This window comes from Streptomyces sp. NPDC051738 (assembly GCF_044453205.1).
Lineage (GTDB): Bacteria > Actinomycetota > Actinomycetes > Streptomycetales > Streptomycetaceae > Streptomyces.
In genome coordinates, this window is the sequence record NZ_JBITCM010000012.1 from 1 (window position 1) to 55,858 (window position 55,858).

A 55,858-nucleotide genomic window follows, 5' to 3' on the forward strand; every position below is an offset into this window, starting at 1 on the left:
GCCCGCAGTGGCCGGCGTCAACACGCAGCACCCTCTTGGCCTAAGTCCAGCCGCCGGTCCGAGGACGGACACCCCCCGACGCGGCCCCGACCCACCCACCGAACCCGCAGGCGCTACGCGAACCCCCACCCACCCCGCACAGGCCGCCGCAGGCATCAACGCGCACCCCCGCGGAGCGACTACCGCCCCAGCCCCGCCAGCTCCTTGGCCGCCTCCGTCAGATCCTTCGCCGTGTCGATGGCGCGCCAGTACGCCCCCTGGGGAATCGGGAACCCGGCCAGCCGCCGCTCTCGGGCGAGGTGCGGAAACGTCGTACGTTCGTGGTCGCCGCGTTCGGGGAGGAGACCGGCGAAGACGGGCGAGAAGACGTAGACGCCCGCGTTGATCTCGAAGGTCGACGGCGGCGACTCGATGAAGTCGGTGATGTGCCCGAAGCCGTCCGTCTGCACCGCGCCCCAGGGGATCCGCGGACGCGCCAGCGCCAGCGTCGCGACGGCATCGCGCTCCGTGTGGAAGTCCGCCATGTCCCGCAGCGAGAAACGCGTCCAGATGTCACCGTTGGTGGCGTACCAGGGCCGATCGGGATGCGGGAGATGCCCGGCCGCGTACTTCAGACCACCGCCCCTGCCGAGCGGCTCCGTCTCGACGACAGTCGTCACCCGCACCGGAAGCTCGGCCGACTTCAGCCAGTCCTGCAGCACCTCGGCGAGGTGGCCACAACTGACCACCACATCCGTCACGCCCTCCTCGGCCAGCCACGCAAGCTGATGGCCGATGATCGGCGTCCCCGTACCGGGGATCTCGACCATCGGCTTGGGCCGGTCGTCGGTGTACGGACGCAGCCGGGACCCCTGGCCACCGGCCAGGATGACGGCTTGGACGGGGCGGGACGCGGCATTCGGATCAGTCATGACCGAACTGTACGCGGCGTCCCGCTCGCGGCATTCTCCGGCAACCGTTCCTTAATCAGCCGTTACCGTCCGCAATAGGAGTGTTCAGCTACGCGAGGTCATCTGCGCCGGCCCAGCTGCGTGCGATCAGCTGTGCGCAGCCGCGACCCCCGAGGCGAAGGCGGTGTCGCAGACGGGCCGGGCGAACGACTGCGCCCGCGTCGGACCGTACATCCGCACCGCCGCCCGCCCGAGCGCACGGGCGATCGAGCCGCAGTGCCGAGCCAGCGACGGGCGCTCATGGACGGCCTGCTGGAGATGGGTCAGGGCGACGCCCGGGTCCTTCTCCTGCAGTTCGGTCAGGAGCTGATCGCGCAGCACCTCCTGCGGGGCGCGCGGGGCGGTGTTCTTCGCGTTACCCGCGCTCGAGACGTCGGTCGCGGTGAGCACCGAGTCCGAGGGGTTCCCCGACCAGTTGACCCGGGTGACCGCGAGGGTCCCGGAGAGCACCAGGACGACGGGCAGGACGAGGGCGAGAGTGCGGCCGAGCTGGCGGGCGGGGCCCCGGTGGCCGCGTCGTGTCTGTTGTTTGGTGGAGTGCTTCACGCGAGTGAGGGTAGCGTTCAGTACTGATATGGCGACATTTGGTCACCGGTTCGGGGGACGAAGTGGTGCCCCTCCCCGAGTGCGGTGTTGACGCACAGCGCTCGAAATGAACCGATCTGCCGGGGTATTTGTCGACAACAAAAGGGGCCCCGCAGGCATCTGCGGGGCCCTCTTCGTCAACCTGGGTGAATTACCCGGGTTGTGCTGCCACTACTCACCCTCGGGTCAGCCTCGGGCGACGAGATCGCTCGCTCAGTCGGAGAGCCGCTCGCCCGTGGACGTCGAGAACACGTGGGTCTCGCCGGAGCGCGGGACGATGTGCAGCGTGCTGCCCTTCTCCGGGACGTCACGGCCGCTGACGCGGACGACGAGGTCCTTGGAGTCGTCGCCGCCGACCTTGGCGGTGCCGTAGACGTACGCGTCGGCGCCGAGCTCCTCGACGACGTTCACGGTGACCGCGAGGCCCTGCTCCGACTCGGAGCCGGCCACGTCGAAGTGCTCGGGGCGGACACCGACGGTGACGGTCTTGTCGGTGGCGGCGGCGAGCGCGTCACGGTCCACCGGCACGACCGAGTTGCCGAACTTCACGCCGCCGTCGGTGATCGGGACCTCGACCAGGTTCATGGCGGGGGAGCCGATGAAGCCGGCGACGAAGAGGTTGGCCGGGCGGTCGTACATGTTGCGCGGGGTGTCGACCTGCTGGAGCAGACCGTCCTTGAGGACGGCCACGCGGTCGCCCATCGTCATGGCCTCGACCTGGTCGTGGGTGACGTAGACGGTGGTGATGCCGAGACGGCGCTGCAGCGACGCGATCTGCGTACGGGTCGACACACGGAGCTTGGCGTCCAGGTTGGACAGCGGCTCGTCCATGAGGAAGACCTGCGGCTCACGCACGATGGCGCGACCCATGGCGACACGCTGGCGCTGACCACCGGAGAGGGCCTTCGGCTTGCGGTCGAGGTACTCGCTGAGGTCGAGGATCTTCGCGGCCTCTTCGACCTTCTTGCGGATCTCCGCCTTGTTGACGCCGGCGATCTTGAGCGCGAAGCCCATGTTGTCGGCGACGGACATGTGCGGGTAGAGCGCGTAGTTCTGGAACACCATGGCGATGTCCCGGTCCTTCGGCGGCAGGTGCGTGACGTCGCGGTCACCGATGCGGATGGCTCCGCCGTTGACGTCCTCGAGCCCCGCGAGCATGCGGAGCGAGGTGGACTTGCCGCAGCCGGACGGGCCGACCAGAACGAGGAACTCTCCGTCCTCGATGTGGATGTCGAGCGCGTCTACGGCGGGCTTCTCGGTGCCCGGGTAGATCCGGGTCGCCTTGTCGAACGAGACAGTGGCCATGGTGAATGGGCCCCCTTCTACCGGCAGGAACGTGCCGGACGATCCGTTGTAGGAAGGTGGTTGGTTTAGTCCACATGTGCGGACTGGCTTCGGACGGTACCTGGCGTTCGCCTGATCTGTCAGTACCTGGAGGCATGTGAACTTCGCGGAAATTTTCGACAGGGCCCGCTCGGACCTTGGGTACACTGCACGGGCGCGAGCCTCATAAGCGCGCGCACGCCTCCTTAGCTCAGTTGGTCCAGAGCGGCTGTCTTGTAAACAGCAGGTCGTCGGTTCGAATCCGACAGGGGGCTCCGACTGTATGAACAATCCGTCGCAGGGCTCAGGCGTCAATCCGAATACGCCTGAGCCGCCCTGCGTTGAGGCGCATTCGCCACTCTCGGTAATTCCGCGCACACCCATCTCCCCCCTCGGACACGGGATATGCACCGGCATGGAAGCTGTTGACTACTGCTAGTGTTCGTGCAGTCACAGTAGGCAACCAGCCTCAATGCATAGGTAATGAAAACCGAGGGTCCCATGCGCAAGCTTCACCAGGTCATGATCGTCGCGGCGGCGGCCGGCACCCTGTCCGGCATCGGTGCCGGTACCGGTGTCGCCTACGAGGTCAAGCCGGCCTCGACCGACCTCTACCGCCCCTACCAGGAGTGCAGCCCGCAGACGGTGGCCAGCGGCGACCTTCCGATCGCCGTTCTCGGTCTCTCCGAGACCTTCGACACCACCTGCGGTCAGTTCAACAACGCTTTCACTGGCTGAGGTCGGCGGCACGGTCGTGCGCGACGCCTTCCGCGGGCCCCTTCGGGGTCAGTCCCCGAAGGGGCCCGTCCGCGTCCGCGATCGCTGAACTCCCGTGCGTCGGTGAGTCGTTGCGGCGGCCGCTCCCCCCAGCGGCATCGCGTGCGACGTGGGCAAGGCGCGCGCCCCGAACCTCGAAGACCAGGTCAGTCCTTCCCTTCGTAAGCGAAACGGCCCCGAGCATCCCGGACATGGGTGGCACGCCGGGGCCCGTATCTCCGACATCCCGGGGCCCGGCGCGGCGGTTCGCGGCGCATGGCGCCCGGGCACCCCTCACAAAGGAGACGCAACACATGTTCAACGGAAAGAAGATCGCGGCCGTCTCGGGGCTTCTCGGCGGCCTCGCCATGACCTGGATCGGCGTCGCCCCGGCGCACGCCGCGGCTGATCCGGGTGCCTGTGCGCCGGACAGCCAGGGCAACATCGTCTGTACCCAGCGGATCGTGGGCCAGTTGCCCGAAAGCGGCGACTTCACCGTCCGCCGGTCGGTGACCTGCCAGCCGACGGAGCCTGTGACCCTGCCCGCCGCGGGCCTGCTGAACAGCGGGACTACGCGGATCGGTCCCCACATCACTTGCAAGGACATGACGCGGCCTACGATGCCGATGCAGGCACCCGCCGCCAACGACAACAGCGACAGTGGCCACCTCGGCGCGCTGGGACGCATTCTGGGCGGCCCGGGGGCGTAACCGCCGACGCCTGCCCCATCTCTCAAACAGCGGAAGGCCGGACCGGGTTGACCTGGTTCGGCCTTCCGCTGTTTCGCGTTTTCGCGGGTCGGCAAACGGGTGACCGCCGCTCTCCGCCCGTGACTCGCCCTCGGGGAAACGTCGTTGCTCTCAAGGAGGAACAAGGGAGAACGATGTGCGCGCCGCGACCGCATCGTCTCCTTGGCGTGGGCCGACACGACACGAGAAGGGTCAAAGATCCCAAATTGCTACGGATTACGTGTATATGCTCACACTAAGTAGTCAACCAGGGCATCGTGCCCGGGAAGAAAGGGTCAAACTATGCGCAGGTTTCAGCGCGTTGCGGTCGTAGCTGCAGCGGTTGCAGGGCTGTCCGCCTTCGGTGCTGCGGGTTCCGCGTTCGCTCACGAGGAAGGTTGGGACGCCCAGAACGTGACCGCGGTGGCCACTTCGACGGCCAACGCCGTGGGCACGTGGGGCGTTCCGTCCGACAAGGCGCACGCTGCCCCGCAGGCTGCGCCCGCCGCCGCTCCGGCTGCCGCGCCCGCCGCTGCGCCGGCCGCCGCTCCGGAGGCCGCTCCCAAGACCGTGGCGCCGGAGTACGGCTACGGCGAGTACACCGCTCCTTACGCCGCTCAGTAACGACGTACCGAGGAAATCGATGCGCGAGTTTCAGGGCACAGCGAACGTCGTCGTGACGGCCGCGGAACGGACGGCTCCGTACTCCGCGCCACGGTCGGCCCCCTAGGGCGAATCTCACGGCAGGTGCATCGATATCCCTCGAACCCTTAGCAAATTGCAGCCCGGACGCGTGGCAGACCCCTCAGGGTGCGCGTCCGGGCTGCAGCAATGTCTCGACTGCAGAGGAACGAACTACATGAACGGTCGACAGAAGTTCGCCACCGTCACGGGGCTCCTCGGGGCGCTCGCCGTGATCTACGGCGGTGCCGCGCCCGCGTACGCCGATGATGATCCCAAGGGTGAGTGCACGATCACCGCTCAGGGCGACATCGTCTGCATCAAGAAGAGCGAGTCGATCCGCAAGGACAAGCGCGGGTACGTCGTCAAGCAGGCGCAGGACTGCCAGGTCGTCGAGCACCCTCGCTTCACGTTTCCCGAGGGGGCCATGCTGAACGACGGGTCCCTGCAGTCCGGTCCGGTTGTCGAGTGCTCGAACAGGGCCAAGCTGCCCAAGGGTTACAAGGCGCCCACGTTCAAGTTCAAGTTCTGAGGGTGAGCGGAGAAAGCGCGGAATGCCGGACCGGGAGTGAAAACCGGTCCGGCATTTCTGATTTCCGGGGTGGAGGCCGTCCGGCAGAAGCCAGGCGCCCCCGAGAAAAGCCCGGTGCCCCGGCCTGAGGCCGGGGCACCGGGTAAGGGTGCGGCTCTGGCTTACTTGCCGCCGACGGCGTTGTTGCAGCCCATGGACGAGCCCAGGCCGGTCTCCTGCGCGCCCGGGTTGCCCTCGCCGTTCAGCAGGTTGCCGCCCAGGCCGTTGGCGATGCCGACCTGGCCGAGGACGTCGACGTTGGCGTCGTGCGACTTGCAGGAGGTGCTCTGCAGGACGCTGAAGCTGCCGCCGCCGTGGCTCCGGCTGTTCTTGCCCCATCCGCCCTGGTCGGCGTGGGCAGCGCCGGTGGCCAGGATTCCGATGCTCCCGAGGGCGGCGACCAGGACGGCAGCCTTGTGGAGCTTGTGCATGTTCTTCTCCGGTGGAGTGAAGAGGGTGCGATCCATGACAGATCGACTTCGAACAATTACGGAGGCTAATAGGAAATATTTGGGATTTATAAGCGGCACGCCGAATTCGGAGAAGTCTCACCACCTTGGCGGATATCCGGGAAATGTCTCGTGTCGCGCTTGAATCACGACACAAAAAGGTCCCGGTACCGGGCTCGAAGCCTGGTACCGGGACCTTTTCCTGTGGTCGGCCGGCTAAGCGGCCGTCATGCGCTTAGAAGGCGCTGTTGTTGCAGCCCATGGACGAGCCGAGGTGGGTGTCCTGCCCACCGGCGTTGCCCTCGCCGTTCAGCGCGTTGCCCAGCAGGCCGTTGAGGATGCCGACCTGGCCCAGGACGTCGAGGTTCAGGTCGTGCGACTTGCAGTTGGAGCTCTGCAGGACGCTGAACTTGCCCCCGTCCTTGCCGCCGTGACCGCCCTGGTCGGCGGTGGCGGTGCCGGCGCCCAGAAGGCTGACACTGCCGATGGCGACGACCAGAACGGCAGCCTTGCGAAGCTTGTGCATGTCATCTCCGGTGGAGTGAGGTGGGTGCGATCTGTAGGAGATCGACTTCGTACAGTTACCGTAGATTAATAAGAACTATTCGATATGTCCGAAAGGCGCGCCGGGATTCGTGATCTCGTATCAAGAACACCCGGAAGCCGGATCGCCCCAAGAGAAAGTGCTGGTCACGGCCGCTCGATGAGGGCTGTGACCAGCACGGTTCGCTGCACGGGAGACGGCGGGCCAGGCGCCTAGCTGGTGGCGCGGGCGGAGGCGGCGGCGTTCGCCTGGCTGTTGGCCTGGTCGCAGTCGACGCCTGTGGCCTCGGCGGCGGCGAGGGCCGCGACCGGCACGTTCGCGTTGAGCAGGGACTGCGGGCTGCACTCCTGGGACGGGCGGAAGAGGTTGGTCTGGCCGAGCGGGTCGGAGGCGGGGGCCTGAGCGGGGGAGAGCTGCGGGTTGATCTGCGGGCTCAGCTGAGGGCTGACCTGCGGGCTGACCTCGGCACCGCGCTGGGGCGGCGCCGCCGCCGGCCGCTGCGCATAGGACGGATTGCCGGAGGACTGGACGCTGGCCTGCGAGCGGGTCCAGGTGTGGGCCTGGGCATCCCGCTGTCCGACGGGGGGCGGGGTGGTGCCCCGGTAGGCAACGGGAGCGTCGGCGACGCTGGGGCCGGCGCCGATGGCTGACAGACCACTGGCTGCTGCGACGACGAGCGCGACCTGATGAAGCTTGCGCATGGAACCTCGGCCCTTCATTGACCTGTGCATGGAACGTACGGAAATGCTGTGAGCCATTGCTCTGACCTTGTGGGGAACGAGGCGAGCGCATAGCTGGTCACGTGTATCGGGGCGCGGTCACCCATTTGCCAGAGGTATTAATCAATGACAAATCCTCAGAACCGTTTATCAGATCGATGGCAATTGAGTGACGGGCTTTCCGATCCCGTGACCTGGCCAGGAAATTGTCGTTGCCAGCGGAGAGAGGGCAGCGATCAGGAGTCAGAGAGAGGGCAACGGGATCCGCTGCTGGCTCCACTGAATACACGGATTCCCTGCACAGGTAATGAAGGGCCGAGGGTTCCATGCGCAAGCTTCACAAGGCCGCGCTCGTCGTAGCGGCGGCCGGCGGATTGTCCGCCATCGGCGCCGGCGTCAGCGAGGCGGCCGAATATCCCTACGGGTACGGTGCTCCGGCGCCCGCTCCCGAATACCCGGCTCAGTACGCCCCGGCGCCAGTTCCCCAGTACGCGCCGCCTCAGTACGCTGCTCCGGCACCTGTTCCGCAGTATGCGCCGCCGCCCCAGTACGCCCCGGCGCCCGCTCCCCAGTACCCGCCGCCGCAGTACGCCGTGGCGGAGGCCCGTTCGACGGGTGTCGCGCAGGCCTCCACCCCGCAGCCCCACCCCCAGTACGCGGCCCCTGCCCCGGCCCCTCAGTACGCGCCCCCGGCGCCGCCTCCCGCTCCGGCCCCGGCTCCTGCTCCGGCGCCCGCTCCCGCCCCCCGGCCGCAGGGCGGTCACGCCTCCGCCTCGGCGCAGTCGAACGGTGCCGCGCAGGCCTCGACCCCGTCGCACTCCGCGCCGCAGGCCGCCCCCCAGTCGCCGGTGTCCCAGGTCGTGCCGCAGGTCACCCCGCAGACCGCGCCGCAGGTCATGCCGCAGGTCGCCCCGCAGGTCAACGCGCCCCAGGTGTTCAACCCGGAGCCCCCGCCGCGGGTTGCCCCGCAGGTGAACCCGCAGGTGAACCCCCAGGTGAACCCGCTCATCAACCCGCTGGTCCCGACGGCCGGCGCGCCGCAGGTGCCCGGGCTCGGCCTCGGACAGGTCCAGGCGCCCCCGGTGGGCCAGTTGGGTCTGCCGCGGCTCGGCTGAGCCGCCTTCCGTAGTTGTCCACCGTTCCAACTCGATCTGCTGCACAGCACATCCGCTCGACCAACGGAGAAGAAATGCGCAAGCTTCAGAAGGTCGCCCTCGTGGGCGCCGTCCTCGGCACCGTCGGCTCCTTCGGTGTCGGCACCGCCGTCGCCCACGGCGAGGGGGGAGCTCACGACCTGGACATCACGCAGGGCATCGAGTGCCGCTCGCACGACATGAACATCGACGTTCTCGGCAGCGTCGGCGCCCTCAACGCCCTGCTCGGGGGCGCGCTCAACGGCGAGGGCAACCCGGGCGCGCAGTCCACCCACCTCGGCTCGGACATGGGCTGCAACAGCGCGGCGCTCAAGTAGAGCGTGTGAAGCGTTCGGTCCGACGCCCGCTCCAGCACGGGGCGGGCGTTGGACTGTTGGGCGTGTCCGAATACGTTGAGTGAAGGCTCGTCACCCTGCGTGTAGGGTGATCTCGTTTACCAGGAAGGGTGGGCGACCTGTCGCATGAGACTGTCCTGTGCCGACGAGATGCTGTTGCTCAACGGGTGTCCGGGAGTCATCGGCCTGGCGGCGGTCTTCTCCGGTGAACAACCGGATGTGGATCAGGTGCGGGCGCGCGTCGCCGAGCGGTGGACCGGCCTGGAGCGGATGAACTGTGTGCTCGACCGTCCCTCGGGCGGTGGCACGGCGGCGCGGCGGGGACCGTTCCGGCGGCGTCGTGTGCGGTGGGTCGTACCGGGGCCGTTCGATCCCGTCACGCATGTCACCGTGGCCCGGGGCAAGTTGGACGATCTGTGGGCGGAGAGCGTGGACCGACCGCTCACCGGCGCGGTCCCGCCCTGGCGGCTCTTCGTGGTCCCGGGCGCGGCGTACGGCGGCGGGTTCGCCCTGGCCCTCGTGGCCCAGCACGTGCTGCTGGACGGACGTTCCCTGGCGACGCTGATGCGTTCGCTGACGGACAGCCCCGTGACGGCGCGGGAGTCGGCGCGGTCGGCGCCGCTCACGCGCGCGGGGCTGCGGGCCGCGGGCCGGGAGCTCAGGGCGATGGCGGCCGTGGGGCAGGCCCTTCCGATGCGGTCGCCGCAGGAGACGTATCCCTCGGTCGCGGTCAGTGAACTGCCCGCGCACCTGGTCCGGTCCGCGCGCCGGCAGCCCGCCGACGGCCGGGGCGCGACGCTGAACGAGCTGCTGGTCGGGGCGGTCGCCGGGGCGCTGCGGGCCCGGTACGGTCCGGTGCGCGGGTGGCGGCAGCGGGACGAACCCGCGTACACGGCCGTACCGTGCGATCTGCGCACCCGGGCGAATCCGCGGGAACTCGGCAACACGCTCACGGTGGTTCGGGTTCCGTTGCCCGTCGACGTGGACGGGCCCGTGGCGCGGCTGCGGGCGTGTCAGGCCGCGTTGGCCTCGGTCCCCGAGCGGGCCGCCGTCCACGCCGGCATGTTGTTTCCCGCCACCGAAGCGGTACGGCGGACCGGCCCGTGGGTGACCAGGCTGCTGACCAACCGCGGCCGTCGCTCCTGTTTCGCGGCGACCGCGACCACAGCGATGAAGTGGCCCGGCGGGCCGAGCACCTTCGAGGGGCGCCGGCTCGTGCGCACCGTCGGGCTGCCGCCCTTGCAGCATCCGGGCACCGTCAGCTTCGCCCTGGCCCAGGCGGGGGACGCGTTCACCCTCACCGTGGTGTGCAACCTGCGCCCGGACGAGGCGAGAGGGCTCGGCGACGCGGTCGTCACGGAGTTCGAGACATGGGCTCGGACGGCGACGCCGTCGGTGTGAGTCAGCCCTGACGGCACCAGGAGATGGAGGCAGTTGCATGGATGTGGAACACGGCGACGTATGGGAAGCGCTGCGCCCGCTGTGCGCGCGGGTGATGTCGGTGCCGCCGGAGGCGGTCGTGCCGCAGGCCCGGCTGGTCGCCGACCTGGGAGCCGACAGCCTGGACATCACCGAACTGGAGGCGGCGTCCGAAGAGTTGTTCGGGGTGTCCTTGCGAGGGACCGACAAGACCGGCGTGTCCACCGTGGGTGATGTCGCCGACCTCATCGTGAGCCTGCGCGCCCGGCCCGCCCACACCCCCGTCGCCCGGTGAACCGCCGACCCGCTGTCGCCGTCACGGGCCTGGGCGTCCGCTGCGCCGCCGGAGCGACTCCGGCGGCGCTGTGGGAGAGCCTCGTACAGGGCCGTTCGGCGACCGTGCTGCACACGTTCGACGACGAGGGCACCGTCGTATACCCCGCGTGTCCGATGACCGACTTCGACCCGGCCGGCTGCCTGACGCCCAAGGAGGTGCGACGGGCCGACCGGTCGGTGCAGTTGGCGGTGTGCGCGGCCGTGGACGCCGTCGAGGACGCCGGAGGGCTGTCGGTCGAGGCCGGTCGGCGGGCGGTGGTCACCGGGACCGGGTACGGCGGGGTGATCAGCCAGGAGAACGGCATCGGGCATCCCGATGTGCTGTACGCGCCCCGGCTGATGCACAACGCGGGCGCGTACTGGATCAGTGCCCGGCTCGGCATCACCGGCCCCAGTCTGACGGTCTCCACCGCGTGCGCCTCCGGGACGCATGCGGTGGGTGAGGCGATGCAGATGATCCGGGCCGGGTGCGCGGATGTCGTGGTGGCGGGCGGCCATGACAGCCCGCTGACCCCGACGACCGCGCTGGCCTTCGGGCGGGCCGGTGCGATGGTCACCGAGTGCGCGGACCCCGCCACCGCGTCACGGCCGTTCGACGCCGCGCGGCAGGGGTTCGTCCTCGCCGAAGGGGCGGCCTTCCTGGTGCTGGAGCGGCTGGACCTCGCGCAGGCGCGCGGCGCCCGGATCTACGCCACGCTGACCGGGTACGGCCGCACGTCCGACGCCCATCACCTCACGGCGCCGCATCCCGACGGGGCCGGGGCGCGGGCGTGCATGGAGCAGGCGCTCGCGGACGCCGGTACGACCGCGGAGGCCGTCACCCATGTCAACGCGCACGGCACCGGCACCGAGCTGAACGACATCGCGGAGGCGCAGGCCATCGCGGCGCTGTTCGGACCCGGCCGGGTGCCGGTCACCGCGCCCAAGTCGGTGACCGGGCACGGTCTGGGGCTGGCGGGGGCGCTGGAAGCCGTGATCACGGCCTGGTCGGTGCGGGAAGGGTTCGCGCCGCCGACCGCGTCTCTCACGCGGCTGGACCCCCGGTGCGAGCTGGACGTCGTCACCGGCGAACCGCGCAAGATCCCGAACGGCCCGGTGATCAGCAACAGTTTCGCCTTCGGGGGCCACAACGCCTGCGTCGTCCTCGATTCGCCGCACGGCTGATCAGCGGAGGGTTCGTCCCATGAGGTTGACCGCCATCGAAGAAGGGCACCTCCGCAACGGGCTCCCGGGGACGATCGGCATCGCCGCGGTGTTTCCGGGAACGCCGTTCGAGCCGGCAGAGATCCAGTCCCGGGTCCGCGAACGATGGGGCGGGCTGGAGCGGATGAGCCGGGTTCTCCAGCGTCCCGCCGGGCCGCCGGCGCTGGCGGGGCACCGGTGGGCGGCCGCCCGGTCGTTCGATCCCGGCGCGCATGTCACCGCCACGGACCAGGATCTCGAATCGCTGCTGGCCGAAGGGGTGAGCCGCCCGCTGTCGGCCGAACGGCCCCTGTGGCGGCTGATGGTGACGCGAGCCGCCACCCCGGCGGGCGAGCACGCCGTCGTGCTGTTCGCCGATCACGCGCTGCTGGACGGCAGATCCCTGGAGACCCTGTTCCGGCTGCTGATGGACGACGCCGAACCGCCGTCGCCGCACCAGCTCGCGGTGGCGCAACCGCGCGCGCCCTTCCGTCCCGCCACCCTGGGCAGGGAGTTGCGCCGTATCGGGGCCGTCGGCCGGCCCCTTCCTACGGCTTCCCCCGGTCCACCGCGGCCGTCCGTGGCCGTGGTCGGGCTCGACCCGCAGGTGATGCGTGCGGCGCGCCGTCGGCCGGCCGGTGGGCGGGGAGCGACGCTCAACGAGCTGCTGCTGAGCACGTATGCCGGCGCCCTGAGTGCCTGTTACGGCCCCCTGCGCTCCTGGCCCGGCGGATCAGCCTCCTTCTACGCCACCGTCCCGGTCGACCTGCGGACCCGGCACGACGCTCAGCGGCTCGGCAACGGCGTCACGGCGCTGCGTATCCCGCTGCCCGTCGACGTCGAGTCCCCGGAGGCCCGCCTCCAGACGTGCCAGGACCTGGTCGCGGCCTTTCCGCGTCGCCTCGACGCCCACCGCGCGATCCTTCCCACGCTGCAGGCGGCGGCGCGTGCCGTGCCCTTGCTGGCCGGGGTGATGGCCAGGAGCCTGGCGCGCCCCGAGGCCACCACGAGCCTGTGCACCGCCTTCAAGTGGCGGGACAACCCGAGCCGCCTGCTCGGCCGCCCGCTGTCGCGCGTCGTCCCCTTGCCACAGCTCTCCCCTCCCGGCACGGCGAACCTCTGCCTCGTCCACACCGCCGACGCCTACACGCTCACCGTCGTCAGCCACGCGCGTGCGGGTGCCGCGAGGATGATCGGTGATGCCGTGGCGCGGGAACTGAAGGAAGTGGCGGCGTACGACGCTCCTGCCGCGTCTGCTGGACCGTCGTGGTGAAAGCCCTGGTCAGGGCAGGGCGCGTCAGGACGTCCGTGCTGTCGGCGAACTGGTCCACCGCCCCGACGGGCGGCAGGTCCTTGAGGGCCGGGTCGGTGATGCGGGCGGTCAGGGCCGCGGTGAAGCGGTCGGCGCGCAGGACCTGGAAGGGACGGGAGTGGTACGCGCGCGTGGCCGGGTCGACGCGGTCGGTCAGGTGGAGCTGGTTGTGCTGGTGCGCGACGATCTCGTAGGCGTGGACGAGGTGCTCCTCGCGCGCGTGCCAGTCCGTGGCGGCGAGGGCCGCCGTCAGGACGGGGGACAGCCGGGGGCCGGCGGCGGTGCGGGCGAAGGCGCTGCCCAGCCATTTGCCGTACGGCGGGTAGCGGCGGTCCATCAGGAGACTGAGCCGCATCAGGTCGCGGGCCAGGCGGGCGGCGGTGACGGCGGAGCCCAGCTCGTCGCCGACCTCGCCGCAGCGGCCCACGAAGGCCTCCTCCTGCGCGACGCGCTGCCACTGGCAGGCCAGGACGTACAGCCAGACGTCGTGGGGGTACCAGCGCAGCGCGCGGCGTAATGGCGTGAGGGTGTGCAGGCCGTCGTGGAAGACGGCGCCCGCGGTGACCTCGGCCAGGAGCTGGGTCGGGGTGGCCAGCCAGTCGGCCGGGGTGATGTCCTGCGCCGGGTCGAAGCCGAGGGTGTCGGTGAACCAGGCGGAGGTGCCGGTCACTTCGACGCGGTGGTGGACGGGGCCGTCGGTGCGCCGCATGACGCGGATGTCCCGGTCCGCTTCGCCGGTGGGGGCGAAGTTCGTGGGGTGGCCCAGGAACGTCTTCGGGAGGTGCTCGGCGAGTATGTGTCTGATGCGGGCGGCGTGCCGGGGGACGTCGTGGCGGTGGAGGAAGACCTGGAGGCGCGGGCCCCATTCGTGGTCGGCGGAGCGGGGGGTGTCGTAGCCGAGGACCTCGGAGCCGCTGCCTATGCGCGCCGCGGAGTGGGGGATGCCGGGGGCGGCCTCCTCCAGGAGTGGGCGTACGGCGTCGGTGTAGAAGCGGCGGGAGAGTTCCAGGCCGGGGAGGAAGTCGGGCTCAGGGGTGGGGGAGTTCGCGCTGTGCATATTCGTGGGGCTCATGCCAGGGAGTCGTGCCCATTTGGTGAGGGGTCATGCGAACTTCGTTCACGCTGTTGCCTGTTGGGGACAGACGGACGTGATGGGGCGGCTGAGAGCTCGGGGCCTTGGGTGGTCTGCCGGGTGCGGGTGCGTGGTGGCTGGTCGCGCAGTTCCCCGCGCCCCTGAAGGGCGCTGCCCTGAGGTCGGCCTCACGGTTCGCGCAGTCGCCTCGCGATTTCCAGCTGGCGGTCTTCCAGCGGGCGGCCGTCCTCGACGTCCCAGAGGATGTTCTGCAGGAGGCGGCCGTACGTCCACGCACGCGCGCGTGTGCGGTCCAGGCCGAGTATGTCGGTCATGGCGTCGAAGCGCCAGCGGACGTCGTCGGCGTCGAAGCGGTTGTCGAGGGCCGGCCACAGTTCGAAGCCGGGGTCGCCGGCGAGGGGCTTGGGGTCGATGGCGAGCCACGGGGCGCGTTCGGAGGCGAGGACGTTCTCGTCGTGGAGGTCCCAGTGCAGGAGGCGGTCGCCGGGTTCGTCGACGACTTCCCGTACGGCCGCCGCGCAGTCGGCGACGATGCGGCGGGCCTCCGGGTCCGGGATGCGTTCCAGCGCCCAGGGCGTCCACTCCAGCATGGCCAGCGCGATGTCGCCGAGGCGGCGCAGTCCGGCGGGCGCGGGGGACGACGTGAGGTGGGCCAGGAGGTGGGCGATGACCAGGACCGACTCGTGGGTGTCCGGGAGGTGCGCGAGCATGCGGGACGCGTCGAGGCGTTCGAGGAGCATCGTGCCCGTGGCCGCGTCGTGGTCGAGGAGCCGTACCGCCCCGTCGCCGTCCCACGCGCGCAGGGCCACCGGTTCGCCCTCGCTCTCCTCGTCGAGGAGTTGCAGCTTCAGGACCGCCGGGGACCCGTCCTGCCGGACGACGGGCAGGATCAGGGCGGTCATGCCGTGCATCGATTGCCCGTCGAGCTGTAGCTCCCAGCGGTCTAGGAACTTCTGGGCCAGGTCCGGGAGTCCGGCGATGAACGCCCGCCCCGCCTCGCCGTGGATCTCCTCCTGCACCGTGGCCAGTCCGTGCGGAATGTCGATCATTCTGCGGACCCTACGGGGCTCCCGAAATCGGCTCACCCCAATTACCGTCCTCGCATGAGCAGCTCGGACAGAGGCGCCGTGAACGGCGGCATCTCCTACTGGTACGCGGACGACGGCCTCCCTGAGGTGCGCGAGCCGCTTGCGGGGGACGCCTCCGCGGATGTGGTGATCGTGGGCGGTGGATACACGGGACTGTGGACTGCCTATTACCTGAAGAAGGCGGTCCCCTTCCTCCGTATCACCGTCCTGGAACAGAAGTTCTGCGGGTACGGGGCTTCGGGGCGCAACGGCGGGTGGCTGTACAACGGCATCGCGGGGCGTGACCGGTACGCGAAGCGGCACGGCCATGACGCGGCCGTACGGCTGCAGCGGGCCATGAACGACACCGTGGACGAGGTCATCAGGGCCGCGGCCGAGGAGGGCTTCGACGCCGGTGTCCACAAGGGCGGGGTGCTCGAAGTCGCCCGTACGCCCGCGCAGTGGGCGCGGCTGAAGGACTTCCACGAGCACGAGGTGTCGTACGGCGAGAAGGACCGTGTGCTGTTCGGCGCCCGGGAGACCGCCCGGCGGATCCGGGTCGCGGACGCGGTCGGCTCGACGTGGACGCCGCACGGGGCGCGGGTGCACCCGGTGAAGCTGGTGAAGGGGCTCGCGGAGGCCGTGGCGGCGCTCGGGGTGACGATCCACGAGCTGACGCCGGTGACGGAGATCCGGCCCAAGCACGCCGTCACGCCGTACGGCACCGTCCGTGCGCCGTATGTCCTGCGCTGCACCGAGGGCTTCACCGCCGCCCTCAAGGGGCAGAAGCGGACCTGGCTGCCGATGAACTCGTCGATGATCGCCACCGAACCACTGACCGAGGAGCAGTGGGAGGCCGTGGGCTGGGCGGGCCTTGAGACGCTCGGCGACATGGCGCACGCCTACATGTACGCGCAGCGCACCGCCGACGGACGGATCGCGCTCGGCGGGCGCGGGGTGCCGTACCGCTTCGGGTCGCGGACCGACAACGACGGGCGGACGCAGGCGGCGACCGTCGAGGCGCTGCGGGACGTCCTCGTCGACTTCTTCCCGGCGCTGGCCGGGCTGCGGATCGAGCACGCCTGGTCGGGCGTGCTGGGCGTGCCGCGCGACTGGTGCGCCACGGTGACGCTGGACCGCTCGACGGGGCTCGGCTGGGCGGGCGGTTACGTCGGCTCGGGCGTCGCCACCGCCAACCTCGCGGCGCGGACCCTGCGGGACCTGGTGCAGCAGGACTCCGGGCAGGGCGGGCGGACCGAGCTGACGGACCTGCCGTGGGTCGGGCACAAGGTGCGCAGGTGGGAGCCGGAACCGCTGCGCTGGCTCGGGGTGCAGGGGCTGTACGCCACCTACCGGGCGGCGGACCGGCGGGAGCGCCTCACCAGCAGTGTCGAGGCCTCGACACTGGCGCGGATCGCCGACCGGGTGGCCGGGCGGCACTGACGAAACCTTCGCCGACTTCTGCCCCTGGATACTCGCGAGTGCGCTGTCGTACCCGTGTGCGACCATCGCCTCAACGACCACTGATCCAGGGGGGATTTCCGTGTCCGAGGACGATTCCTGTCCGCCTGCGAGACGGGTGAGACGGCGGCGGACGGCCTTGTTTCCGGCCGTGTTCGCCGCCGCCGTCTCGCTGTTCGCCTCCACGCTGACCCTGACCGGGGCGAGCCCCGCCGTCGCCGCCGACGAGGCGTGCGCGCCGCTCGCGCTCGCGCCGTTCGGCGACCCGGGGGACGCCGTCGGCAAGGCGACCGTCGCACCCGACTCCAGCGTCTGCTACACCGTCACCGTCGAGACCCCGGGCCTGTATCTGGCACCGGCGCTGGACGCCAACGGCAACACGGTGACCAGGCAGCTGCTCGCCGCCGACGGCAGCGCGGTGGACTGCTCCGGCGACCAGTACGCCACGTACGGCATGTGCGACGTGCCCGCGGCCGGCACCTACACGCTGAAGGTCCTCAACTCCGGCTGGGAGGACGAGGACACGTCGGTCACGTTCGTGCCGCTCGACTCGACGAGGGGCTGCGCGGACCCCGTCGGCACCAACTGGGACCAGCCGGACATCGCCCGGACGACCGTGAGCCGGGTGGAGGTCGACTGCCAGCCCTTCGAGGGCGCGAGCGGTGACCGGGTCCGGCTCAGGTACGGCTCGAAGGTGTACGGCGAGTCCCTCGCCTGGATCACCGATGCGACCGGCAGGCGGATCTGCGAGCGGTTCCCGGAGAACAACGAGGACAGCTGCGTCCTGCCGGGCGACGGCCCCTACCGGGTGATCTCCACCGTCTCCCGCTCCGAGAACGGCTTCCCCGCCGAGTTCGCGGTGAAGGTGCGCCGGCTCAGCGACCCGCAGGGCTGCACCGCCGCCCCGGTCCGCCCGTTCGGCGCGCTGGAGCGGCAGGACCTCACCGCCAACCCGTGCTTCACCTTCACCGCCGGAGCGCCGGGCCCGTACACCGTGCACTCGGTGAGCGAGGACCGGGAGGTCGGGGTGGCCCGGGTGTACGACGCGGCCGGGCTGAGCGTGTGCCGGTACGGCGCCGACCCGTGCCGGATCAAGACGCCGGGCACCTACACGGCCGTCCTCGACGACGGCACGTACCCCTTCCGCGACACCCGCGCCGGCCTCGTCGTCCTCGACCGTGCCTCCGACACCGGATGTGTGGCGACCGGGACCGGGCTGCACAAGGGCGAGTTGAGCACGGTCGGGCAGTACGACTGCCTGACGCTGGACGCGCCCCAGGGCGCCCGGATCGCCGCGCTCACCTCGCTCTCCTCGGCCGGGCTGACCCCCGAGGTGGAGGTCCTGGACCGGACCGGCACCGCGCAGTGCGACGAGGAGAAACTCCGGGGCGGCGACTGCGCGCTCACCGGTGAGGCCCCCTACCGGGCGCTGGTGCACACCGAGGACAGCGGCGACTCGGCGACGGGCGCCTACGCGGTGGCCCTCCACCGCACCGACGTCGCCGAGGGCTGCCCCGTCCTGCCCGCCGGCAGCTTCTCGGCGGACGGCGCGAAGGCCACGCCGGCCACCGGCGACGGCGTCTTCTCGCACTGCCTCGGCATCCCGGCCGACGCGCACACGGACGCCGAGATCTTCCAGCTGATCGCCACCTCCGGGACCGCCTCGGCGTGGTTCTCGGTGCTGGACTCCGACGGCAAGCGGGTCTGCGAGCGCTACGCCACCACCAACGGCTGGACCATCTGCTCCCTCACCCCGGGCAAGGCCCACACCGTGCTGGTGAACGGCCGCGACGAGGCCGCCACCTACACCCTGACCCGGCGTGACGTCACCGCGAGCGCCTCCTCGGCGGGCTGCACGAAGACCGCGGCGGCCAAGGTCGGCGGGCCCTCCGTGAAGAGCGCCTACGCCGGCCCTGGCACCCTCGACTGTCATCAGGTGACGACCGCGGCGGCCACCGACGTCGTGCACGTCAACGTGCGCGATGCCCTCGGCACGGCCAACTCCGCGGTCATCGCCGGGGACGGCCGTATGGAGTGCTCGTTCCGCAACTCCCCCTGCGCGGTCACCGGGTCCACCACCCACCAGGTGCTCGTGCAGACGCCGGTCACGCTGAAGGCGGCGCCCGAGTACCGCCTGGACCCCCTGCGCGTCGCGACCGCCGACGGTCCGGCGCCGGAGTGCGTCAAGGTGCCGTCCGTGGCGTACGGGTACGGGCCGGTCACCGGCACGCTGGACGAGTCGCGCACCGCCGTCTGCGCTGCGCTGCCGACCGCCGGGTTCGACCGCTTCGAGACCGACATCAAGGACACGGGCGGCGCCACCACCACCGCGGTGCCGGTGCTGTACAACACGTCGACCTGGGTCAACGGCTGCACGCACTACATCCCGGAGGGCTACGACTGCGACGCGCAGGGCTCCTCCTCGCAGAGCACGCCGACGCTGTTCCTGCTGGGCCTGCCCGAGAAGGCGTCCAGCACGGCCTACAGCGCCCAGCTGACCTGCACGTCCACGCCGTGCGGCACCGAGGAGACGGCCGTCACCGCGGTCGGCCCCGACACCGGGGCCGCCGGCGGCAAGGTGAAGCTCACGGTCACCGGCACCGCCCTCGGCCCGGACGTCACCGTCCGGCTGACCCAGTCCGGGAAGACGGTCACGGCGAAGGCGGACTCGGTCGCCGCGGACAACCGGACGGTGACCGCGACCCTCGACCTGACCGGCGTGGCCACCGGCACCTGGAACGTCAGCGTGATCACGCGCGGCTGGGAGTTCCCGCGGGGCACCTTCACCGTGACCCCCCAGCCCAAGCTGCAGAACACGGCCGCCCCCAAGGTCACCGGCACGGCCAAGACCGGCGCCAAGGTCACGGCCGTGCCCGGGAGTTGGTCGGCGACCCCGTCGTCGTACACGTACCAGTGGAAGGCGAACGGGACGGCGATCAGCGGGGCGATCGCGGCGACGTACACCGTCCCCGCCTCGGCGGTCGGCAAGAAGCTCACCGTGACCGTCACCGCGGTCAGGACCGGCTGGGTCAGCGGGTCGGCGACCTCGCCGGCGGTGACCGTGGCCAAGGGCGACGCGCCCAAGGCGACCAAGCTGCCGGTGATCAGCGGGACGGTGAAGGTCGGCAGGACCCTGAAGACGACCAAGGGGACATGGAGCCTCGCGCCGACTTCGTACGCGTATCAGTGGTACGCGAACGGCAAGGCGATCAGCGGGGCGACCAAGTCGTCGCTCGTGCTGAAGTCGGCGCAGAAGGGCAAGAAGATCACCGTGAAGGTGGTCGCGCACCGTACCGGTCACAAGGACGGGTCGGCGGTGAGCAGGGCGACGAAGGCGGTCGCCGGCTGACCCTGCGACAGCAGGCCGACCCTCGACGGAGGGTGGGGGAGGGGCTCCGCGGTCCGGTGGGGCCCCTCCCCCCGTTCGTGGAGGTCACTCGCGTCGTGGCGGTCGTGGCGGTCGTGGCGGTCGTGGGTGGCGTCAGGCCACGTTCTCCGGTATCCGCGCCTCCTGCGCGGCGCCGTGCCCCGGGGGTTTCGCCGTCACCATCAGGGCCGCGACCAGGCCGGCCAGGAGCATGATGGCGGCGGCCCACCAGATGGCGACGGTGTAGCCGTGGACCACGCCCTCCTTGATGACCAGGGCCCGCTGGGCCGGGTCGGTGAGGTGGGCGGTGAGGTAGGCGGCGCTGCTGGTGGTGGCGACGGTGTTGAGCAGGGCCGTACCGATCGAACCGCCCACCTGCTGCGAGGTGTTGACGGTCGCGGAGGTCACTCCGGAGTCCTGCGGGGGCACGCCCGCCGTCGCCGTGGCGAACACCGGCATGAAGATCAGGCCCATGCCGAGGCCCATGAGGATCAGGGCGGGCAGGATGTCGGCCGCGTAGGACGAGTGCACCGTCAGCCGGGTCAGGAGCACCATGCCGACCGCCGCGAGCAGGGCGCCCGGGGCCATGAGCAGGCGCGGCGCCACATGGTCCAGGAGCCGGGCGGCGATCTGGGTGGAGCCGGTGATGATCGCGGCGGTGAGCGGGAGGAAGGCAAGGCCGGTCATCACCGGCGAGTAGTCGAGGATGACCTGGAGGTAGTAGGTCATGAACAGGAACAGCCCGAACATGCCGATGACGGCGAGCGCCATGGTGAGGAAGCAGCCGGCGCGGGTGCGGTCCTTGATGATGTGCAGGGGGAGCAGCGGCATCGGGGCCCTGGTCTGCCACCACACGAACGTCGCGAGGAGGACGACTCCGACCGCGAACAGGGTGAGCACCATCGGGTCGGTCCAGCCGAGCGGCTGCGCCTCGGCGAACCCGTAGACGATGGCGACCAGGCCGCCGCAGCCGAGCAGCACGCCGGGCACGTCGAGGCGGGCGCCCGGCCGGCCGGGGCTGTCGTGCAGCAGGGCGAGGGCGCCGATGACGGCGATCACGGCGATGGGCACGTTGACGTACAGGCACCAGCGCCAGTTCAGGTACTCGGTGAGCAGGCCGCCGACGATGAATCCGATGGCGCTGCCGCTGCCGGCCAGGGCGCCGTAGATGCCGAAGGCCTTGCCGCGCTCCTTGGGGTCGGTGAAGGTCGTGGTCAGCAACGACAGGGCCGACGGGGCCAGTACGGCGGCGAAGGCGCCCTGGAGGGCGCGGGCGCCGAAGAGCATGCCGGACGAGGTGGCGGCACCGCCGAGCGCGGAGGCGGCGGCGAAGCCGATGAGGCCGATGACGAAGGTGCGCTTGCGGCCGACCAGGTCGGCGATCCGGCCGCCGAGCAGGAGCAGCCCGCCGAAGGCCAGGGTGTAGGCGGTGATCACCCACTGGCGGTCGCCGTCGGATATGCCGAGGTCCTCCTGCGCGGACGGGAGCGCGATGTTCACGATGGTCGCGTCGAGGACGACCATGAGCTGCGCGAGCGCGATGATCACCAGGCCCCACCAGCGGCGGGGATCGGCGTCCTGGGCGGATTCACCCGTTCGGGTGATACTCACCCGGCCAGAAGACCATGACTCGGGCCGTGTCGCATCTGGAGAGGGCTGACGTATCCGCTGGTGCGGGGGCTTGCGGCCGGTCATGGCTCCAGTACCACCTTTCCGGTGGTTCCGCGCGTTTCGAGGGCACGGTGGGCGGCCGCCGCCTCGGTGAGCGGGAAGCGCTGCACGGCCGGGGTGAGGCGGCCCGCCGCTGCCTCGGCGAGGGCGCGCAGTTCCAGGGTCTGTACGGGGTTGGGGCCGCCCGCCTTCCGCATCATCACGGGGCCGAGGACCTGCTCGGAGACGCCGTCGACCAGGTAGGGCTCGCCGTCGTGCAGGCCCGCGCCGGACCAGCCGAAGACGAGGTGCCGGCCGCCGGGCCCGAGCAGGGCGACGGACTCGCGGGCGACCTCGCCGCCGACGCCGTCGAACACGACGGTCGCCGGGCGCCCGCCCAGGAAGGCGCGGACCTTCCCGGGCCACGCGGGGTCCTTGTAGTCGACGGCGAGATCGGCGCCGTTCTCCCGCACCCGGGCCACCTTCTCGGGCCCGCCCGCGAGGCCGATGACCACGGCACCGGCGTTGCGGGCGTACTGCACGAGCAGGGTGCCGATGCCGCCGGCCGCCGCCGGGATCACGGCGACCGCGTCCGGACCGAGCTCGGCGAACTGCAGGATCCCCATCGTCGTACGGCCCGTGCCGATCATGGCGACGGCCTGGGCGAAGTCGAGGTTCTCCGGGATCTCGTGGACCCGGTCGACATCGGTGACGGCCAGCTCGGCGTACCCGCCCGGCGCGAAGCCGAGGTGGGCGACGACGCGCTTGCCGAGCCAGAGCGCGGCCACGCCCTCGCCGAGGGACTCGACGACGCCCGCGACCTCGCGGCCGGGGATGGTGGGCAGTGTGGCCGGGCTCGGTGCCGGGCCCTGTATGCCCTCGCGAAGGGCGGTGTCGAGGAGGTGGACGCCGGCCGCGGCCACGGCGATGCGGACCTGGCCGGGGCCGGGTGCGGGGTCGTCGACCTGCTCGTAGGTGAGGTTCTCGGCCGGGCCGAAGGTGTGCAGGCGGATGGCGTGCATCGGGGTCCCCCATCGTGGAGAGATACGGGTCGGTCAGGCGCCCACCCCGTCGCCGGAGGCGGCAGTCAGATGCTGCAACCTCAAGCTTGCTTGAGGTCAAGGGCGTGCCGGCCGAGGGCCAGGGACACCGCCGTGAGCGCGCTGTTGAAGGAGACCTCGGACAGGACGCCGGGGGCGGCGACCTGGTCGCCCGCGAGGTAGACGCCGTCGCCGCGGTCGACGGCCGGACGGTCGCGCCAGCTCGTGCCGGGCAGGTCGACGGCGCCGGTACGGCCGCTCGCGACGGACGCGCGCCGCCATGTGACGCGTTCGCGCCAGCCGGGGAAGCCGAGGTCGAGGAGCTGCTCGGCGCGGGCGACGCCGTCGGCCTTGGACTCGTGCGGGGCGAGCGGGATCTGTCCCTGGATCAGCTGCTCACCGGCCGGCGCCAGGGAGCGGTCCTGCGCGGTGAACCGCTCCAGCCACCCGGTCGCGTCGAGATCGGACACGACGAAGGCGTCCCCGCGCCGGGTGCGCACGGCGAGGTCGACGAGTGCCGTACGGCCGCTCGTCCACGTCAGGGAGTCGTCCTTGAGGAGACGGCGGGCCGCGTCGAGGGAGGTGGCGACGACGACGGGCGTGTCGGTGGGGAGTTCGTCGACGCGGGACAGGGTCTCCATCCGTACCCCGAGATTCCAGGCCCGGGCCGCCATCCGGTCGATCATGGTCGCCCAGCCGCCCCGCGGATAGTGCGCCTCCGGAGGCAGCTTGGTGGCCCGCCGCAGCCGCTCCCGCACGAACGCGGCGGACAGGGCGCCGGGGTCGTGGTGGAACAGGGCGACCGCGGAGTAGTGCGCGGCGGCCCGAGCGCCCTCCTCGCCGGCGATACCGGTGGCCCAGGTCAGGAAGTCGACGTCGACGGGCGCCTGCGGCAGACCGCGCCGCAGCAGCTTGAGCATGGCGAAGGGCGGGGTGCGGCGCAGCACACCCCGGTGCCGCAGCCGCAGCCGGGCGGCCTCCAGGGGCGGGATCGGCGCGAGCGGTCCGATGAGGTCGCGCTGCTTGAGCCAGGCCCAGTGCGGGCCGCCGCTGTACAGGGCGTGCGGTCCCTCGTTGGTCTTGTACGGCCCCTCGGCGGTCCGCGCCCGCCCGCCGAGGGTGTGATGGGCCTCGTACACGGTGACCTTGGCGCCCGCCTCGGCGGCGGTGATGGCCGCGGTGAGTCCGGCGAAACCGCCGCCGACGACGGTGATGCGGTGCATGGCTGGGGGTCTCCCTCTTGGTCGGGGTCGCCTTGCTTGCCTTGTTGTGGGTACGACGTTGTGGGTACGACGGTTCTGGCACCCCGGAATGTGACATCGGCGGTCTCCACGCAGGCCATGCGTAGGTCAGGGGGATTGTCAGTGGCGGGGTGCAGCATGTGGGCATGGCGAGGAAAGCGATGGGTGAGAGCGGAGTGAAGGGCGCACGGCGGCCCGAGGTGCGGCTGCCGGCGCTGGAGCCGTACCGCGACGGGCGGTTGGAGCCGGACGGCGACTACGACAGCCTGGAGTTCCGCGAGGAGGACCTCACCGGGCAGGACGGCGGCGGCGCCCGATTCATGGACTGCGCGCTGCGGGGCTGCGCCCTGGACGAGACGAGACTGCGGCACGCCCGGCTCCTCGACTCCGTCCTGACGGCCCCCCGGGGCGTCGGCACCGACCTCGCCGAGGCGACCCTGCGCGATGTGGAGCTGGTCGACGCCCGGCTGGGCGGGGCGCAGCTGCACGGCGCCGTCCTGGAGCGGGTCCTGATCCGAGGCGGCAAGATCGACTATCTGAACCTGCGCAAGGCCAAGCTGAGAGACGTCGTCTTCGAGGGCTGCGTCCTGGTCGAGCCGGACTTCGGGGGCGCCCGGCTCGAACGGGTGGAGTTCGTGGACTGCGTGCTGAAGGGGGCGGACCTCAGCGGGGTGACGCTGACGGACGTGGACCTGCGGGGGGCGGCCCAGCTGGAGATCGCGCGCGGGGTGGAGCGGCTGGCGGGGGCGGTGATCAGCCCTGCGCAGCTGCTGGATCTGGCGCCGGTGCTGGCGGCGGAGCTGGGGGTGCGGGTGGAGGCCGGTCCGTGATCGGCACCGGGACGGGTCCGGTATGATTGATACAGAGCTGCTCGCCAGAACTCCTGGCGGTCGGTGATGCGTTGGTGGTCCAAGGAAAGACGCCCCGCTTCCTGCGGGGAAATGCAGGTGCAAGGCCTGCCCGGCGCTCGGATCAGGAGCCCCTCCCGTTCGTACGGGAGGGGCTCCTTTGTTGTTGCCGCCGTCTCTCGGCAAGCCTCCTGCGCGGGGCGCTACGCCACCCGCGGAAAGCGCGCCTGCAGGGTCCAGATCGCCGGGTTCTCGCCGAGGTCGTCGTGCAGGTCGATCAGGTCGGCGAGCAGGTCGTGCAGGAAGTCGCGGGCCTCGCGGCGCAGTTCGGTGTGCGAGAAGGACAGCGGGGGATCCTCCGCGGGCATCCAGTCCGCCTCGATGTCCACCCAGCCGAAGCGGCGCTCGAAGAGCATGCGGTCCGTGGACTCGGTGAAGTCCAGTTCCGCGTGCTGGGGGCGGGAGGCGCGGGAGCCGGCCGGGTCCCGGTCCAGCCGCTCGGCGATGTCGCACAGGGCCCAGGCGAAGTCGAGCACCGGTACCCATCCCCAGGCTGTGGACAACTCCCGGTCCGCCTTGGTGTCGGCGAGGTAGACGTCGCCGCAGAACAGGTCGTGGCGGAGGGCACGGACGTCCGCGCGGCGGTAGTCCGTCTGCGGGGGGTCCGGGAAGCGGGTGGAGAGGGCGTAGCCGATGTCGAGCACGGAGGTGATGGTGTCACGGCCCACGCTCATAGGATCACTTGCGTGTCCTGTTCTGCGTCCCTTGCCCTGACCGTCCGGATGTTCCTGACCGGCCGTACGGTCCGGGCTGCCCGTGCGCTCCCGGCCGGCCCTACGCCTCCGGCTGTCCGTACGCTCCCGGCCACCCGTACCTTCCGGGCCGTCGGCTGCGCCGTGCTCGCCGCCCTCGCCCTGGCCGCGTGCGGCGGCGGTGTCCAGGGCACGCCCGGTGGCTCCGGCGTGCGCGACCCGTACTTCCCCAAGGCCGGCAACGACGGCTACGACGTCACCCACTACGCCCTCGACCTCGCCTACGACCCCGCCGACCGCCACCTCACCGGCACGGCGGAGATCACCGCACGGGCCGTCCAGGATCTCTCCGCCTTCGATCTCGACCTGAAGGGCATGGACGTCGAGCGGGTCACGGTGGAGGGCGAGCGTGCCCGCTGGAGCCGCAGCGGCCAGGAACTGGTCGTCCGCCCGGGCGACGAGCTCGACCGGGGCGAGACCTTCCGGCTCACCGTCCGCTACTCCGGCACCCCGCAGACCATCACCGACCCCGACGGCTCCGAGGAGGGCTGGCTCGCCGGCGACGACGGTGCCCTCGCGCTCGGCGAGCCGACGGGGTCCATGGCGTGGTTCCCCGGCAACCACCACCCGTCCGACAAGGCGTCGTACGACATCGCGGTCACCGTGCCGGAGGGGCTCCAGGCCGTCTCCAACGGCGAGTTGACCAACCGGACGACCAGCGACCGCCGGACGACCTTCCGTTGGCACACCGCCGAACCCATGGCCAGTTACGTCGCCACCCTCGCCATCGGGGACTACGACATCCGTCGCTCCACGGTCACCGGCACGGCGGCCGGCGAACTGCCCGTCTACACCGCCGTGGCGCCTTCCCAGGACGGCCCCGCGCGTGCGGTCCTCGCCCGGATCCCGGAGTTCATGGAGTGGGCGGAGTACAACTTCGGCCCCTACCCCTTCTCCTCCACCGGCGCGATCGTCGCCCGCCCGAACGTCTCCGACTACGCCCTGGAGACCCAGAACCGGCCCGTCTTCCCCGGCGCCCCCGGCACCGAGCTGTTCGTCCACGAGCTCGCGCACCAGTGGTTCGGCAACTCCGTGACGCCGAAGAGCTGGCGGGACATGTGGCTGAACGAGGGCTTCGCGACGTACGCGGAGTGGCTGTGGCGGGAGGACCACGACGGCGACAGTGCCCAGGAGACCTTCGACGCCCTGTACGACCACGGCGAGGACGAGCACAAGGACCTCTGGTCCTTCCCGCCGGCGAAGCCGACGAGCGCCGCGCACATCTCCGACAGCCCCGTCTACCAGCGCGGCGCGATGGTCCTCCACAAGATCCGCCAGACCGTCGGCGACGACACCTTCTACGCCATCGTCCAGGGCTGGGCGGCGGACCACCGCCACGGCAACGCGGACACCGACGACTTCACGGCGTACGTGGAGGAGACGGCGCCGGGGGAGGACTTCACCGGCATCTGGGAGGACTGGCTGTACGGAGAGGGAAAGCCCGACCGGCCCTGAGAGCCGGTGAACCTGTGACCGACGCGAGCCCCCGGCTCAGGCGCCTCACTGCTCCCGGAGCGCGTCCAGCCGTAGCCGTATCGCACACAGCCCCTCGGGGCCCCCGACGAGGAGCAGTGCCTCGGGGGTGAGTGCGAGGGTGTCGCAGGGGTGCGGCAGCGGCAGGACGCGCACCTCGCCGGAGAACACGTGCCACAGGTGCAGCTCGCCGTCGCTCCAGGCCACGGCGAGCACCGGACCGACGGGAGTGTCGGCCGCGGCGAGGGCCGTGACCAGATACCGGCGCTGCTGCACCGGCACGGGCATCGGCTCGTCCGAGCCCGTCTCCCACAGCCGTACCGAACCGTCCGACGCGGCGCTGAAGGTGAGGGTCAGCCCGTCGGCGGTGTCGACGCCGGTGGCTGCCGTCACCGGCAGCTCGTGCACACGGCAGGTGCGCGGGGTGTCCTGGTACTCGCCCAGGGACCACACATGGACCGTGCCGCTCCGGTCGCCGACGACGGCGTACGGACTCCGCGTGCCACCACTGCCAAGTGCCGTGACCAGGGACTCCTCCCCGGCGAGCGCGGCCGAACCGTGGTGCTCGGCGATGTGCCCGAGCACGATCGCGGCGGTCGGGTCGTCCTCGGACACCAGAGGGAGCAGCGCGTCGGACCGGTCGAGCAGCAGCAGCGAGCGGGCGTCACGCGCGGCGACGGACCGCGGTCGTACGGCGGCCGGGCGGACGTAGGACGGCGAGGAGCCGGGCTCCACGGACGTGGCATCACCGGGTCCCACGGCCGGCGCGGCACCGATCGCCCCGGCGGACGCGCCGCTGTCCACGTCGTAGGTCCGCAGCCGCCCCGTGGCGTCGGCCGTCAGCAGCCGTCGCTCTTCCCCCGGCACCTGCGCGAGCGCGGTCACCGCGAGATCCTGCCGGTTCCACTCCGCGGTCCACCAGTGGCGTCGGGCCAGGGGTTGGAGGAAGTCGGTCAGGACCTTGTCCGTGCCCACGGCCGCGGTGTGCAGCAGGGCGGCCCGCTCGGCGCTGTCGGTGTGATGCGCCGTCAGCTCGGGCGCGGCACGCCGCCACACTCGGCGCAGCTGCCCCGGTACGGGGATGCGCTCGTCGGCGAGTACGGCGGTGAGCGCCGTCGCCGAGCCGTGCACCAGGAACCCGGGGTCGCTCAACAGGCCGCGTACGGCGGCCCTTTCGTCGTCGGCGCGCAGGGCGGCGTCGAGGATGTGCCGGAGCACCGTGGCGGGTGCCGCGGCCCAGTCCGGCCGGCCGTCGGAGGTGTGCGGGACCGTCGCGACGAGGTCCGTGTAGGACGCCTCGCCGGCAGGGGGTACCTCGGTGCGGTCGGTGCGGTCGGTGCGGTCGCCCAGGTCGACGACCTCGACGGCGTCCGCGGCCAGGAGCGCTGACGCGCCGACCTCAACGGCCGCGCGGAGATGGGGAATCGCCAGCAGCGGCTCCAGCAGCTCGGCGACCAGGGTCCGCGGTGCCGCCGCGGGCAGATCCGCGGGGCCCGCCCCGGCCCGGTGCAGATCGGGTACGAGGAGCAGCAACGGCCGCTCGTCCCGGCTCACCCGGTCCAGTAGGCGCGCGGGGGAGAGGGGGCCGTAGCCGAGCTGGCGCCCCAACTCCCAGGCGAAGGTCTCGGTGGTCAGCCCCTCGGACGGCACGGTGGCATGCACGGTGATGCCCGGCCGGTCGATCGTTCCGGCCAGGAGCCAGGCGAGCAGAGCGCTCTTGCCGCTGCCCTCGGCACCCCGCACCAGACACAGCCGGGGCCCGTTTCCGTCGGCCGCCCAGTCGAGCAACTGCTGCCCGGCGGCCCGCTTGTCGTCGTCGAGCGGCGGCCAGGAGGCGATGTCCGGTGTGACGGCACCGACGGTCATGATGTGCTGCTTCCCCTCTTGTCGTTCTCCGGCGTCCTACTGCGGTGGCTGCTCGGCCGCCTCGCGCAGCAGCCGGATGCCCTCGGTACGGGACTCGGCCGTCTCCCCGTAGGGGAAGTTGTGCGTGAGCTGCGCCTCGGGGAAGACCTGCCCGAGCCACAGTGAGCAGTAGTGGCCCGGCATGAAGCAGGCCTCCAACTCGGTGTGGATCCGCAGTACTTGCTCCGGCGCGACCCCCGCGGCCCGTAGCCGGGCCCACAGCCGCTCCTCCGGGTGGACGCCGATGTCGCCGGCCTGCGTGACGATCTGCTTCTCGCCCCGCTCGTCGACGATCTCGAACGCGGTGAACCACTCCGCGCTCGCGGTGTCCCTGATGTCGTCGAGGACCAAGGGCCACCAGTTCTCGCGCCCCTCGAACGCCCGCGGGTCGATGCCCCGCAACCGCTGCTCAAGCTCCGCGTACGCGGCGGCGGCCTCCCGCGGCTGGTCGGTGCCGAGGATCACGGTGAGGGCCTCGTCCAGCGCGGTGAGCGACTGGGTGAACGCCTCCTCGGTCGCGTTCACGAAACGCGCCTGCTCGGCCCAGTCGAGGAGTACGGCCCGTACGACGCCCTCGTCGTCGGCGCAGAGTTCGAAGCCGCGGTCCGAGCCGAACCGCCTCCACTGCCGGCACTCGTCCCGTACGACCGTACGGCCGACGGACCGCGCGAACTCCTCCAGGGGTACGGGGTCGGACTCGGCCGTCGCGAAGTACGGGCCGACCGTCAGCGGAACGGTGATCCTCCCGAAATTCCGAACGTCACTGCTGTTCATCGCGACTACCTCGCATCGGGATCGGCGACATACTCCAGGATGTCGTGCCAGCGTGACTGGCCCACCTCCAGAGCGGCCGAATCGATTTCCCTCATCTGCTCGGTCAGACGCCCCGCCGCACCCTCCAGGTCGAGCGATTCCAGCTCCGACTCGAAATCGTAATTCGGACGCTCTTTCTCCAGCAGATAGAGAAAGTGCGCGAAAGAATTCACGTCCTTGTTCAGCGGATAGATCTCGGACTCGTCGCCCGGCAGGCAGTGGACGGTACCGGTGCCCCCGTCCAGGGCGATGTCGTCGTAGGGGACCATGCCGAGGAGGATCCAGCCCTCGGCCCCCTCGGGCAGGTCGGTCCAGCGCTCACGCAGGTCGTCGTAGCACTCGCCGAGCGGCCTCGCCTGCTCCGGGGTCCCGTCGACGAGGTCGAACCAGGGATTCGGGCGGGCCGGAATGCCGACGTCACGCAGGAAGCGCGCGCTCGGCTCGTGCCGGATGTTCGCCACCACCGCTTCGGGAAAGGTGATGAGTTCTTCCGGGGCGAACTCGGACTCCAGGGTTTCCCGGTCGATCGGGGATGGCATCTCGTGACCTGCCTGCCTTGCGAATGAGAGGAGTGCCCGATGCTAGCACGTGAGCTATTTACCCCGATTCGCTTTGAGGCGATCCAGGTAATCCATCATTTCCGCGTTGCCCTGTGCTCTTGATTCCTTTGTGTTCCCGTAATCGATGCTGTGGGTGACATCGACATGCGAGAGCCTTTCCTTCATCCACGCGCTGCAGTTCGGCGCGGACGAACAGGGGGCCCTCTCCGTGTACAGCTCTGTCATACGGTCGCCCGCCCCGTCCCGGAGGACCGGGAAGCCGATCATGCGCTCGGAGTGCCGGAATCCCGAACTGCGCGCGACCATGACGAAGTCGCCGTCGCCGTCCTTGGCGCTGTTGAACCGGGCGGCGGCGTAGTTGTTGCTCTCGAACTTGTCCTCGCCGTTCACCTGCTTGTGATTGCCGTAGCTCTTGTCCGAGTGGCGGGCCAGTTGCACGGCCTGGGACAGCGGTGTGCTCCCGAGCTCCACCTGCTGTGAATTGCTGAGTGGGCGCGGCCGCTCCTTGCCCTGGAGCTTGAGGTTCGGTTCGCCCGGCAGCGGCCGTCCGGCGTTGTCGCCGTCGAGCTTGAGGCCGATGCGGTCCCGGTCTTCCTGGGTCAGCTTGTCGGTGTTGCCGTCCGTCTTCAGCCGCTTGAGCGTTCCGTCGTCGCTCATGAGGTACATGGGCGTCTTGCCGTCGTTGCCCTTCTGGAGCTGCTTCAGGGAAAGGGCGGTCTCGTCGTCGTTGTCCTTGTGGCGCTTGGCCATCTTGCTCAGGCCGCTGGTCATGCTGTCGTCGAGGTGGTCGGCGGAGCGCTTGACGCCCTTCCCGATCCCCTCCACGAGCTCGTCGACCACGGGGTCGAGGAGATTGGTGAGCGGGTCCTTGCCCTTGGCGCGGCCGTGCGAGGACTTCGCGCGCGACAGCTTGCTTCCGGCGCCGTCGCGGATCTTGCCACCCGCGCTCTTGAGCCCGTTGCCGGCCCGGTCGTAGGAGTCCGGGTCCATGGCGAACTGACCGCCGCCGCCCGAGCCCCCGCCGGACCCGCCGCCGCCCGCGCCGGCCAGCTGCATCGACCCGCCGCCCGCGCTGGCCAGCTGCATTCCGCCGCCCGACTTGAGATGGTCGACGCCCTCGTTCATGCCCTCCCGGCCGGCCTTCGCGGTCTGGCCGAGGTCGACGCCGTTCTGGGTCCCCAGGGCGTTGCCGCCCAGTTGCAGGACCAGGTCGCCCGCCATCGAGCCGAGGGCCTGGAGGACCGGGCCCGTCGCAACCTCGATGATCCGCCCGGCGATCTCCTCGCACACCTCCTCGAAGATGCGCTTCACCGCGATCCGGGTGGCCTGCGTGCCCGCGATACCGCCCAGCGTCGACAGGCCCAGGGTGACGGGGGCGGCCGCGATGGCGGCCGCTATCTCGGCGGCGAGGATGCCGAGTTGGACGATCGCCGCGAGCTTCGCGCCCTCGATCAGCACCGCGACCCCGTCCAGCGCGGTCGCCGCCACGCGGCCGGCCTCGGCGAGATTGGTCAGATGCTTGCCTTTGACGAGGCCCCAGTGTTTCTCCAGCGCCTGGATCGCGAGGCCTTCGTTGCCTCCGATCAGGTCGGTGATCGCCTGGTGGGCGTCGGCGGCGCCGTCGTCGATGTCGTCGGCGAACTCCCGCATGGCCTGGGCCATTTCGCGGTAGTCGTCCTCGTCGACGTTGGGCCAGCTGATGCCTATCAGGTCCAGGGCCGCATCCAGCTCGCTCGGCAGGACTACTCCCACAAGGACCCCCGTTCGAAAGCGACTTCGGGAAACGTAACTTTGAACGGATCATGAGAACAAGCTCACCCGGGCCGCTTGACCTGATCTGTGACGGATCTGTCGCAGAACATTTCCTGGCCTCCGCGTGGGCGTGGCGAAGTACGGGTCCGCGAGGAGAGTCGGGCATGGAGCGTTCGGGGCCGGAGTGCCTCCGAGCGACGCCTTCATCCGCACATGAAGAAGACCCCCCAACGGTGAGTTGGGGGGTCTTCGTGCTGACCGGGCCAGCGCCTGATTCTCAGACGTTCACGCCGAAGTCCTGCGCGATGCCCACCAGGCCCGAGGCGTAGCCCTGGCCGACCGCGCGGAACTTCCACTCGGCGCCGTTGCGGTAGAGCTCGCCGAAGACCATCGCGGTCTCGGTGGCCGCGTCCTCGGAGAGGTCGTAGCGGGCGATCTCGGCGCCGCCGGCCTGGTTGAGGATGCGGATGTAGGCGTTGCGTACCTGGCCGAAGTTCTGCGAGCGGTTCTCGGCGTCGTAGATGGAGACCGGGAAGACGATCTTGTCGACGTCGGCCGGGAGGCCGGCGAGGTTGACGTTGATCGCCTCGTCGTCGCCCGCGCCCTCGCCGGTGCGGTTGTCGCCGGTGTGGACGATCGTGCTGTCCGGCGTCTGCTTGTTGTTGAAGAAGACGAAGTGGGCGTCCGAGTAGACCTTGCCCGTGGGGTTGACCGCGATCGCGGAGGCGTCGAGGTCGAAGTCCGTGCCGGTGGTGGTGCGGACGTCCCAGCCGAGGCCCACGGTGACGGCGGTCAGGCCCGGAGCCTCCTTGGTGAGCGAGACGTTGCCACCCTTGGACAGGCTTACAGCCATTGTTGGGAGTCCCTTCCCTCGTTGCGGTACGGCTAGAAGCTACAGCTACCCCTATGAACGCGCAGAGGGGTACCTCAAGTTCCAGGTGTCTTTACTTTCTTTGCCAAAGAGCACCCAAAGGGGAGACGCGGGCTGCCAGGAGGACGGCTGCGAGAGTGGCTGCGAGGGCGGCTGCGCGGGCGATATTCGCGTGACGTGGACGGGACAGGCGGGGAACATGGAAGACATGTCTGGTCCCTACGTCATCCGTGGCTCCGTCTCGCTTCCCGAGGCCGAGCTCATGTGGCGTTTCTCGCGGTCGAGCGGCCCGGGTGGCCAGCACGTCAACACCAGTGACTCCCAGGTCGAGCTGCGGTTCGACCTGGCGAAGACCGAGGCGCTGCCCGAGGTCTGGAAGGGGCGGGCGCTGGAGCGGCTGGCCGGGAGGCTGGTCGACGGTGTCGTCACCGTGCGCGCCTCCGAGCACCGCTCCCAGTGGCGCAACCGCGAGACCGCCGCCGTACGCCTCGCCGCGCTCCTCGCCGAAGCGACGGCCCCGCCGCCCAAGCCGCGCAGGCCCACCCGGATTCCCCGCGGGATCAACGAGCGACGGCTGAGGGAGAAGAAGCAGCGCTCAGACACCAAGCGGGGGCGGTCCGGGCGGGACTGGGGGTAGTGGCTCGGGCGCGGCTGGGGTGGGCGGGACCTGGGCAAGGCCCTGGGGCCTGCCCGGCGGATCATGCCGGCGTCGCGGGGCCTGGCACGCGCTCCCCCAGAGGGGGGACCTTAAGCCGCGTTGTCGTCGGTTGCCGACTCGGGGACGGCCTGATCCGCCGGACAGGCCCCAGGCGCAAGGGCCCCGCTGTCACATCCGCGTCGCGCCATCCGTCAAGCAACTGACGACGGACCGCGACGAGAGGCTGCCACTGATGAGCGCCGACGACACCGACTTCCTTGCCCGGCGTTTCGAGGCGCACCGCGGCCATCTGCGCGCGGTGGCGCATCGCATGCTCGGTTCGGCCGCCGAGGCCGAGGACGCGGTGCAGGAGGCCTGGTTCCGGGTGAGCCGGTCGGACACCGCACGGATCGACAACCTCGGCGGCTGGCTGACGACCGTCGTCGGCCGGGTCTGCCTGGACATGCTGCGCTCCCGCAGGTCCCGCGCGGAGGAACCCCTGGACGCCGCGGCGCCCGAGCCGCCCGCTCCCACCGCCTCCGCGACCGCGGCCGCGCCCGACCCCGAGCAGGACGTCCTCCTCGCCGACTCGATCGGCGTCGCCCTGCTCGTCGTACTGGACACCCTGACGCCCGCCGAGCGGCTGGCGTTCGTGCTGCACGACCTGTTCGGGGTGTCGTACGACGAGGTCGCGGACGTCGTGGACCGTACGCCGGCCGCCGCGCGGCAGCTCGCCAGCCGGGCCCGGCGCCGGGTGCAGGGCGTCGGCGCGCCCGAGACCGGGGGCGCCGGGCAGCGCAAGCGGCGGGAGGTCGTCGCCGCCTTTCTCGCCGCCGCGCGGGAGGGGGACTTCGAGGGGCTGCTCGACGTCCTCGACCCGGACGTCATCGCGCGCACCGAGGTCGGGGTGACCACGGGCGCGGCGGCGGTGGCGCGGGGCGCGGCGACGTTCGGGCCGCTCGCCGGGGTCGCGCGGACCGCGCTGGTCGACGGTGTGCCGGGGTTCGTGGTGCTCGCCGAGGGGCGGGTGGAACGGGCGCTGCGGTTTGCGTTCGTACGCGATCGGATCGCCGTGATCGACATCGTGACGGAACCCGGGCGGGTGTCCCGGCTCGACGTCAGGGAGATCTAGAGCCTTTCCCGCTCGGGCGCCCGCGTCGGGGTGCGTACGCGGCTACGACTCCCCCGGCCCGTCCAGCTCCAGCACCCCCACCGTCTCCCCCTCGCTGGTCTCGCCGTCGGTGCGGAAGCCGAGTCCGAGGTAGAAGTCCTCGGGGCCGTTCGGGCCGGGGTGCCAGGTGACGTACAGCTGGCTGCCGCCCCGGCGGCGGATCTCCGCGGCGACCGACTCGACCGCGAACCGGCCGTATCCGCGGCCCTGTTCGTCTGCGGCGATGTTCAGCCGCCACAGGCCCGAGCGGAACAGGGTGCCGTCGCCGCGCCAGTCGATGTCGAAGAAGGCCATCAGGAAGCCGACCGGGCGGTCGCCGTCGACGATCAGGCGGGGCCAGGCGACGCCGGCGGGGTGGACGTATGCCTCGGCGAGGGACTGCATGACGGGGGAGACCGCGAATTCCTGGTCGGGGCGGACTCGTATCCCGGTGGCGGCCTCGAAGTTCGCGGGTGTGATTTCTTCGAGGCGCGGCGTGGAAGTGGTCGACGTCATCCGGGCAGGGTAAGGCGGGTGATCATTTGCCGCCATGGAATTGTGCGCCGGATCCGTCGGCGGTCGGCGGAGTTCGGTGCGGTGGAGTTCCGTGCGACGGAGTTCAGCCCAACTGCCGGTAACGGCCCCGGAAATACGTCAGCGGTCCACCGTCCCCGCTCGGCAGTGAGGCGGCCAGGACGCGGCCGATCACCAGGGTGTGGTCGCCGGCCGTCACCCGCTGCTCGGTGCGGCACTCCAGGGTGGCCAGGGCGCCGCCCACCAGGAGAGCGCCGCTCTCCTTGCCGCGGACGTACGGGATGTCGGCGAACAGCAGGCGGTCGCTGACGCGGCCCTTCATGGCGAAGCGGCCGGCGATGTGGCGCTGGCTCTCCGAGAGCACCGAGACGGCCCACAGGGGCTGTTCGTCGAGCAGGTCGTCCATGCGGGAGCCCTCGCGCAGGCTGACCAGCACCAACGGCGGGTCCAGGGACACCGACATGAACGCGGTCGCGGTCATGCCGACGTCCTCGCCGGCCGGAGCGTGCGGGTCGTCCGGGTCCAGCGGCGGCTCCAGCGCGGTCACCAGGACCACACCCGCGGCCAGCCGCGACATGGCGGCACGGAACTCGTCGTTGCTCACTCCCTCAGCATGCCCGGAGCCGCTCCGGGAGGCGGGGAGGACGGCGGTCACGGGCGGCGCTGGGGGAGACGCGGGGGTGGATGCGGGGGGAGGCGAAGTGTTCGGCACGCCGAAGACGCTAATGTCACCTCCGCACGTCCCACATCGGGCCTCCGCCCGAGAACGGACCTAGGACCGCGGACCGACCGACGGTCGGCAAGAGGCTGTCGGCAAGGGCCCCACTGCCCACGACTGCCGATCCCGACGCGTCAGTTCGGATACGTTTCGTGGCATCTCCACACACGCACAAAGTTTGCGTTCAGTAAACGCACAGGAAAAACGCAGAAACCCCGCTCAATTGTTCACGTTTACCTGTGACTTGAGTCACAAGAGCCATTAATTGTTGACCCTGTGTACCGAGTGGGCAGCGCGCTGTGATTCAGTGGCTGGGAACTAGCAAGGGAAGTTACGCCGAAGTAGAACCCTTGATTCGCTGCGAGGTCTCGGGGGGAGGGCGAGCATGGAGACCGAGTCGGAGCCGTACGTCCGTCTTGCGACCCTGCGGCAATTGCACCAGGTCATGGCTGACATGAACACGGCCCGTAGCCTGGCGGACACCCTGCAGACCGTCGCCGACGGCGTCGTGACCGGCCTCGGCTTCGAGCTCGCGTGCGTCAACCTCGTACGCCCCGACGGCGACCTCGTCGTCGCCGCGTTCGCCGGCAACCCGGCCGCCGAGGCCCTGATCACCGGCCGCGTCGGCTCCCGCGAGTCCTGGGAGCGCCGGCTGAGCATGGGCGAGCACTGGGGCGACCTGGTCTTCATCCCGCACACCGAGGGCTGGATCCTCGACGACGACGACGTCCCGCAGTGGTACACCGACGGCCCGGCCCCCCGCTTCGAGGACGAGTGGCACCCGTCGGACCGCCTGTTCGCGCCGATGTTCACGCCCGGCGTGCAGGGCGGTGCCTGCGGTGAGCTGATCGGCGTCCTGTCCGTGGACCGGCCGCGCAACGGCCGGATGCCGGGCGCGTGGGGGCGCGAGGCGCTCCAGATGTACGCGTTCCAGGCCGCCATCGCCATCAGCAACGCACGTCTACGCGCGAATATGCAGCGGGCACTGGTCAGGCTGGAGCGCGAGCAGCAGGCCCTGCGCGCGAGCGAGGAAAGCTTCAGGCAGGCCTTCGAGTACGCCCCCTCCGGCATGGCCATCGCCGAGATGGGCGGCGACCAGCACGGCCGCATCCTGCGCACCAACGACGCCCTGTGCCGCCTGCTGGGCCGCCCCGCCTCCGCGATGCGCCGCTACGCCTTCTCCGACCTCGTCCACCCCGAGGACATCGGCACGCTGCTGCGGACGTCCGCGGAGGGCGGCCGGGCGGAGCTCAGGCTCGGGCGCCGAGACGGCACCTACGTGTGGGTCTCGCTCCGTAACTCCGTCGTCGCCGACGCCGCCGACGGCCCCCGCTTCCTGCTCACCCACGTCGAGGACATCGAGGACCGCAAGCGCCGCGAGCTCCAGCTCGCCCACCGCGCCTCGCACGACTCGCTCACCGGCCTGCCGAACTCCGCCGAGCTGCGCTCCCGCCTCTCCTCCCGGCTGTGCACCCACCCCACCAACGCGGGCGCCCTGGAGTCCACCGACGCTGCCTACGGCCACCCGGCCGTGTACGACGCCAACGGCCACGGCTTCGACTTCCGGCCGGGCGCGGCGGCGTTCGACGGCTTCGACCACCACGTCCACACGATCGCCCCGGACGAGAGTGACCGGCGCGACGACGGCACCAAGGGGCTCGCGGTGCTCTTCTGCGACCTCGACGGCTTCAAGTCGATCAACGACCGGTTCGGGCACAACGCGGGTGACGCGGTTCTCATCGAGGTGGCCAGGCGGCTGACCCGCGGCGTCCGTGACGGCGACACGGTCGCCCGGCTCGGTGGCGACGAGTTCGTGATCCTCGCCGACGGTCTCGGCCGGGCCGACGCCCAGGACCTGGCCGTACGGCTGCGTAACGAGATCATCCAGCCGATCAGGGCCGAGGGGCGGGCGGTCCGCGTCGGCGCCAGCTTCGGGATCGGGTGGGCACACTGCGGGATGACTGCGGATGAAGTGTTGAAGTCCGCTGACGAGCGGATGTACGTAGAGAAACGATCTCGTCCCAAACAGCACAGACGCGCTGGGTAACCCCCAGGTCAGCGAGCTGATGCGGTCTGTGTCACCCGTTTGGGCCAGCAGGAGCGGGTAGGCTCGCCATTCTTCAGACCTATGCATTCGCCCGCACCTGGTGAGGAGTACCACAGGGATGACGTCCGGCAACAACGGCGCGAACACGCCGCCAGAGGACGACGACCCGTTCGGCTACCTCTACGCCGACGGGCAGGCCAACGGCGCCCAGCCGCCGTCCGGTGGCGGGGGCTACGGCTACCCGGGTTCGGTCAACCGCGTGCGTCCGGTCGGGCAGCGCCAGTACGGTCAGCAGGCGCCGGCGGCGCCCAACGGCCCGATCCCGCAGCAGCAGGGCGCGTACGGCCAGCCGAGCGCGCACTACGCGGCGCCGGAGACGTTCCCCGGCGGGACGCCGACGGCCCAGCAGCAGCCGGCGTACAGCGGCGGCAGCGGGCGTGGCCGGGGGCCGAACACCAAGGGGCTGCTGATCGGCGCGATCGCCGTGGTCGCGGCTGTCGTCATAGGCATCAGCGTGGCCATGCTGGGCGGGAACGGCGACGAGGACAAGAAGGACAGCGAGGCCGGTTCCACGCCGACGCAGTCCCAGCAGAGCACCGCGCCGAGCCCGTCGAACAGCAACAGCCAGGCGGCCGAGGACGACCTGCCGACGATCGACGCCAAGGCTCTCGCCCTCGGCGGCGGCGCCACGACCGCGTCCGACGTCCAGGGCGCCCAGGCCGACGGCGGTGTCTACGTCACCGGTTTCAACCAGGTCGGCTCCTCGGTCACCTGGTCCGTGAACGACATCCCCAAGAAGGGCAAGTACACCGTCTTCGTCGGTTACAGCGTCCCGGGGAAGGACCAGAACGCCACGCTCACGGTCAACGGCACGGCCTCCGATTCGCCGGTCGACCTGAAGAACTGGACGGGCGCCGCCGAGGGGGACTACGAGAAGGGCTGGACGAAGACCTACAACTACGTCCAGCTCAACAAGGGCACGAACACGATCAAGGTCTCCTGCGAGCAGGGCAACCAGTGCGACGCCCTCATCGACCAGATGTGGCTGGTCAAGGGCTGGGTCAAGTCCAGCTCCTGATCACGCGGCGGTGACCTCCCCGGTCACCGCCACCCGCCCCAGCAGCTCCTCGTAGGCCGCCCGCTCGAACTCCCCCGCCACCGGCGCCAGCACGCTCGCCGCGCTGAGTGCCGATGCGCGGGCCAGGCGGTCCGGCCACGGCAGGTGTTCCACCAGCCCCGACAGCAGGCCCGCGACCGCCGCGTCGCCCGCGCCGGTCGGATTGCCGTGGACGCGGGTGGGCGGGGTGGCTCGCCAGCGGCCCTCGGGGGTCAGGGCGAGCAGGCCCGCCGCGCCGAGGGAGGCGACCACCGTCCGGGCCCCTCGGCGGCGGGCGTCCTGGGTGGCGCGCGTCGGCTCGTGGGAGCCGGTGAGTTCGGCCAGCTCGTCGGCGTTGGGCTTGATGATGTCCGGGCGCGCGGCGACGCCCCGGCGCAGCGCCTCTCCGCTGGTGTCCAGCAGCACGGGTACGTCCGCCGCCTTCGCGGCCCGCACCAGACCGGCATACGCGCCCACCGGCACGCCCGGCGGCAGGCTGCCGCACAGGGCCACCGCGGACGCCGACGCGAGCAGGTCGTCGTACGCCTCCTGGAAGGCGGACCACTCGGCGGGGGTGATCGTCGGGCCGGGCTCGTTGAGCTGGGTCGTGTCGCCGGTGTGCGCGTCCACCACGGCGATCGTGCGCCGGGTCGCTCCCGTCACCGGGACCAGCGCGTCCACCACGCCGGGCGTGGCCGTGAGCCGCTCCTGTACGACACGGCCCGTCGCGCCGCCCGTGAAACCCGTGACCGTCACCTCGTGGCCGAGGGCCGCCAGCACCCGGGCCACGTTCAGGCCCTTGCCGCCGGGGCGTTCGATCACCTCGGAGACCCGGTGGGAGGCGTGGGGCCGCAGCGCCCGTACCTGATAGGTGATGTCGAGAGCGGTGTTCAGCGTGACCGTGAGGATCACCTGTGGCCGACCTCCCCCGAAGTTCGCGATGTGTTCGCCGTCTGTCCGCCGGACACTCCGCCCGGAGGCCTGATCATGCCAAACGGGCGGCGGTCGTCCCAGTCTTCCAGGACAACCACCGCCCTCAACAGCGGGACAGATCACCCCAGTTGGGGACCGACCACCCATTCGCCCCGGCGCATCACGCCCTTGAGCTCGAAGTCGGAGTCCAGCAGGACCAGGTCGGCGTCCTTGCCGGGCTCCAGCGAGCCGATGCGGTCGTAGCGGCCGAGCAGCTTGGCGGGGTTGGCGGACAGGGCCGCGACGGCGTCCTCGACCGGCAGCCGGTCGATCGTCACCGCCCGCTTGAAGGCGCGGTCGAGGGTGAGGGTGGACCCCGCGATCGAGCCGCCCTCGACGAGGCGCGCCACGCCGTCGGCCACGTCCACCTCCAGCGGGCCGAGCATGTAGCGGCCGTCGCCGAAGCCGGCCGCGTCCATCGCGTCCGTGATGAACGCGACCCGGTCCGCGCCCGCGTGATGGAACGCCAGTTGCAGGGAGGCCGGGTGCAGGTGCGTGCCGTCGTTGATCAGCTCGACGGTCACCCGCTCGTCCTCCAGCAGGGCCGCGATCGGGCCCGGCTCGCGGTGGCCGAGCGGCGGCATCGCGTTGAAGAGGTGGGTGGCCACCGTCGCGCCCGCGTCGATCGCCTCCACCGTCTGCTCGTACGTCGCGTCCGTGTGCCCGATCGCCGCGATGACGCCGTGCTCCGCGAGGAGGCGTACGGAGTCGATGCCGCCCGGCAGTTCGGAGGCGAGGGTGACCATCGTCGCGTGGCCGCGCGCCGCGTCGATCAGCTTGCGTACGTCCGCCGGGTCGGGGTCGCGCAGCAGCTCCTCGGAGTGCGCGCCCTTGCGGCACGGGGAGATGAACGGGCCCTCGAAGTGGATGCCGGCGATGTCGCCCTGCTCGGCGAGTTCGGAGAGGAGGCCGGCCCGCTGGGTCAGGAAGTCCATGTCGCCGGTGACGGTGGAGGCGACGAGGGTGGTGGTGCCGTGCAGGCGGTGGGTGTGGATGCCGGTGACTACGTCGTCTGGGGTGCCCGAAGTGAACGAGGCTCCGCCGCCGCCGTGGTTGTGGATGTCGACGAAACCGGGGACCAGGTAGTGGCCGGTGAGGTCGATGCGGTGAGCGTTCTCCGGGGCTGTGTCGGCGATGCGGGTGCCGTCGACGATCACTTGGGCGTCTTTGAGGGTTCCCGTCGGCATGACGACGTTGGCGCCGGACAGGATGAGGGGCACCTTGTCCGTCGCGGGCTGCGGGTGCGTGGTGGCTGGTCGCGCAGTTCCCCGCGCCCCTAGGTCGGCAGCCATCAGGGGGTTACCTCCGTACGGTCGGTGTTGTCGAGGAGGTCCCAGGCCAGTAGGCCGGCACCCAGGCATCCCGCCGTGTCGCCAAGGGCCGCGGGGACGATGGACGGCAGCTTCTGGAACGTGACCCGCCGCTGGACGGCCTCCCGCAGCGGTGTGAACAAGGTTTCCCCTGCCTCGGCGAGGCCGCCACCGATGATCAGGGTGCGGGGGTCCAGCAGGGTGAGGGCGGTGACCAGGCCGTCGGCGAGGGCGTCCACGGCCTCCTGCCAGATCCGTACGGCGTTCGGGTCGCCGGACGCGACGGCCTTGGCGCAGTCGGCGGCGTCCGCCTCCGGGTCCCCGCAGGCGGCGGCCCATGCCTCGCTCACCGCCGCCGCGGACGCGAACCGCTCCAGGCAGCCGCGCTGCCCGCACGGGCAGGGGGCGCCCCCGGGCCGTACGACGATGTGGCCGATCTCGCCCGCGAAGCCGTGCGCACCCGCCTCCACCCGGCCGTCGATGCCGATGGCGCCGGCGATCCCGGTGCCGAGCGGTATGAACAGGAAGCGGTCGGCGCCTTGGCCCGCGCCGATCCGGCCCTCGGCGAGACCGCCGGTGCGCACGTCGTGGCCGAGGGCGACGGGGAGGCCGCCGAGCCGTTCGGTGAGCAGCCGGCGCAGGGGTACGTCCCGCCAGCCCAGGTTGGCCGCGTAGGCGGCGATGCCCCGCGCCTCGTCGACGATGCCGGGGACGGCGACGCCCACGGCGACCGCGGGCTCGCCGAAGTGCCGCTCGCCGTGGGCGCGCAACTCGGCGGCGAAGTCGAGGATGCCCTCGACGACCGCGTCCGGCCCGCGCTCGCGGCCGGTCGGGCGGCGGGCCTGGTGGAGCAGCTCGCCGCCCCCTCCGGCCAGGGCGGCCTTCATCCCGGTGCCGCCCACATCGAGGGCGATGACATGTCTCACGGGGGACAGTGTGTCTTGCGCACCCGCGAGAGGTCTAGTCCACTTACGTGGTGTAGACCTTATGGGGGCAATATGTATGACGTTTCGAAAGTTTCGAACATGGGTGTGGGGCGGGTTTGCGTGCAGCGGCGTAGGCGTACGGGACGTACAGGGCGTACCGGAACGATCGCGGCGGTGTCCGCGCTGGGGCTGACGGTGGTTCTGGGCGGCTGCGGGATGACCGGTGGTTCGGACGAGGTGACGCTGAAGCTGGTCGCCGCGGACTACGGGGACAGCGCGGCGAACAGCTCGCAGAAGTACTGGGACAAGCTCGTCAAGGCGTACGAGGCCGAGCACCCCGGCGTCACGATCGACGTCACGGTGTACTCCTGGAACGACGTCGACGCCAAGGTCAAGGGGATGGTCGCCGCCGACGAGGCGCCGGACATGGCGCAGATCGGCGCGTACGCCGACTACGCCGCGCAGGACCTCCTCTACCAGGCCGACGACCTGCTCTCGATCCCCGTCCAGGCCGACTTCGTCTCGCAGCTCGCGAACGCCGGACAGGTGAGCGGGGCGCAGTACGGCATCCCGTTCGCCTCCTCCACGCGCCTGCTCTTCTACAACAAGACCCTCTTCGAGAAGGCCGGCCTCACCCCGCCGACCACCTGGAAGGAACTGGCCGCCGACGCCGAGGCGCTCAAGGCTCAGGGCGTGAAGTACCCGTACGCGCTGCCGCTCGGTCCCGAGGAGGCGCAGGCCGAGACGATGCAGTGGCTGCTGAGCGGCGGGGGCGGCTACACCGACACCGACCTCGGCACGTACAGCATCGACTCCGCGGAGAACGTTGCCACCTTCGACTGGCTCAAGAACAACCTGGTCGGCAAGGGGCTGACGGGGCCGGTGGCACCCGGCGAGCTCAACCGGGCGGACGCGTTCACCGCCTTCGCGGCCGGGAAGGTCGGCATGCTGAACGGCCACCCCTCGCTGATGCAGATGGCCGAGAAGAAGGGCGTGAAGTTCGGCATGGTGCCGATGCCCGGTGTCGACGGGCCCACCAAGATGTCCATGGGAGTGGCCGACTGGATGCTGGCCTTCAAGCAGAACGGGCATGCCGAGCAGGTGGGCGAGTTCCTCGACTTCGTCTACGCCGAGGAGAACGTCCTGGACTTCTCCCGTGAGTACGACCTCCTTCCCGTCACGAACTCCGCGTCCACGGTGATGACCGCGGCCAAGCGGGACGCCGACCTCAAGCCGTTCCTGGAAGAACTCCCCGTCTCCGAGCTCTACCCGGTCGGCCGGACCTCCTGGGCCGCGGTCAGCGCGGACATCAAGCAGCGCATCGGCAGGACGGTCGCGTCCGGCGGCAGCCCGTCGGCGATCCTGGGGCAGCTGCAGTCGACGGCTACGCGGGAGGAGAGCGCGGAGTAGCGGGGTAGTCGCCGGGTGTCGGTGGCGGGGGCTACGGTGCGACACATGAACCAGGACGAGGACCGGGACGAGGACCGGGGCCAAGGCCAGGGCCAGGACGATGGCCAGGACCAGGGCCGCGACCGGCCCGAGGCCGCCGCCCTCGCCGACCGCGAGCAAGCCATCCTCGCCCTGGAACGCCGGGGCTTCCCGGGCCCCGGCGCCAAGGAGCGGGCGATCCGCGAGGAACTGGGCCTGGCCCCCGTCCGCTACTACCAGCTCCTGAACGCCCTGCTGGACGACCGACGCGCCCTGGCCCACGACCCGGTGACGGTGAACCGCCTGCGGCGGGTACGGGAGGCGCGGCGGGCGGAGAGATGAGGGGCTCCCCGGATGAGGCGTAGGTCGAGGGCTCCCTGGATAGGGTCGCCGTATGGCCAGTCACCAGGACCCGACCATGGACCCCCACTCCCACCCCGGCCCCCTGCCGACACCCTCGACCAAACCGGGCCGCGACGGCCTGGCCGCCATCCTCGCCCGCCCCGCGCGGGCGCTGGTCGCGCTCGACTTCGACGGCACGCTCGCGCCGATCGTGCCGGACCCGGAGCAGGCCCGCGCCCACCCCGACGCCCTCTCGGCCCTCACGGCGCTCGCCCCGAAGGTGGCCGCCATCGCGGTGATCACCGGCCGCCCGGCCGACGTCGCCGTGCGGTACGGCGGATTCGCCGGGGTCCCGGGGCTGGAGCACCTCGTCGTGCTCGGGCACTACGGCGCGGAGCGCTGGGACGCCGTCAGCGGTGAGGTCACCGCGCCCGAGCCCCACCCCGGCGTCGCGGCCGTCCGCGCCGAACTGCCGGGCGTCCTCGCCGGCAGCGGTGCCGGTCAGGGCACCTGGATCGAGGACAAGGGACACGCCCTCGCGGTCCACACACGCCGGGCGGCGGACCCTCAGGGCACCTTCGACGCCCTCCGCGCACCCCTCACCGACCTCGCCACCCACCACGGCCTCATCGTCGAACCGGGCCGTATGGTCCTCGAACTGCGCCCACCCGGCATGGACAAGGGCGTGGCCCTGCTCGACTACGTCCGCGACCTCGGCGCCGAGTCGGTCCTCTACGCCGGCGACGACCTCGGTGACCTCCCCGCCTACACCGCCATCGACAAACTCCGCTCCGACGGCACCCCCGGCCTCCTGGTCTGCAGCGGCAGCGAGGAGGTCACCGAACTGTCGGAGCGGGCGGACGTCGTGGTCGACGGCCCGGAGGGGGTCGTACGACTGCTGCGAGCGATCGCGGACCAGTCGACGTGACCTGTCCGCTCGCGCCCGATGCGGGCTGACCGGACTCAGGCAGGCCGCCCGGCCGTCCCTCCCCCCAGCGCGTTCAGCTGGTCCAGGAACCACTGCGCCGGTGGGAGTGCGGTGGCCGCCGCGGCCAGGCGCTTCGATCGCTCGGTTCGTTCCTCCGGGCCCATGGACAGGGCCTCGTGCAGGGCTCGTGCCGTGTCGATCACGTCGTACGGGTTGACGGTGATCGCGTCCTCGCCCAGTTCCTCGAAGGCGCCCGCCTCTCGGGAGAGGACCAGCACGCAGCCCTCGTCGGAGACGATCGGTACCTCCTTGGCGACGAGGTTCATGCCGTCGCGGATGGGGTTGACCAGGGCCACGTCCGCCAGCCGGTACGCGGCCAGTGAGCGGGCGAAGTCGTCCTTGACGTGGAGTACGACCGGGGTCCAGGTCGGGGTCCGGTAGGCGGAGTTGATCTCCTCGGCCAGGCGCTGGACCTCGGCCGTGTAGTCCCGGTAGACCGCCAGGTCCTGCCGCGAGGGGTAGGCGAAGGCCACGTGCACCACCCGCTCGCGCCACTCGGGGTGGTCGTCCAGCAGTTGTCGGTACGCCAGCAGGCCTCGCACGATGTTCTTGGACAGCTCGGTCCGGTCGACGCGCACGATCGCCCTGCGGGCCCGCCCGTCGGCCGCCGTGCCGATCTCGTCCTTCAGCGCCGCCATCCGCTCGGCCACGTCGGGCTGATGCGAACGCTCCCGTAGGAAGTCCGCGTCCGCGCCCAGGCCGTGCACGCCGACCCGCGTATCCCCGAGCCCGCCTGCGAACTCCGTACAGCACGCCTCGAACGCGCTCGCCCACCGCCGGGTGAGGAACCCCAGCCGGTCCGCGCCGAGCATCCCGCGCAGGACCTGCGAGCGGATGTCGTCCGGCAGCATCCGGAAGTACTCCGGTGGCGCCCACGGCGTGTGCGAGAAGTGACCGATGCGCAGGTCCGGGCGTAGTTCGCGGAGCATTCCCGGCACCAGCGTCAGGTGGTAGTCCTGGACGAGCACCGCCGCCCCCGGCGCCGCCCGCCCGGCCAGCGCCTCCGCGAAGGCGCGGTTGTACGTCTCGTACGACGCCCACTGGCGCCGGAACTCCGCGTCGAAGACCGGCTCCAGCGGTGTCTGGTACAGCATGTGGTGGACGAACCAGAGGACCGAGTTGGCGATGCCGTTGTAGGCGTCGGCGTGCACGTCGGCCGGGATGTCCAGCATCAGCACGCCGTCCTCGCCGACCCCGCGCCGCACCGCCTCGCGGTCCCCGTCGGACAGCGCCGAGCACACCCACAGGGCGCCCGCCTCCGGCCCGATCGCCGACAGCCCGGAGACGACTCCGCCGCCGCCCCTCTTGGAGTGCAATGAACCGTCGTCGCGCACCTGGTACGAGACCGGGCCGCGGTTCGACGCGACCAGCACCCTGGCCGCGCCCTGCGCATCCTGCGTGGAAGCCATACGCCTCAACCTAGCCCGGCCCGGAAACGCTCAAACGTGCGGTTCCGCTCAGTGGAGGGTTCTTTCACGCCCTGTACGAGGGTTCTCGTACGCCCTGTATACGGCCGGTTTCCGGCGTTTACGCGACCTTCCGCGTCGCATACTCGGCGATCTCCACCATCGGCGGCCGCTCCTCGGTGTCCACGGAGTACGTGCGCGGCTCGAACCCGTCCCCGCCCCGCTCGAACTGCGTGAGCGACGGCCGGATCAGATGCCCGCGGGCCAGCCGCAGCTGCGCCGTGCGGTAGATCGCGGCGGACATCCGGCCGAGCGCCTGCCCGTCCTGGTGCCGGTGCTTGCGCACCCCCACGTCCACCTGGGCCAGCGCGTCCAGCCCCACCAGGTGCAGCGCGTCGATGAGCATGCCCAGCTCGACGCCGTATCCGACGGGGAACGGGAGCTGTTCCAGCAGGCTGCGGCGGGCCGCGTACTCGCCGCCCAGCGGCTGCACGAAACCGGCCAGCTGCGGCCAGTGCATGTTCAGCAGCGGGCGCGCCATCAGCTCGGTCACCCGGCCGCCCTGACCCGCCGCGCCGCCGAGCGGGCGGTCGTACATGCCCTTCACGAGGTCGACCTCGGGGTTGGTCAGCAGCGGGCCGACGATGCCCGAGACGAAGTCGGAGGAGAACTCCTTCAGGTCGGCGTCGATGAAGCAGACGATGTCCCCGCTCGTGACCAGCAGGGAGCGCCACAGGACCTCGCCCTTGCCGGGCACGGTCGGGACGCGCGGGAGGATCTCGTCCCGGTGCACGACGGTCGCGCCCGCCGCGGCGGCCACCTCGGAGGTGCGGTCGGTGGACCCGGAGTCGACGACGATGATCTCGTCGACCAGCGGGACCTGCTTCATGAGGTCGTGACGGATGATCGCGACGATGTCGCCGACCGTCTCCTCCTCGTTGAGCGCGGGCAGCACGACGGAGACCGACTGACCCGTACGCTGTTTGGCGGCCAGGATCTGATGGAGTGGACGATCGGTCACGGACCAGGAGCGGGTACTCAGCCAGCGCTCGGCTTCTTCCAGCACAGTCTGTTGCTCCTCACTGTCGTGATCACAGCAGGTAATCGTGTGATCCATCTCGCGGTTCGGACGACTATCTCAACTGTCCTGGCCTTCGGTTACAGTCTTGAACAACGCGGATGACCATCGCATGTCCGAGGTCGGCCGTTGTTAACAACCGCATACAGCTCATCCAGAGGGGCAGAGGGAAACGGCCCGATGAAGCCCCGGCAACCCTCCAGCCGGTCTTGTCACGTTGACGTGGCGAGGCTCCCGGCTTGGGAAGGTGCCAAATCCGTCTCACGGCGAGATGCGTCGTGAGGAAGATGAGGAGAAAGGGCCTCGCCTCACATGGCTGTGCAGACTGTTGCAAGCACCACCGATTCCACCGTAGACCTCGGCCCCGCCGCCGCGCTCTCCTGTCGTGAGTGCGGTCACCGGGTACCCCTCGGACCGGTCTTCGCCTGCGAGGAGTGTTTCGGCCCGCTGGAGATCGCCTACGACTTCTCGGCCTACGACGCCGAGGAACTCCGCAAGCGGATCGAGGCGGGTCCCGCGAACATCTGGCGCTATGCGCCGCTCCTTCCCGTCCCGGCCGACGTGGCTTCCAAGCCGAACATCAACCCCGGCTGGACCAAGCTCGTCCAGGCCGACAACCTCGCCGGTGAGCTGGGCGTCGACGCCGGCAAGCTGTTCGTGAAGGACGACTCCGGCAACCCGACGCACTCCTTCAAGGACCGCGTCGTCGCCCAGGCCCTGGAGGCCGCCCGCGCCTTCGGGTTCACCACCCTCTCCTGCTCCTCGACCGGCAACCTCGCGGGTGCCGTCGGCGCCGCCGCCGCCCGCGCCGGGTTCCGCTCCTGCGTGTTCATCCCGCACGACCTGGAGCAGGGCAAGGTCGTCATGGCCGCGGTCTACGGCGGCGAGCTCGTCGGCATCGAGGGCAACTACGACGACGTGAACCGCTTCTGCTCCGAGCTGATCGGCGACCCGGCCGGCGAGGGCTGGGGCTTCGTCAACGTCAACCTGCGGCCGTACTACGCGGAGGGCTCGAAGACGCTCGCGTACGAGATCTGCGAGCAGCTCGGCTGGCAGCTCCCGGACCAGCTGGTCGTGCCGATCGCCTCGGGTTCGCAGCTCACGAAGATCGACAAGGGGCTGCAGGAGCTGATCAAGCTCGGGCTCGTCGAGGACAAGCCGTACAAGATCTTCGGTGCGCAGGCGGAGGGGTGCTCCCCGGTGTCCGTCGCGTACAAGGCGGGGCACGAGGTCGTCCGGCCGCAGAAGCCGAACACCATCGCCAAGTCCCTCGCCATCGGCAACCCGGCCGACGGGCCGTACGTCCTGGACATCGCGCGGCGCACCGGCGGTGCGGTGGAGGACGTCAACGACGAGCAGATCGTCGACGCGATCAAGGTCCTGGCCCGCACGGAGGGCATCTTCGCCGAGACGGCGGGCGGCGTCACGGTGGGCGTCACGAAGAAGCTGATCGAGAATGGCCTTCTCGACCCCACCAAGACCACCGTCGTCCTGAACACCGGTGACGGTCTCAAGACGTTGGACGCGGTGGCGGGTACGGGGCTGACTGCGACGATTCGTCCCAACCTTGATTCGTTCCGCGAGGCCGGCCTCGCTTAGCCGTTTTCGTCTGCGGGCCGGTGGGGGCTGGTCGCGCAGTTCCCCGCGCCCCTGGGGCGTCTACCTGACCGGAGGTCATAACGTGAGCGTCAACGTCCGCATCCCCACCATCCTGCGCACCTACACGGGTGGCCAGGCCGAAGTGACCGCCGAGGGCGTCACCCTCGCCGAGGTCATCGCCGACCTGGAGAAGAACCACACCGGGATCGCCGCCCGGGTTCTCGACGACCAGGGCAAGCTGCGTCGGTTCGTCAACGTGTACGTCAATGACGACGACGTCCGTTTCGAGCAGGGGCTGGAGACGGCCACTCCCGACGGTGCGGGCGTTTCCATCATCCCGGCCGTGGCCGGCGGCTGACTTCCGCCTATGACGGGGTGACCGAATGACCGATCATTACCATCGGTAACCCCAGTCACTAAGAGTTCACCGAATTGCCCCCTCCGTGAGAGAAGCGGAGGGGGCAATTCTGTGTGGTTGAGCGAGGTACAGTTGGGGAACATGCCGCCGGTCCACGGGTCGGCAGCCCTCGTATAGCTCTTGATTTCTGCCGCAAGCCCGACAAGAAGTAGCCAAAGTGTGCGGGTTTTTTGCGGCTTTTGTTCCCTTTGCCTGGCCCGACTTGACCTGAAGTCAGCGGAATTGTCCCCACATTCCCGACCGGTCGTGCCCGGATTTCTCGTCCGATTGACCTGTTGCAGACGGCAGTTGGGCAGATACATTCAGCCGCGGTCGACGCGTTCCGGCGCACGCCCCCGACCGATGGGGGGTGAGGTCTGACCCGGATCCGCGAAGTGTGGATCTGTGCAAGGGCCAGTAATAGGGGAGTTAGGCATGGCTCAGGGCACCGTCAAGTGGTTCAACGCGGAGAAGGGGTACGGCTTCATCGCGGTCGACGGTGGTGCGGATGTTTTCGTCCACTACAGCGCGATCCAGATGGACGGGTACCGCACCCTGGAGGAAGGTCAGCGGGTCGATTTCGAGATCTCGCAGGGCCAGAAGGGGCCGCAGGCGGACATGGTCCGTCTGGCGACCACCTGAAGCACGCGTCGACTAACAGCAGCGACGTTCTTCTTCGAAGGGCCCGCACCCCCCGGGGTGCGGGCCCTTCGCCATCCCCGGAAGGTGCCCGAGCCCCGTTCGAGCCCCGTTCGCGTCCTGTTCGCGCCGGGCTGACCGCCCCGCCCGATCCCCGAGAGCCGCTTGCACTCGCATGGGCCGAGTGCTAATCATTGGCGTTAGCACTCTGAAGGTGAGAGTGACAAAAGAGGACCGGGTCGGTGAGGCCCGCAGGCCGGGTGGGGCAAGGAACCACAAGGCATGCGAGCCGTCCGTCGCGGGCGCGGGCGCGGTCCGAAGGAATCACCCCCAGTCCTGGAGGGACCACTTCACATGGCCAAGATCATCGCGTTCGACGAGGAGGCGCGGCGCGGCCTCGAGCGCGGCATGAACCAGCTCGCGGACGCCGTGAAGGTGACGCTCGGCCCCAAGGGCCGCAACGTCGTCCTCGAGAAGAAGTGGGGCGCCCCCACGATCACCAACGATGGTGTCTCCATCGCCAAGGAGATCGAGCTCGAGGACCCGTACGAGAAGATCGGCGCCGAGCTGGTCAAGGAAGTCGCCAAGAAGACGGACGACGTCGCCGGTGACGGTACGACCACCGCGACCGTTCTCGCCCAGGCCCTGGTCAAGGAAGGCCTGCGCAACGTAGCCGCCGGCGCCAACCCGATGGCCCTCAAGCGCGGTATCGAGCGCGCCGTCGAGGCCGTCTCCGCCGCCCTGCTGGAGCAGGCGAAGGACGTCGAGACCAAGGAGCAGATCGCCTCCACGGCCTCCATCTCCGCCGCCGACACCCAGATCGGCGAGCTCATCGCCGAGGCGATGGACAAGGTCGGCAAGGAAGGCGTCATCACCGTCGAGGAGTCCCAGACCTTCGGTCTGGAGCTGGAGCTCACCGAGGGTATGCGCTTCGACAAGGGCTACATCTCGGCGTACTTCGCCACCGACATGGAGCGTATGGAGGCGTCGCTCGACGACCCGTACATCCTGATCGCCAACTCCAAGATCGGCTCCGTCAAGGACCTGCTCCCGCTCCTGGAGAAGGTCATGCAGTCGGGCAAGCCGCTGCTGATCATCGCCGAGGACGTCGAGGGCGAGGCCCTGTCGACCCTGGTCGTCAACAAGATCCGCGGCACCTTCAAGTCCGTTGCCGTCAAGGCCCCGGGCTTCGGTGACCGTCGCAAGGCCATGCTCAACGACATCGCCATCCTCACCGGTGGCGAGGTCATCTCCGAGGAGGTCGGTCTCAAGCTCGAGAACACCTCCCTGGACCTCCTGGGCAAGGCCCGCAAGGTCGTCATCACCAAGGACGAGACCACCATCGTCGACGGTGCCGGCTCCTCCGAGCAGGTTCAGGGCCGGGTCAACCAGATCCGCGCCGAGATCGAGAACAGCGACTCGGACTACGACCGCGAGAAGCTGCAGGAGCGCCTGGCGAAGCTCGCCGGTGGCGTCGCCGTCATCAAGGCCGGTGCCGCGACCGAGGTCGAGCTCAAGGAGCGCAAGCACCGCATCGAGGACGCCGTGCGCAACGCCAAGGCGGCCGTCGAGGAGGGCATCGTCGCCGGTGGTGGCGTGGCGCTCATCCAGGCGACCTCCGTCTTCGAGAAGCTGGACCTGCAGGGTGACGAGGCGACCGGCGCCAACGCCGTGAAGCTCGCCCTTGAGGCCCCGCTGAAGCAGATCGCCGTCAACGCCGGCCTTGAGGGCGGCGTCGTGGTGGAGAAGGTCCGCAACCTCACCCCGGGTCACGGCCTGAACGCCGCGACCGGCGAGTACGTCGACCTGGTCGCCGAGGGCATCATCGACCCGGCGAAGGTGACGCGCTCGGCGCTGCAGAACGCCGCGTCGATCGCCGCGCTGTTCCTCACCACCGAGGCCGTCATCGCCGACAAGCCGGAGAAGGCCGCCGCGCCTGCCGGTGGCGGTATGCCGGGCGGTGACATGGACTTCTGATCGACCTCGGGGGCTTGGCCTCCGGTTGATCAACGTCCTTACCGAGGGCGGCACTTCCTGTTGCGACAGGGGGTGCCGCCCTTGGTGTTTTGGCGGCTGCGGGTGCGTGGGGGCTGGTCGCGCAGTTCCCCGCGCCCCTCAGGGCGTGCAGCGGACGCCCCTCCAGGGGCGCGGGGAACTGCGCGAGCAACCACGAGCCATCCGCAGCCGCACACGAAACAGAACCCTCTCCTGGGAATGGGCGGTCTCACATCCATCGTTGCTTAATGTGGTGCAACAATGCGTGTGCACATACTTCCCGGTATAAACGAGACCGCTTCCAAGGAGCTCCCCACGTGACCGTCACTGAGCCCACCGCCTCCCGCGCGGCCCAGATCCTGTCCCGGCCGACCGTGATCAACGGTCTCACCGTCCCGAACCGCATCGCGATGGCGCCGATGACCCGCATGTTCTCTCCGGGCGGCATCCCCGGTGAGGACGTGCGCTCGTACTACGCCCGTCGCGCCGCGGCCGGCGTCGGCCTGATCGTCACCGAGGGGACGTACGTCGGCCACGAGTCGGCCGGGCAGAGCGACAGCGTCCCCCGGTTCCACGGGGAGGAGCAGCTGGCCGGCTGGGCGAAGGTCGCCGACGCGGTGCACGCGGCCGGCGGCACGATCGTCCCGCAGCTGTGGCACATCGGCATGGTGCGCAAGCAGGGGGAGCCGCCGTATGCCGACGCCCCCGCCGTCGGTCCCTCCGGGCTGCGCATCGGTGCCACGGAGGCCACCGGCAAGGCGATGACCCGCCAGGACCTGGACGACGTCATCGGGGCGTTCGCCGAGGCCGCCGCGGCCGCCGAGCGCATCGGCTTCGACGGCGTGGAGATCCACGGCGCCCACGGCTACCTGGTCGACCAGTTCCTGTGGGAGGGCACCAACCGCCGCACGGACGCGTACGGCGGTGACCCGGTCGCCCGTACGCAGTTCGGGGCGGAGATCGTGGCCGCCGTACGCGAGCGGGTCTCCGCGGACTTCCCGGTCATCTTCCGCTACTCGCAGTGGAAGCAGGAGGCCTACGACGCCCGTCTCGCCGAGACCCCGGAGCAGCTGGAGGCCATCCTGACCCCGCTCGCCGCGGCCGGCGTCGACGCCTTCCACGCCTCCACCCGCCGCTACTGGATCCCCGAGTTCGACGGCTCCGACCTCAACCTCGCGGGCTGGACGAAGAAGCTGACCGGCAAGCCCACCATCACGGTCGGCTCGGTCGGCCTGGACGGTGAGTTCCTGGGTGCGTTCGCCGGGCAGGGCTCCGCGCTCAAGGGCATCGACGACCTCCTGGACGCCCTGGAGCGCGAGGAGTACGACATGGTCGCCGTCGGGCGTGCCCTGCTGCAGGACCCGGAGTGGGCGGCCAAGGTGCTGGCCGGCCGCTTCGGCGAGCTGGCGGCGTACGACGCGGGGTCGCTGAAGACTCTGAGCTGACGTCCGGTTGGTCATCCCCACTGTGTGGGGGTGACCTGCGTCGCTTGAGTAAGTCAATCAACTGACTTAAAGTTGCCTCGGTCAATCAGCAACCCTTTTTGCTCGTACGCCGACGGAGGCTCCGCCATGTCGTCCCACCCCCCATCGCCGAGAACGAATTCCGTGGTGGCGGTGCTGGCCTTCGCCGGGATCGTCGTCTCGCTGATGCAGACCCTGGTCATCCCGATCGTCCCGGAGCTGCCCAAGCTGCTCGACGCCCCGGCGTCGGACACCGCCTGGGCGGTCACGGCGACCCTGCTCGCGGCGGCCGTGGCGACGCCCGTGATGGGGCGGCTCGGGGACATGTACGGCAAGCGGCGGATGCTGCTGGTCAGCGTCGTGCTGCTGGTGACCGGTTCCGTGGTCTGCGCTCTGAGCGACGCCCTGGTCCCGATGATCGTCGGACGCGTGCTCCAGGGCCTTGCCTCAGGCGTCATCCCCCTCGGCATCAGCATCATGCGTGACGAACTCCCCGCCGAACGTCTCGGCTCCGCCACCGCCCTGATGAGCGCCTCCCTCGGCATCGGCGGCGCGCTCGGGCTGCCCGCCGCCGCGCTCATCGCGGACAACTTCGACTGGCACGTCCTGTTCTGGACGTCGGCCGGCATGGGTGTCGTGGCGCTGGTGTGCGTGCTGCTGGTGGTGCCCGAGTCGAGGGTGCGCACGGGCGGGCGCTTCGACCTCGTCGGCGGTATGGGCATGTCGGCCGGCCTGGTCTGTCTGCTCCTCGGCATCTCCAAGGGCGCGGACTGGGGCTGGACCAGCGGGACGACGCTCGGCCTGTTCGCCGCGGCCGTGGTGATCCTGCAGGCCTGGGGCTGGTGGGAGCTGCGCACCGAGCAGCCGCTGGTCGACCTGCGGACGACGGCCCGACGTCAGGTGCTGGTCACCAACCTGGCCTCGATCGCGGTGGGCTTCGCGATGTTCGCGATGAGCCTGGTCATCCCGCAGATCCTCCAGCTCCCCGCGCAGACCGGCTACGGTCTCGGCAAGTCGATGCTGGTGGCGGGCCTGTGCATGGCGCCGTCGGGTCTCGTCATGATGGCCACGGCCCCGGTGTCGGCCGCCATCTCCCGGGCCAAGGGGCCCAAGGTCACGCTCATGATCGGCGTCCTGATCGTGGCCACCGGCTACAGCCTCAACATCTTCCTGATGTCCGAGGTCTGGCACTTCGTCCTGGTCGCCTGCATCAACGGCGCCGGCATCGGCTTCGCCTACGGCTCCATGCCCGCGCTCATCATGAGCGCCGTGCCCGCGTCGGAGACGGCGGCCGCGAACAGCCTCAACACGCTGATGCGTTCCCTCGGTACGTCCTCGGCGAGCGCGGTCGCGGGCGTGATCCTCGCCCAGCTGACGACGAACCTCGGCGGGTACGCCCTCCCGTCCGAGAACGCCTTCAAGGTGGTCCTGGCGGTGGGCGCCGGGGCGGCGCTGCTGGCCTTCGTGGTGGCGTCCTTCATCCCGCGTCAGACGGTGGCCGCGGCCGGGGAGCCGGTGGCGGAGGGTGCGGCGGAGCAGGTGGGGGCGGCGGCGAAGTAGGGGCTACAGATTGCCCAGCGGCTCGATGTCGACCTTCACCGGCGTGCCCCAGACGCGCAGCACCTCGTAGTCGGTGAACTCGTGCACCAGCCGGTAGGCCATGGCGGGGCGCGGGCCGCGGCGCGCGGCGGCGAGATAGAGCTCGGCCTCGCGGCGGTCGCGGCGCGGGGTGCCGCAGAGCTGCCACTCCTGGCCGTTCCACAGCTCCGGCAGCCAGCGCTGCTGGGGCTGGGGGCGGTCGCCGCGGACGCCGTAGCGGGAGGGGGCGGTGTGCTCGGGGGAGCGGGGGCCTGCGGGGCCGGTGCCGTTGTACTCGGAGCGGCGGGCGGCTCGGCGGCGGGTTTCGCAGAGCAGGCAGAGGTCGTGGGCGTTCTCGTCGACCGGGCCGTTCGGGTGCTCGGGGCAGCGGGTGGTGGGGGCGGCGCCGGTGACGCTCTCGTCGAGGAGGTCGAGCGCGCGGCGCAGGTCCGCCTTGACCTCGTGGAGTCTGGCGTCCGGGGTGTCGGCGGTGAGGGACTCGCCGTGCTCGCCGAGGAGACGGAGGGCTCGGCCGAGGGCGGTTAGTTGGGCGTGGTT

52 protein-coding genes, 1 tRNA gene, 1 pseudogene and 1 riboswitch (2 of these 55 running past the window's edge) are annotated in these 55,858 nt (G+C 70.6%); of the genes and pseudogenes, 28 read left to right on the top strand and 26 right to left on the bottom strand.

Annotated features, from left to right (window positions below):
- Positions 1 to 179: 179 nt before the first annotated feature.
- From ACIA8X_RS26620 to ACIA8X_RS26630, 3 genes are all read right to left on the bottom strand, one after another.
- Positions 180 to 911 carry an NDP-sugar synthase gene (locus ACIA8X_RS26620; RefSeq protein WP_393452419.1) on the bottom strand — a complete coding sequence of 244 codons (732 nt, stop codon included), beginning with the start codon at positions 909 to 911 and terminating at the stop codon, positions 180 to 182.
- Between the two features lie 126 nt (positions 912 to 1,037).
- Complete coding sequence (locus ACIA8X_RS26625) at positions 1,038 to 1,496, bottom strand: hypothetical protein (protein WP_393452422.1); 459 nt, start codon at positions 1,494 to 1,496, stop codon at positions 1,038 to 1,040.
- A 252-nt stretch (positions 1,497 to 1,748) separates the two neighbouring features.
- Positions 1,749 to 2,840 carry an ABC transporter ATP-binding protein gene (locus tag ACIA8X_RS26630; RefSeq protein WP_393452425.1) on the bottom strand — a complete coding sequence of 364 codons (1,092 nt, stop codon included), beginning with the start codon at positions 2,838 to 2,840 and terminating at the stop codon, positions 1,749 to 1,751.
- Positions 2,841 to 3,058: 218 nt separating this feature from the next.
- Between ACIA8X_RS26630 and ACIA8X_RS26635 the strand changes: the two genes are divergently transcribed.
- From ACIA8X_RS26635 to ACIA8X_RS26655, 5 genes are all read left to right on the top strand, one after another.
- A tRNA-Thr gene (locus ACIA8X_RS26635) sits at positions 3,059 to 3,133 on the top strand.
- A gap of 226 nt (positions 3,134 to 3,359) precedes the next feature.
- The gene (locus ACIA8X_RS26640) at positions 3,360 to 3,596 is read left to right on the top strand and encodes a hypothetical protein (protein WP_393452428.1); all 237 of its coding nucleotides are present in this window, start codon (positions 3,360 to 3,362) and stop codon (positions 3,594 to 3,596) included.
- A gap of 332 nt (positions 3,597 to 3,928) precedes the next feature.
- Complete coding sequence (locus ACIA8X_RS26645; RefSeq protein WP_393452430.1) at positions 3,929 to 4,324, top strand: hypothetical protein; 396 nt, start codon at positions 3,929 to 3,931, stop codon at positions 4,322 to 4,324.
- A gap of 441 nt (positions 4,325 to 4,765) precedes the next feature.
- Positions 4,766 to 4,966 (top strand): hypothetical protein, encoded by a 201-nt coding sequence (locus ACIA8X_RS26650; protein WP_393452433.1) that lies wholly within the window; start codon positions 4,766 to 4,768, stop codon positions 4,964 to 4,966.
- 235 nt (positions 4,967 to 5,201) lie between these two features.
- Positions 5,202 to 5,555 carry a hypothetical protein gene (locus tag ACIA8X_RS26655; protein WP_393452436.1) on the top strand — a complete coding sequence of 118 codons (354 nt, stop codon included), beginning with the start codon at positions 5,202 to 5,204 and terminating at the stop codon, positions 5,553 to 5,555.
- A gap of 161 nt (positions 5,556 to 5,716) precedes the next feature.
- Here the strand turns inward: ACIA8X_RS26655 and ACIA8X_RS26660 are convergent, their stop codons facing one another.
- The 3 genes from ACIA8X_RS26660 to ACIA8X_RS26670 form a co-directional block, all read right to left on the bottom strand.
- Entirely contained in the window at positions 5,717 to 6,025 is a 309-nt protein-coding gene (locus ACIA8X_RS26660; protein WP_393453069.1) for a hypothetical protein, read from the bottom strand.
- A 253-nt stretch (positions 6,026 to 6,278) separates the two neighbouring features.
- Positions 6,279 to 6,569 (bottom strand): hypothetical protein, encoded by a 291-nt coding sequence (locus ACIA8X_RS26665; protein ID WP_393452438.1) that lies wholly within the window; start codon positions 6,567 to 6,569, stop codon positions 6,279 to 6,281.
- Positions 6,570 to 6,799: 230 nt separating this feature from the next.
- Complete coding sequence (locus ACIA8X_RS26670) at positions 6,800 to 7,288, bottom strand: hypothetical protein (protein WP_393452441.1); 489 nt, start codon at positions 7,286 to 7,288, stop codon at positions 6,800 to 6,802.
- A 344-nt stretch (positions 7,289 to 7,632) separates the two neighbouring features.
- Between ACIA8X_RS26670 and ACIA8X_RS26675 the strand changes: the two genes are divergently transcribed.
- The 6 genes from ACIA8X_RS26675 to ACIA8X_RS26700 all read left to right on the top strand — a co-directional run bounded on the left by ACIA8X_RS26675 (position 7,633) and on the right by ACIA8X_RS26700 (position 13,005).
- A complete protein-coding gene (locus ACIA8X_RS26675) occupies positions 7,633 to 8,421 on the top strand; it encodes a hypothetical protein (protein WP_399459256.1) in 789 nt (262 codons plus the stop codon).
- A gap of 74 nt (positions 8,422 to 8,495) precedes the next feature.
- Positions 8,496 to 8,777, top strand: a complete 282-nt coding sequence (locus tag ACIA8X_RS26680) for a hypothetical protein (RefSeq protein WP_393452447.1) — start codon at positions 8,496 to 8,498, stop codon at positions 8,775 to 8,777.
- Positions 8,778 to 8,921: 144 nt separating this feature from the next.
- Complete coding sequence (locus ACIA8X_RS26685; protein ID WP_399459257.1) at positions 8,922 to 10,196, top strand: WS/DGAT domain-containing protein; 1,275 nt, start codon at positions 8,922 to 8,924, stop codon at positions 10,194 to 10,196.
- Positions 10,197 to 10,233: 37 nt separating this feature from the next.
- Positions 10,234 to 10,509 carry an acyl carrier protein gene (locus ACIA8X_RS26690; RefSeq protein WP_393452453.1) on the top strand — a complete coding sequence of 92 codons (276 nt, stop codon included), beginning with the start codon at positions 10,234 to 10,236 and terminating at the stop codon, positions 10,507 to 10,509.
- Positions 10,506 to 11,714 (top strand): beta-ketoacyl-[acyl-carrier-protein] synthase family protein, encoded by a 1,209-nt coding sequence (locus ACIA8X_RS26695; protein WP_399459258.1) that lies wholly within the window; start codon positions 10,506 to 10,508, stop codon positions 11,712 to 11,714. Before ACIA8X_RS26690 ends, ACIA8X_RS26695 begins: the two co-directional genes overlap by 4 nt.
- A 19-nt stretch (positions 11,715 to 11,733) precedes the next feature.
- The gene (locus ACIA8X_RS26700; RefSeq protein WP_393452459.1) at positions 11,734 to 13,005 is read left to right on the top strand and encodes a wax ester/triacylglycerol synthase domain-containing protein; all 1,272 of its coding nucleotides are present in this window, start codon (positions 11,734 to 11,736) and stop codon (positions 13,003 to 13,005) included.
- Here the strand turns inward: ACIA8X_RS26700 and ACIA8X_RS26705 are convergent.
- Positions 12,893 to 14,116: a DUF4037 domain-containing protein gene (locus tag ACIA8X_RS26705; RefSeq protein ID WP_393452462.1), complete on the bottom strand. Its 1,224-nt coding sequence runs from the start codon at positions 14,114 to 14,116 to the stop codon at positions 12,893 to 12,895. The two genes, ACIA8X_RS26700 and ACIA8X_RS26705, sit on opposite strands and share 113 nt — an antisense overlap.
- 188 nt (positions 14,117 to 14,304) lie before the next feature.
- Positions 14,305 to 15,186: an aminoglycoside phosphotransferase family protein gene (locus ACIA8X_RS26710; protein WP_393452465.1), complete on the bottom strand. Its 882-nt coding sequence runs from the start codon at positions 15,184 to 15,186 to the stop codon at positions 14,305 to 14,307.
- Between the two features lie 54 nt (positions 15,187 to 15,240).
- Here ACIA8X_RS26710 and ACIA8X_RS26715 point away from each other — a divergent pair, with 54 nt between their 5' ends.
- Together ACIA8X_RS26715 and ACIA8X_RS26720 are read left to right on the top strand one after the other, a co-directional pair.
- Complete coding sequence (locus tag ACIA8X_RS26715; RefSeq protein ID WP_399459259.1) at positions 15,241 to 16,647, top strand: NAD(P)/FAD-dependent oxidoreductase; 1,407 nt, start codon at positions 15,241 to 15,243, stop codon at positions 16,645 to 16,647.
- A 169-nt stretch (positions 16,648 to 16,816) separates the two neighbouring features.
- On the top strand, positions 16,817 to 20,014 hold the full coding sequence (locus ACIA8X_RS26720) for a Tat pathway signal protein (RefSeq protein ID WP_399459260.1): 3,198 nt from the start codon (positions 16,817 to 16,819) through the stop codon (positions 20,012 to 20,014).
- A 132-nt stretch (positions 20,015 to 20,146) separates the two neighbouring features.
- Here the strand turns inward: ACIA8X_RS26720 and ACIA8X_RS26725 are convergent, their stop codons facing one another.
- The 3 genes from ACIA8X_RS26725 to ACIA8X_RS26735 form a co-directional block, all read right to left on the bottom strand.
- Positions 20,147 to 21,643 carry an MFS transporter gene (locus tag ACIA8X_RS26725; protein ID WP_399459261.1) on the bottom strand — a complete coding sequence of 499 codons (1,497 nt, stop codon included), beginning with the start codon at positions 21,641 to 21,643 and terminating at the stop codon, positions 20,147 to 20,149.
- A gap of 80 nt (positions 21,644 to 21,723) precedes the next feature.
- Positions 21,724 to 22,704, bottom strand: a complete 981-nt coding sequence (locus ACIA8X_RS26730; protein WP_393452477.1) for a zinc-binding dehydrogenase — start codon at positions 22,702 to 22,704, stop codon at positions 21,724 to 21,726.
- Positions 22,705 to 22,784: 80 nt separating this feature from the next.
- Positions 22,785 to 24,035, bottom strand: coding sequence for an NAD(P)-binding protein (locus ACIA8X_RS26735; RefSeq protein WP_393453072.1), 1,251 nt, complete (start codon positions 24,033 to 24,035; stop codon positions 22,785 to 22,787).
- 74 nt (positions 24,036 to 24,109) lie between these two features.
- Here ACIA8X_RS26735 and ACIA8X_RS26740 point away from each other — a divergent pair, with 74 nt between their 5' ends.
- Positions 24,110 to 24,793 (top strand): pentapeptide repeat-containing protein, encoded by a 684-nt coding sequence (locus ACIA8X_RS26740; RefSeq protein ID WP_393452480.1) that lies wholly within the window; start codon positions 24,110 to 24,112, stop codon positions 24,791 to 24,793.
- A gap of 221 nt (positions 24,794 to 25,014) precedes the next feature.
- Here the strand turns inward: ACIA8X_RS26740 and ACIA8X_RS26745 are convergent, their stop codons facing one another.
- A complete protein-coding gene (locus tag ACIA8X_RS26745; RefSeq protein WP_393453075.1) occupies positions 25,015 to 25,515 on the bottom strand; it encodes a hypothetical protein in 501 nt (166 codons plus the stop codon).
- 78 nt (positions 25,516 to 25,593) lie between these two features.
- On the opposite strand from ACIA8X_RS26745, the gene ACIA8X_RS26750 reads away from it, so the two are divergent.
- The gene (locus ACIA8X_RS26750; protein WP_399459391.1) at positions 25,594 to 27,078 is read left to right on the top strand and encodes a M1 family metallopeptidase; all 1,485 of its coding nucleotides are present in this window, start codon (positions 25,594 to 25,596) and stop codon (positions 27,076 to 27,078) included.
- Between the two features lie 45 nt (positions 27,079 to 27,123).
- Here ACIA8X_RS26750 and ACIA8X_RS26755 read toward each other — a convergent pair whose 3' ends face one another.
- The 5 genes from ACIA8X_RS26755 to ACIA8X_RS26775 form a co-directional block, all read right to left on the bottom strand.
- Positions 27,124 to 28,962: a hypothetical protein gene (locus ACIA8X_RS26755; RefSeq protein ID WP_393452483.1), complete on the bottom strand. Its 1,839-nt coding sequence runs from the start codon at positions 28,960 to 28,962 to the stop codon at positions 27,124 to 27,126.
- A 36-nt stretch (positions 28,963 to 28,998) separates the two neighbouring features.
- Entirely contained in the window at positions 28,999 to 29,775 is a 777-nt protein-coding gene (locus ACIA8X_RS26760) for a nucleic acid/nucleotide deaminase domain-containing protein (protein WP_399459262.1), read from the bottom strand.
- 5 nt (positions 29,776 to 29,780) lie between these two features.
- Positions 29,781 to 30,353 carry an SUKH-4 family immunity protein gene (locus tag ACIA8X_RS26765; RefSeq protein WP_399459263.1) on the bottom strand — a complete coding sequence of 191 codons (573 nt, stop codon included), beginning with the start codon at positions 30,351 to 30,353 and terminating at the stop codon, positions 29,781 to 29,783.
- 54 nt (positions 30,354 to 30,407) lie between these two features.
- Positions 30,408 to 32,126, bottom strand: a complete 1,719-nt coding sequence (locus ACIA8X_RS26770) for a nucleic acid/nucleotide deaminase domain-containing protein (RefSeq protein WP_399459264.1) — start codon at positions 32,124 to 32,126, stop codon at positions 30,408 to 30,410.
- Positions 32,127 to 32,403: 277 nt separating this feature from the next.
- Positions 32,404 to 32,979 carry a TerD family protein gene (locus ACIA8X_RS26775; protein ID WP_393452494.1) on the bottom strand — a complete coding sequence of 192 codons (576 nt, stop codon included), beginning with the start codon at positions 32,977 to 32,979 and terminating at the stop codon, positions 32,404 to 32,406.
- A gap of 217 nt (positions 32,980 to 33,196) precedes the next feature.
- Between ACIA8X_RS26775 and arfB the strand changes: the two genes are divergently transcribed.
- Both arfB and ACIA8X_RS26785 read left to right on the top strand, forming a co-directional pair.
- The gene (gene arfB / locus ACIA8X_RS26780) at positions 33,197 to 33,634 is read left to right on the top strand and encodes an alternative ribosome rescue aminoacyl-tRNA hydrolase ArfB (RefSeq protein WP_393452497.1); all 438 of its coding nucleotides are present in this window, start codon (positions 33,197 to 33,199) and stop codon (positions 33,632 to 33,634) included.
- Positions 33,635 to 33,887: 253 nt separating this feature from the next.
- Positions 33,888 to 34,766 carry a sigma-70 family RNA polymerase sigma factor gene (locus ACIA8X_RS26785; protein ID WP_399459265.1) on the top strand — a complete coding sequence of 293 codons (879 nt, stop codon included), beginning with the start codon at positions 33,888 to 33,890 and terminating at the stop codon, positions 34,764 to 34,766.
- 42 nt (positions 34,767 to 34,808) lie between these two features.
- On the opposite strand, the gene ACIA8X_RS26790 is transcribed toward ACIA8X_RS26785, so the two are convergent.
- Complete coding sequence (locus ACIA8X_RS26790; protein WP_399459267.1) at positions 34,809 to 35,300, bottom strand: GNAT family N-acetyltransferase; 492 nt, start codon at positions 35,298 to 35,300, stop codon at positions 34,809 to 34,811.
- A gap of 103 nt (positions 35,301 to 35,403) precedes the next feature.
- A complete protein-coding gene (locus tag ACIA8X_RS26795; RefSeq protein WP_393452506.1) occupies positions 35,404 to 36,030 on the bottom strand; it encodes a flavin reductase family protein in 627 nt (208 codons plus the stop codon).
- A gap of 391 nt (positions 36,031 to 36,421) precedes the next feature.
- Here ACIA8X_RS26795 and cdgB point away from each other — a divergent pair, with 391 nt between their 5' ends.
- Together cdgB and ACIA8X_RS26805 are read left to right on the top strand one after the other, a co-directional pair.
- The gene (cdgB, locus tag ACIA8X_RS26800) at positions 36,422 to 38,083 is read left to right on the top strand and encodes a diguanylate cyclase CdgB (RefSeq protein ID WP_393452509.1); all 1,662 of its coding nucleotides are present in this window, start codon (positions 36,422 to 36,424) and stop codon (positions 38,081 to 38,083) included.
- 118 nt (positions 38,084 to 38,201) lie between these two features.
- Positions 38,202 to 39,161, top strand: coding sequence for a CBM35 domain-containing protein (locus tag ACIA8X_RS26805; RefSeq protein ID WP_393452512.1), 960 nt, complete (start codon positions 38,202 to 38,204; stop codon positions 39,159 to 39,161).
- Here ACIA8X_RS26805 and ACIA8X_RS26810 read toward each other — a convergent pair whose 3' ends face one another.
- The 3 genes from ACIA8X_RS26810 to ACIA8X_RS26820 form a co-directional block, all read right to left on the bottom strand.
- The gene (locus tag ACIA8X_RS26810; protein WP_393452515.1) at positions 39,162 to 40,091 is read right to left on the bottom strand and encodes a 1-phosphofructokinase family hexose kinase; all 930 of its coding nucleotides are present in this window, start codon (positions 40,089 to 40,091) and stop codon (positions 39,162 to 39,164) included.
- A gap of 140 nt (positions 40,092 to 40,231) precedes the next feature.
- Positions 40,232 to 41,443 carry an N-acetylglucosamine-6-phosphate deacetylase gene (nagA, locus tag ACIA8X_RS26815; protein ID WP_393452518.1) on the bottom strand — a complete coding sequence of 404 codons (1,212 nt, stop codon included), beginning with the start codon at positions 41,441 to 41,443 and terminating at the stop codon, positions 40,232 to 40,234.
- Positions 41,443 to 42,387 carry an ROK family protein gene (locus ACIA8X_RS26820; RefSeq protein ID WP_393452521.1) on the bottom strand — a complete coding sequence of 315 codons (945 nt, stop codon included), beginning with the start codon at positions 42,385 to 42,387 and terminating at the stop codon, positions 41,443 to 41,445. The genes nagA and ACIA8X_RS26820 overlap by 1 nt, the downstream gene beginning before the upstream one ends.
- A gap of 174 nt (positions 42,388 to 42,561) precedes the next feature.
- Here ACIA8X_RS26820 and ACIA8X_RS26825 point away from each other — a divergent pair, with 174 nt between their 5' ends.
- From ACIA8X_RS26825 to otsB, 3 genes and pseudogenes are all read left to right on the top strand, one after another.
- Positions 42,562 to 43,797 carry an ABC transporter substrate-binding protein gene (locus ACIA8X_RS26825; RefSeq protein WP_393452523.1) on the top strand — a complete coding sequence of 412 codons (1,236 nt, stop codon included), beginning with the start codon at positions 42,562 to 42,564 and terminating at the stop codon, positions 43,795 to 43,797.
- Between the two features lie 138 nt (positions 43,798 to 43,935).
- Positions 43,936 to 44,157, top strand: a pseudogene (locus tag ACIA8X_RS26830) (DUF3263 domain-containing protein); the annotation flags it as partial.
- A 52-nt stretch (positions 44,158 to 44,209) separates the two neighbouring features.
- On the top strand, positions 44,210 to 45,085 hold the full coding sequence (otsB, locus tag ACIA8X_RS26835; protein ID WP_399459268.1) for a trehalose-phosphatase: 876 nt from the start codon (positions 44,210 to 44,212) through the stop codon (positions 45,083 to 45,085).
- A gap of 35 nt (positions 45,086 to 45,120) precedes the next feature.
- Here the strand turns inward: otsB and ACIA8X_RS26840 are convergent, their stop codons facing one another.
- Positions 45,121 to 46,554, bottom strand: a complete 1,434-nt coding sequence (locus tag ACIA8X_RS26840) for a trehalose-6-phosphate synthase (protein ID WP_399459269.1) — start codon at positions 46,552 to 46,554, stop codon at positions 45,121 to 45,123.
- Between the two features lie 118 nt (positions 46,555 to 46,672).
- Complete coding sequence (locus ACIA8X_RS26845) at positions 46,673 to 47,617, bottom strand: glucosyl-3-phosphoglycerate synthase (protein WP_399459270.1); 945 nt, start codon at positions 47,615 to 47,617, stop codon at positions 46,673 to 46,675.
- A 159-nt stretch (positions 47,618 to 47,776) separates the two neighbouring features.
- Positions 47,777 to 47,923, top strand: a riboswitch (SAM riboswitch).
- Positions 47,924 to 47,941: 18 nt separating this feature from the next.
- On the opposite strand from ACIA8X_RS26845, the gene thrC reads away from it, so the two are divergent.
- The 6 genes from thrC to ACIA8X_RS26875 all read left to right on the top strand — a co-directional run bounded on the left by thrC (position 47,942) and on the right by ACIA8X_RS26875 (position 55,282).
- Positions 47,942 to 49,228 carry a threonine synthase gene (thrC, locus tag ACIA8X_RS26850; protein WP_393452535.1) on the top strand — a complete coding sequence of 429 codons (1,287 nt, stop codon included), beginning with the start codon at positions 47,942 to 47,944 and terminating at the stop codon, positions 49,226 to 49,228.
- Positions 49,229 to 49,310: 82 nt separating this feature from the next.
- A complete protein-coding gene (locus ACIA8X_RS26855; protein WP_393452538.1) occupies positions 49,311 to 49,586 on the top strand; it encodes a MoaD/ThiS family protein in 276 nt (91 codons plus the stop codon).
- 474 nt (positions 49,587 to 50,060) lie between these two features.
- Positions 50,061 to 50,267 (top strand): cold-shock protein, encoded by a 207-nt coding sequence (locus tag ACIA8X_RS26860; protein WP_006382349.1) that lies wholly within the window; start codon positions 50,061 to 50,063, stop codon positions 50,265 to 50,267.
- Positions 50,268 to 50,618: 351 nt separating this feature from the next.
- The gene (gene groL / locus ACIA8X_RS26865; RefSeq protein ID WP_393452542.1) at positions 50,619 to 52,241 is read left to right on the top strand and encodes a chaperonin GroEL; all 1,623 of its coding nucleotides are present in this window, start codon (positions 50,619 to 50,621) and stop codon (positions 52,239 to 52,241) included.
- 335 nt (positions 52,242 to 52,576) lie between these two features.
- Positions 52,577 to 53,704, top strand: coding sequence for an NADH:flavin oxidoreductase (locus tag ACIA8X_RS26870; RefSeq protein ID WP_399459271.1), 1,128 nt, complete (start codon positions 52,577 to 52,579; stop codon positions 53,702 to 53,704).
- Positions 53,705 to 53,830: 126 nt separating this feature from the next.
- Positions 53,831 to 55,282: an MFS transporter gene (locus tag ACIA8X_RS26875; protein WP_393452548.1), complete on the top strand. Its 1,452-nt coding sequence runs from the start codon at positions 53,831 to 53,833 to the stop codon at positions 55,280 to 55,282.
- 3 nt (positions 55,283 to 55,285) lie between these two features.
- On the opposite strand, the gene ACIA8X_RS26880 is transcribed toward ACIA8X_RS26875, so the two are convergent.
- Positions 55,286 to 55,858: the 3' portion of a hypothetical protein gene (locus tag ACIA8X_RS26880; protein WP_393452551.1), read on the bottom strand. It continues 3 nt past the right edge of the window; only the last 573 of its 576 coding nucleotides appear in the window; its start codon lies off the right edge, out of view; the stop codon is at positions 55,286 to 55,288.
- On the bottom strand, position 55,858 holds a 1-nt sliver of the coding sequence (locus ACIA8X_RS26885; RefSeq protein WP_393452553.1) for a hypothetical protein. Its footprint extends 203 nt past the window's final position; only 1 of the gene's 204 nt is visible here; its start codon lies off the right edge, out of view — the gene reads right to left on this strand; the stop codon is cut by the window's right edge — 1 of its three bases falls inside, at position 55,858. The genes ACIA8X_RS26880 and ACIA8X_RS26885 overlap by 4 nt, the downstream gene beginning before the upstream one ends.

Coding starts and splice junctions, on each gene's coding strand:
- ACIA8X_RS26620 (WP_393452419.1), bottom strand. CDS start 911: ATGACTGATCCGAATGCCGCGTCCCGCCCCGTCCAAGCCGTCATCCTG.
- ACIA8X_RS26630 (WP_393452425.1), bottom strand. CDS start 2,840: ATGGCCACTGTCTCGTTCGACAAGGCGACCCGGATCTACCCGGGCACC.
- ACIA8X_RS26640 (WP_393452428.1), top strand. CDS start 3,360: ATGCGCAAGCTTCACCAGGTCATGATCGTCGCGGCGGCGGCCGGCACC.
- ACIA8X_RS26645 (WP_393452430.1), top strand. CDS start 3,929: ATGTTCAACGGAAAGAAGATCGCGGCCGTCTCGGGGCTTCTCGGCGGC.
- ACIA8X_RS26655 (WP_393452436.1), top strand. CDS start 5,202: ATGAACGGTCGACAGAAGTTCGCCACCGTCACGGGGCTCCTCGGGGCG.
- ACIA8X_RS26660 (WP_393453069.1), bottom strand. CDS start 6,025: ATGCACAAGCTCCACAAGGCTGCCGTCCTGGTCGCCGCCCTCGGGAGC.
- ACIA8X_RS26665 (WP_393452438.1), bottom strand. CDS start 6,569: ATGCACAAGCTTCGCAAGGCTGCCGTTCTGGTCGTCGCCATCGGCAGT.
- ACIA8X_RS26670 (WP_393452441.1), bottom strand. CDS start 7,288: ATGCGCAAGCTTCATCAGGTCGCGCTCGTCGTCGCAGCAGCCAGTGGT.
- ACIA8X_RS26675 (WP_399459256.1), top strand. CDS start 7,633: ATGCGCAAGCTTCACAAGGCCGCGCTCGTCGTAGCGGCGGCCGGCGGA.
- ACIA8X_RS26680 (WP_393452447.1), top strand. CDS start 8,496: ATGCGCAAGCTTCAGAAGGTCGCCCTCGTGGGCGCCGTCCTCGGCACC.
- ACIA8X_RS26685 (WP_399459257.1), top strand. CDS start 8,922: ATGAGACTGTCCTGTGCCGACGAGATGCTGTTGCTCAACGGGTGTCCG.
- ACIA8X_RS26690 (WP_393452453.1), top strand. CDS start 10,234: ATGGATGTGGAACACGGCGACGTATGGGAAGCGCTGCGCCCGCTGTGC.
- ACIA8X_RS26700 (WP_393452459.1), top strand. CDS start 11,734: ATGAGGTTGACCGCCATCGAAGAAGGGCACCTCCGCAACGGGCTCCCG.
- ACIA8X_RS26705 (WP_393452462.1), bottom strand. CDS start 14,116: ATGAGCCCCACGAATATGCACAGCGCGAACTCCCCCACCCCTGAGCCC.
- ACIA8X_RS26710 (WP_393452465.1), bottom strand. CDS start 15,186: ATGATCGACATTCCGCACGGACTGGCCACGGTGCAGGAGGAGATCCAC.
- ACIA8X_RS26715 (WP_399459259.1), top strand. CDS start 15,241: ATGAGCAGCTCGGACAGAGGCGCCGTGAACGGCGGCATCTCCTACTGG.
- ACIA8X_RS26730 (WP_393452477.1), bottom strand. CDS start 22,704: ATGCACGCCATCCGCCTGCACACCTTCGGCCCGGCCGAGAACCTCACC.
- ACIA8X_RS26740 (WP_393452480.1), top strand. CDS start 24,110: ATGGCGAGGAAAGCGATGGGTGAGAGCGGAGTGAAGGGCGCACGGCGG.
- ACIA8X_RS26750 (WP_399459391.1), top strand. CDS start 25,594: ATGTTCCTGACCGGCCGTACGGTCCGGGCTGCCCGTGCGCTCCCGGCC.
- ACIA8X_RS26755 (WP_393452483.1), bottom strand. CDS start 28,962: ATGACCGTCGGTGCCGTCACACCGGACATCGCCTCCTGGCCGCCGCTC.
- ACIA8X_RS26760 (WP_399459262.1), bottom strand. CDS start 29,775: ATGAACAGCAGTGACGTTCGGAATTTCGGGAGGATCACCGTTCCGCTG.
- ACIA8X_RS26765 (WP_399459263.1), bottom strand. CDS start 30,353: ATGCCATCCCCGATCGACCGGGAAACCCTGGAGTCCGAGTTCGCCCCG.
- ACIA8X_RS26775 (WP_393452494.1), bottom strand. CDS start 32,979: ATGGCTGTAAGCCTGTCCAAGGGTGGCAACGTCTCGCTCACCAAGGAG.
- arfB (WP_393452497.1), top strand. CDS start 33,197: ATGGAAGACATGTCTGGTCCCTACGTCATCCGTGGCTCCGTCTCGCTT.
- ACIA8X_RS26785 (WP_399459265.1), top strand. CDS start 33,888: ATGAGCGCCGACGACACCGACTTCCTTGCCCGGCGTTTCGAGGCGCAC.
- ACIA8X_RS26790 (WP_399459267.1), bottom strand. CDS start 35,300: ATGACGTCGACCACTTCCACGCCGCGCCTCGAAGAAATCACACCCGCG.
- cdgB (WP_393452509.1), top strand. CDS start 36,422: ATGGAGACCGAGTCGGAGCCGTACGTCCGTCTTGCGACCCTGCGGCAA.
- ACIA8X_RS26805 (WP_393452512.1), top strand. CDS start 38,202: ATGACGTCCGGCAACAACGGCGCGAACACGCCGCCAGAGGACGACGAC.
- nagA (WP_393452518.1), bottom strand. CDS start 41,443: ATGGCTGCCGACCTAGGGGCGCGGGGAACTGCGCGACCAGCCACCACG.
- otsB (WP_399459268.1), top strand. CDS start 44,210: ATGGCCAGTCACCAGGACCCGACCATGGACCCCCACTCCCACCCCGGC.
- ACIA8X_RS26840 (WP_399459269.1), bottom strand. CDS start 46,554: ATGGCTTCCACGCAGGATGCGCAGGGCGCGGCCAGGGTGCTGGTCGCG.
- thrC (WP_393452535.1), top strand. CDS start 47,942: ATGGCTGTGCAGACTGTTGCAAGCACCACCGATTCCACCGTAGACCTC.
- ACIA8X_RS26860 (WP_006382349.1), top strand. CDS start 50,061: ATGGCTCAGGGCACCGTCAAGTGGTTCAACGCGGAGAAGGGGTACGGC.
- groL (WP_393452542.1), top strand. CDS start 50,619: ATGGCCAAGATCATCGCGTTCGACGAGGAGGCGCGGCGCGGCCTCGAG.
- ACIA8X_RS26875 (WP_393452548.1), top strand. CDS start 53,831: ATGTCGTCCCACCCCCCATCGCCGAGAACGAATTCCGTGGTGGCGGTG.